Source organism: Methylobacterium sp. 13MFTsu3.1M2, from assembly GCF_900112625.1.
Lineage (GTDB): Bacteria > Pseudomonadota > Alphaproteobacteria > Rhizobiales > Beijerinckiaceae > Methylobacterium.
In genome coordinates this window covers 1-57671 of the sequence record NZ_FOMM01000027.1, presented here as the reverse complement: position 1 = coordinate 57671, position 57671 = coordinate 1, and the positions used below count along the sequence as shown (strand labels likewise).

General features: G+C 72.8%; 45 protein-coding genes (1 of these 45 running past the window's edge). 22 read left to right on the top strand and 23 right to left on the bottom strand.

Annotation, left to right across the window (positions count from 1 at the left end):
• From BM314_RS24175 to mnmG, 4 genes are all read right to left on the bottom strand, one after another.
• Positions 1-5, bottom strand: the 5' portion of a protein-coding gene (locus BM314_RS24175; protein ID WP_026605106.1) for a ParB/RepB/Spo0J family partition protein. 889 nt of this gene lie to the left of the window's left edge; the window shows 5 of its 894 coding nt (coding positions 1-5); the start codon lies at positions 3-5; its stop codon lies beyond the left edge, outside the window.
• A 61-nt stretch (positions 6-66) separates the two neighbouring features.
• Complete coding sequence (locus BM314_RS24170) at positions 67-924, bottom strand: ParA family protein (protein WP_020094293.1); 858 nt, start codon at positions 922-924, stop codon at positions 67-69.
• A complete protein-coding gene (rsmG, locus tag BM314_RS24165; RefSeq protein ID WP_091980762.1) occupies positions 921-1556 on the bottom strand; it encodes a 16S rRNA (guanine(527)-N(7))-methyltransferase RsmG in 636 nt (211 codons plus the stop codon). Before rsmG ends, BM314_RS24170 begins: the two co-directional genes overlap by 4 nt.
• Positions 1553-3454 carry a tRNA uridine-5-carboxymethylaminomethyl(34) synthesis enzyme MnmG gene (gene mnmG, locus BM314_RS24160; RefSeq protein WP_091980760.1) on the bottom strand — a complete coding sequence of 634 codons (1902 nt, stop codon included), beginning with the start codon at positions 3452-3454 and terminating at the stop codon, positions 1553-1555. Before mnmG ends, rsmG begins: the two co-directional genes overlap by 4 nt.
• A gap of 405 nt (positions 3455-3859) precedes the next feature.
• On the opposite strand from mnmG, the gene BM314_RS30745 reads away from it, so the two are divergent.
• Entirely contained in the window at positions 3860-4009 is a 150-nt protein-coding gene (locus BM314_RS30745) for a hypothetical protein (RefSeq protein ID WP_020094296.1), read from the top strand.
• 148 nt (positions 4010-4157) lie between these two features.
• Here BM314_RS30745 and BM314_RS24155 read toward each other — a convergent pair whose 3' ends face one another.
• Together BM314_RS24155 and BM314_RS24150 are read right to left on the bottom strand one after the other, a co-directional pair.
• Positions 4158-4379: a heavy-metal-associated domain-containing protein gene (locus BM314_RS24155; RefSeq protein WP_026605107.1), complete on the bottom strand. Its 222-nt coding sequence runs from the start codon at positions 4377-4379 to the stop codon at positions 4158-4160.
• A gap of 68 nt (positions 4380-4447) precedes the next feature.
• On the bottom strand, positions 4448-5320 hold the full coding sequence (locus tag BM314_RS24150) for a MipA/OmpV family protein (RefSeq protein WP_244540024.1): 873 nt from the start codon (positions 5318-5320) through the stop codon (positions 4448-4450).
• A gap of 240 nt (positions 5321-5560) precedes the next feature.
• On the opposite strand from BM314_RS24150, the gene BM314_RS24145 reads away from it, so the two are divergent.
• Positions 5561-7096 (top strand): EAL domain-containing protein, encoded by a 1536-nt coding sequence (locus tag BM314_RS24145; RefSeq protein ID WP_091980759.1) that lies wholly within the window; start codon positions 5561-5563, stop codon positions 7094-7096.
• Between the two features lie 52 nt (positions 7097-7148).
• On the opposite strand, the gene BM314_RS24140 is transcribed toward BM314_RS24145, so the two are convergent.
• The 5 genes from BM314_RS24140 to bla all read right to left on the bottom strand — a co-directional run bounded on the left by BM314_RS24140 (position 7149) and on the right by bla (position 11356).
• Positions 7149-8435, bottom strand: a complete 1287-nt coding sequence (locus tag BM314_RS24140; RefSeq protein WP_091980757.1) for an OprO/OprP family phosphate-selective porin — start codon at positions 8433-8435, stop codon at positions 7149-7151.
• A 117-nt stretch (positions 8436-8552) separates the two neighbouring features.
• Complete coding sequence (panC, locus tag BM314_RS24135) at positions 8553-9401, bottom strand: pantoate--beta-alanine ligase (protein WP_020094301.1); 849 nt, start codon at positions 9399-9401, stop codon at positions 8553-8555.
• Between the two features lie 96 nt (positions 9402-9497).
• Positions 9498-9854 carry a hypothetical protein gene (locus tag BM314_RS24130; protein ID WP_020094302.1) on the bottom strand — a complete coding sequence of 119 codons (357 nt, stop codon included), beginning with the start codon at positions 9852-9854 and terminating at the stop codon, positions 9498-9500.
• 78 nt (positions 9855-9932) lie between these two features.
• Complete coding sequence (locus BM314_RS24125; RefSeq protein WP_091980755.1) at positions 9933-10442, bottom strand: aminoacyl-tRNA deacylase; 510 nt, start codon at positions 10440-10442, stop codon at positions 9933-9935.
• Between the two features lie 11 nt (positions 10443-10453).
• Entirely contained in the window at positions 10454-11356 is a 903-nt protein-coding gene (bla, locus tag BM314_RS24120) for a class A beta-lactamase (RefSeq protein ID WP_091980753.1), read from the bottom strand.
• Positions 11357-11478: 122 nt separating this feature from the next.
• Between bla and mnmE the strand changes: the two genes are divergently transcribed.
• Positions 11479-12804, top strand: coding sequence for a tRNA uridine-5-carboxymethylaminomethyl(34) synthesis GTPase MnmE (mnmE, locus tag BM314_RS24115; RefSeq protein ID WP_091980750.1), 1326 nt, complete (start codon positions 11479-11481; stop codon positions 12802-12804).
• A gap of 50 nt (positions 12805-12854) precedes the next feature.
• On the opposite strand, the gene BM314_RS24110 is transcribed toward mnmE, so the two are convergent.
• Entirely contained in the window at positions 12855-13334 is a 480-nt protein-coding gene (locus BM314_RS24110) for a hypothetical protein (RefSeq protein WP_026605110.1), read from the bottom strand.
• Between the two features lie 197 nt (positions 13335-13531).
• Positions 13532-15154 carry an ABC-F family ATP-binding cassette domain-containing protein gene (locus BM314_RS24105; RefSeq protein WP_091682716.1) on the bottom strand — a complete coding sequence of 541 codons (1623 nt, stop codon included), beginning with the start codon at positions 15152-15154 and terminating at the stop codon, positions 13532-13534.
• A 195-nt stretch (positions 15155-15349) separates the two neighbouring features.
• On the opposite strand from BM314_RS24105, the gene BM314_RS24100 reads away from it, so the two are divergent.
• The gene (locus tag BM314_RS24100) at positions 15350-15610 is read left to right on the top strand and encodes a hypothetical protein (RefSeq protein WP_020094308.1); all 261 of its coding nucleotides are present in this window, start codon (positions 15350-15352) and stop codon (positions 15608-15610) included.
• 147 nt (positions 15611-15757) lie between these two features.
• Here BM314_RS24100 and BM314_RS24095 read toward each other — a convergent pair whose 3' ends face one another.
• The gene (locus tag BM314_RS24095; protein ID WP_091980749.1) at positions 15758-16669 is read right to left on the bottom strand and encodes a KPN_02809 family neutral zinc metallopeptidase; all 912 of its coding nucleotides are present in this window, start codon (positions 16667-16669) and stop codon (positions 15758-15760) included.
• A gap of 155 nt (positions 16670-16824) precedes the next feature.
• The gene (locus BM314_RS24090) at positions 16825-17733 is read right to left on the bottom strand and encodes a uracil-DNA glycosylase (RefSeq protein ID WP_091980746.1); all 909 of its coding nucleotides are present in this window, start codon (positions 17731-17733) and stop codon (positions 16825-16827) included.
• A gap of 237 nt (positions 17734-17970) precedes the next feature.
• Between BM314_RS24090 and BM314_RS24085 the strand changes: the two genes are divergently transcribed.
• The 4 genes from BM314_RS24085 to BM314_RS24070 all read left to right on the top strand — a co-directional run bounded on the left by BM314_RS24085 (position 17971) and on the right by BM314_RS24070 (position 24909).
• Complete coding sequence (locus BM314_RS24085; protein ID WP_091980744.1) at positions 17971-19644, top strand: electron transfer flavoprotein-ubiquinone oxidoreductase; 1674 nt, start codon at positions 17971-17973, stop codon at positions 19642-19644.
• A gap of 279 nt (positions 19645-19923) precedes the next feature.
• Positions 19924-21792, top strand: coding sequence for a tetratricopeptide repeat protein (locus BM314_RS24080; protein WP_091980742.1), 1869 nt, complete (start codon positions 19924-19926; stop codon positions 21790-21792).
• A 223-nt stretch (positions 21793-22015) separates the two neighbouring features.
• Entirely contained in the window at positions 22016-22975 is a 960-nt protein-coding gene (locus tag BM314_RS24075; protein WP_091980740.1) for an OmpA family protein, read from the top strand.
• A 260-nt stretch (positions 22976-23235) separates the two neighbouring features.
• On the top strand, positions 23236-24909 hold the full coding sequence (locus BM314_RS24070; RefSeq protein ID WP_020094314.1) for a formate--tetrahydrofolate ligase: 1674 nt from the start codon (positions 23236-23238) through the stop codon (positions 24907-24909).
• Positions 24910-25063: 154 nt separating this feature from the next.
• Here the strand turns inward: BM314_RS24070 and BM314_RS24065 are convergent, their stop codons facing one another.
• Positions 25064-26431 carry an 8-oxoguanine deaminase gene (locus tag BM314_RS24065; protein WP_091980737.1) on the bottom strand — a complete coding sequence of 456 codons (1368 nt, stop codon included), beginning with the start codon at positions 26429-26431 and terminating at the stop codon, positions 25064-25066.
• A gap of 215 nt (positions 26432-26646) precedes the next feature.
• Between BM314_RS24065 and BM314_RS24060 the strand changes: the two genes are divergently transcribed.
• Together BM314_RS24060 and BM314_RS24055 are read left to right on the top strand one after the other, a co-directional pair.
• Positions 26647-27174, top strand: a complete 528-nt coding sequence (locus BM314_RS24060; protein ID WP_020094317.1) for a MarR family winged helix-turn-helix transcriptional regulator — start codon at positions 26647-26649, stop codon at positions 27172-27174.
• Positions 27171-27878, top strand: coding sequence for a response regulator (locus BM314_RS24055; protein WP_020094318.1), 708 nt, complete (start codon positions 27171-27173; stop codon positions 27876-27878). The genes BM314_RS24060 and BM314_RS24055 overlap by 4 nt, the downstream gene beginning before the upstream one ends.
• 24 nt (positions 27879-27902) lie before the next feature.
• Here the strand turns inward: BM314_RS24055 and BM314_RS24050 are convergent, their stop codons facing one another.
• Positions 27903-28139: a hypothetical protein gene (locus tag BM314_RS24050; RefSeq protein ID WP_091927668.1), complete on the bottom strand. Its 237-nt coding sequence runs from the start codon at positions 28137-28139 to the stop codon at positions 27903-27905.
• A gap of 101 nt (positions 28140-28240) precedes the next feature.
• Complete coding sequence (locus BM314_RS24045; protein WP_091980736.1) at positions 28241-29065, bottom strand: 2-keto-4-pentenoate hydratase; 825 nt, start codon at positions 29063-29065, stop codon at positions 28241-28243.
• A gap of 324 nt (positions 29066-29389) precedes the next feature.
• Here BM314_RS24045 and BM314_RS24040 point away from each other — a divergent pair, with 324 nt between their 5' ends.
• The 4 genes from BM314_RS24040 (at position 29390) to BM314_RS24025 (ending at position 36523) form a co-directional block, all read left to right on the top strand.
• Positions 29390-31732 carry a TonB-dependent siderophore receptor gene (locus tag BM314_RS24040; RefSeq protein WP_091980732.1) on the top strand — a complete coding sequence of 781 codons (2343 nt, stop codon included), beginning with the start codon at positions 29390-29392 and terminating at the stop codon, positions 31730-31732.
• Between the two features lie 10 nt (positions 31733-31742).
• Positions 31743-33362, top strand: coding sequence for a PepSY-associated TM helix domain-containing protein (locus BM314_RS24035; protein WP_091980730.1), 1620 nt, complete (start codon positions 31743-31745; stop codon positions 33360-33362).
• A gap of 350 nt (positions 33363-33712) precedes the next feature.
• The gene (nikR, locus tag BM314_RS24030; RefSeq protein ID WP_091980728.1) at positions 33713-34159 is read left to right on the top strand and encodes a nickel-responsive transcriptional regulator NikR; all 447 of its coding nucleotides are present in this window, start codon (positions 33713-33715) and stop codon (positions 34157-34159) included.
• Positions 34160-34384: 225 nt separating this feature from the next.
• Complete coding sequence (locus tag BM314_RS24025; protein WP_170868168.1) at positions 34385-36523, top strand: TonB-dependent receptor; 2139 nt, start codon at positions 34385-34387, stop codon at positions 36521-36523.
• A gap of 87 nt (positions 36524-36610) precedes the next feature.
• Here the strand turns inward: BM314_RS24025 and BM314_RS24020 are convergent, their stop codons facing one another.
• Positions 36611-37546, bottom strand: a complete 936-nt coding sequence (locus BM314_RS24020; RefSeq protein ID WP_091980726.1) for a helix-turn-helix domain-containing protein — start codon at positions 37544-37546, stop codon at positions 36611-36613.
• A gap of 226 nt (positions 37547-37772) precedes the next feature.
• Here BM314_RS24020 and BM314_RS24015 point away from each other — a divergent pair, with 226 nt between their 5' ends.
• The gene (locus BM314_RS24015) at positions 37773-38744 is read left to right on the top strand and encodes a bifunctional helix-turn-helix transcriptional regulator/GNAT family N-acetyltransferase (RefSeq protein WP_091927673.1); all 972 of its coding nucleotides are present in this window, start codon (positions 37773-37775) and stop codon (positions 38742-38744) included.
• A gap of 322 nt (positions 38745-39066) precedes the next feature.
• Positions 39067-40758 carry a methyl-accepting chemotaxis protein gene (locus tag BM314_RS24010; RefSeq protein ID WP_091980723.1) on the top strand — a complete coding sequence of 564 codons (1692 nt, stop codon included), beginning with the start codon at positions 39067-39069 and terminating at the stop codon, positions 40756-40758.
• A gap of 221 nt (positions 40759-40979) precedes the next feature.
• Here BM314_RS24010 and BM314_RS24005 read toward each other — a convergent pair whose 3' ends face one another.
• Positions 40980-41252 carry a hypothetical protein gene (locus BM314_RS24005; protein WP_020094328.1) on the bottom strand — a complete coding sequence of 91 codons (273 nt, stop codon included), beginning with the start codon at positions 41250-41252 and terminating at the stop codon, positions 40980-40982.
• A gap of 324 nt (positions 41253-41576) precedes the next feature.
• On the opposite strand from BM314_RS24005, the gene BM314_RS24000 reads away from it, so the two are divergent.
• The gene (locus tag BM314_RS24000) at positions 41577-43397 is read left to right on the top strand and encodes an amidohydrolase (RefSeq protein WP_170868167.1); all 1821 of its coding nucleotides are present in this window, start codon (positions 41577-41579) and stop codon (positions 43395-43397) included.
• Between the two features lie 29 nt (positions 43398-43426).
• On the opposite strand, the gene BM314_RS23995 is transcribed toward BM314_RS24000, so the two are convergent.
• Positions 43427-44353, bottom strand: a complete 927-nt coding sequence (locus tag BM314_RS23995) for a LysR family transcriptional regulator (protein ID WP_091980721.1) — start codon at positions 44351-44353, stop codon at positions 43427-43429.
• Positions 44354-44469: 116 nt separating this feature from the next.
• On the opposite strand from BM314_RS23995, the gene BM314_RS23990 reads away from it, so the two are divergent.
• From BM314_RS23990 to BM314_RS23970, 5 genes are all read left to right on the top strand, one after another.
• Positions 44470-45795, top strand: coding sequence for a CitMHS family transporter (locus BM314_RS23990; RefSeq protein WP_091980719.1), 1326 nt, complete (start codon positions 44470-44472; stop codon positions 45793-45795).
• A gap of 37 nt (positions 45796-45832) precedes the next feature.
• Complete coding sequence (locus BM314_RS23985; protein WP_091980716.1) at positions 45833-47170, top strand: acyclic terpene utilization AtuA family protein; 1338 nt, start codon at positions 45833-45835, stop codon at positions 47168-47170.
• Between the two features lie 18 nt (positions 47171-47188).
• On the top strand, positions 47189-47533 hold the full coding sequence (locus tag BM314_RS23980) for an AtuA-related protein (RefSeq protein WP_091980715.1): 345 nt from the start codon (positions 47189-47191) through the stop codon (positions 47531-47533).
• Positions 47534-47631: 98 nt separating this feature from the next.
• Entirely contained in the window at positions 47632-47919 is a 288-nt protein-coding gene (locus tag BM314_RS23975) for a hypothetical protein (RefSeq protein ID WP_091980712.1), read from the top strand.
• A gap of 562 nt (positions 47920-48481) precedes the next feature.
• Positions 48482-50518 carry a TonB-dependent siderophore receptor gene (locus tag BM314_RS23970; protein WP_091980710.1) on the top strand — a complete coding sequence of 679 codons (2037 nt, stop codon included), beginning with the start codon at positions 48482-48484 and terminating at the stop codon, positions 50516-50518.
• A 284-nt stretch (positions 50519-50802) separates the two neighbouring features.
• On the opposite strand, the gene BM314_RS23965 is transcribed toward BM314_RS23970, so the two are convergent.
• A complete protein-coding gene (locus BM314_RS23965; RefSeq protein ID WP_091980707.1) occupies positions 50803-54921 on the bottom strand; it encodes a non-ribosomal peptide synthetase in 4119 nt (1372 codons plus the stop codon).
• Positions 54918-57671 (bottom strand): non-ribosomal peptide synthetase (locus BM314_RS23960; protein WP_139237876.1); only part of this gene is annotated, 2754 nt, incomplete at its 5' end. The genes BM314_RS23965 and BM314_RS23960, both read right to left, overlap by 4 nt.

Here is a 57671-nt window from a genome sequence, read left to right as displayed (position 1 = left end):
GCCATGATCGCCACCCGTGTCACGCTCCACACTCGCCCCTCGAACCGGGAGGGGGACTCAAACCCGTCAGGCCGCGGCCGGAACCCGGCCCTCACGCTGGATCACCTCCGAGGCGAGGCGCAGGTAGGCCTGACTGCCGGCGCATTTCAGGTCGTACAGCAGCGCCGGCTTCCCGTGCGAGGGCGCCTCGGAGATCCGGACGTTGCGGGGGATTACGGTCTCGTAGACCTTGTCGCCCATGAACCCGCGCACGTCCGCCACGACCTGGGCGGAGAGGTTGTTGCGCGGGTCGAACATCGTCAGCACGATGCCCTGGATCGTCAGCTTCGGGTTCAGGGCGCCGCGGACCTGCTCCACGGTGCGCAGCAGCTGGCTGAGGCCCTCCAGGGCGAAGAACTCGCACTGCAGCGGCACCAGCACCGCGTCGGCGGCGGCCAGCGCGTTGATGGTCAGCAGGTTGAGCGAGGGCGGGCAGTCGATCAGCACGTAGCTGATCCGGCTGAGGCTCGGCGCCTGGGTCAGGCTCTTCAGCACGCCGCGCAGCCGGTGCGCCCGATCGGGGAGGGTGGCCAGCTCCAGCTCCAGGCCGAGGAGGTCCATGGTCGACGGCGCCAGCGACAGCCGCGGCACGGCGGTGGGGACCACGGCCTGCGCCAGGGAGGCCTCGCCGGCCATGACCTCGTAGGTCGAGACCCGGCGCTTGGCGCGGTCGATCCCGAGACCCGTGGAGGCGTTGCCCTGCGGGTCAAGATCGACGACCAGCACGTCCTCGCCGATCGCCGCCAGGGCGGTGCCGAGGTTGATCGCCGTCGTGGTCTTGCCGACGCCGCCCTTCTGGTTGGCGAGCGCCAGAACGCGCAGAGGGCGTCGCATGGATGAATCCATGGACCTGTCGGCGGGGTCGCCGAGGATCGCTTCGCTCATCGGTGGCTCGGGGCGGCGAGGGCAGTGACGCGCACGATCCGGGCTTCGGAATCGGTCCGGCTCGGCACGAGGTCGTTAACGACTCTCCACTGCGCGCCGGCCTGGGTCAATTCGGCTTGTACGTCCCGCCCCTTCGGAAACAGGCCGGTGGTGCCCGTTTTCAACAGAGGCTCCGTCCAGGCGAGGAGCTGCGCCATCGGGGCGACGGCGCGGGCGCAGACGACGTCGGTCCCGACATACTCGCCGATCACCGCCTCGATCCGGGCATTGCGCACCCGGGCCGGCGCCCCGGTGAGCCGGGCGGTCTCGGTGAGGAACGCGCATTTGCGCGCGTTGCTCTCCACGAGATCGACCCGGACGCCGCGCTCCTGGCCGGCAATGGCCAGGATCAGGCCCGGTATCCCGGCGCCGGAGCCGAGATCGAGCCACGTGCGGGCCTCCGGCGCGAGGTCGAGGAGCTGCAGCGCGTCGTCGATGTGGCGGCTCCAGACCTCCGCCAGCGTCGCGGGGCCGACGAGGTTCTTGATCGGCTGCCAGCGCCGCAGCTGCGCCACGTAGAGGTCGAGCCGCTCCGCTGTTTCACGTGAAACACCGGCCGCCGCCAGGATACGGGCGCGATCCGGATCGCTCATGCCGGGAGCCGGTCCGCGGGGGTCGACGCCGCGCGCGCGCCGCGCCGCGCGTGGGCGGCCAGCAAGGTGAGGGCGGCCGGCGTCACGCCCTCGATCCGCGCCGCCTGCCCCAGGGTCCCGGGGCGCACGGTCTCGAGCTTCACCCGCATCTCGTTCGAGAGGCCGCTGATCGCCGCGTAGTCCAGCCCCGCCGGCAGGCGCACGGCCTCGTCCCGGCGGAAGGCCGCGATGTCGGCGTCCTGCCGGTCGAGATAGACCGCGTAGGTCGCGTCGGTCTTCATCCGGTCGGCGATCCGCGGGGCGACCTCGGCGAGGTCCGGCCACACCGCCGCCAGGTCGGACCAGCCGATCTCCGGGTAGGCGAGGAGCTGAAAGCCGGTGCGGCGGATGCCGTCGCGGTTCAGGACGATCCCGTGGGCCGCGGCCTGGCTCGGCGTCAGGCTCACCGCGTCGAGGCGGGCGCGCGCCGCGTCGAGCGCCGCCTGCCCGGCCGCGAAATGGGCCGCCCTGTGTCCTCCGACGCAGCCCAGCGCGATCCCGCGCGGCGTCAGCCGGGCGTCGGCGTTGTCGACCCGCAGGGACAGCCGGTACTCCGAGCGCGAGGTGAACATCCGGTACGGCTCGCTGACTCCCTGGGTCACGAGGTCGTCGATCATCACGCCGAGATACGACTCGGCCCGGTCGAAGCCCGCGATGCCGAGGCCGCCCGCGTGCCGGGCGGCGTTGAGGCCGGCCACCAGCCCCTGGCCGGCGGCCTCCTCGTAGCCCGTCGTGCCGTTGATCTGGCCGGCCAGGAACAGGCCCGGCAGGCTCTTCACCTGAAGGCCGACGTCGAGTTCCCGGGGGTCCACGTAATCGTACTCGATGGCGTAGCCCGGCCTCAGGATCGCGGCCCGCTCCAGCCCGGGGATCAGGCGGACGAGGTCGTGCTGCACCTCTTCGGGCAACGCCGTGGAGATGCCGTTCGGGTAGATCGTCGGGTCGTCGAGACCTTCGGGCTCCAGGAAGATCTGGTGCCCCTCCCGGTCGCCGAAGCGCACGACCTTATCCTCGATCGACGGGCAGTAGCGCGGGCCCCGGCTGGCGATGCCGCCGGAATACATCGGCGAGCGGTGCAGGTTGGCGCGGATCAGGTCGTGGACGGCCCGGCTCGTCCGCGTGATGCCGCAGCGGATCTGCGGAGTCGTGATCCGCTCGGTCAGCGTCGAGAACGGCACCGGCTCGGCGTCGGCCTCCTGCATCTCCAAGCCGGACCAGTCGATGGTCCGCCCGTCGAGGCGCGGGGGCGTGCCGGTCTTCAGGCGCCCGAGGCGGAGGCCGATCCGGTCGAGGGTCCGCGCCAGCCCGACCGCCGGCGCCTCGCCGACGCGGCCCGCCGGGATCTGCCGCTCGCCGATATGGATCAGGCCGCGCAGGAACGTGCCGGTGGTTAGTACAACCGCGCCGCAGGCGAGGGTTCGGTCGTCGGCAAGGACGAGGCCGCGGAGGCGGCCCTCGGCGTCGAAGGCCAGATCCTCGCAGGCGCCGGCGATGACCGTCAGCCCCTCGGTCCCGGCCACGGCCGCCTGCATGGCGGCCGCGTAGAGCTTGCGGTCGGCCTGGGTCCGGGGGCCGCGCACCGCCGGACCCTTGCGGCGGTTGAGCAGGCGGAACTGGATGCCGGCCGCGTCGGCGACCCGGCCCATCAGCCCGTCCAGGGCATCGACCTCGCGGACGAGGTGGCCCTTGCCGAGGCCGCCGATCGCCGGGTTGCAGGACATCGCCCCGATCGTCGCCGGATCGTGGGTGACCAGCGCGGTGCGCGCGCCGCAGCGCGCCGCGGCGGCGGCGGCCTCGACGCCGGCATGGCCGCCGCCGACGACCGCGACGTCGAACCGGGCGGAGGAGGGGGTGAGCATCGGGTACCGAGCAGCCTTTCGCGGACATCCCGCCGCGGGTGCGAGGAGCGCCCCGGGCCGTGCACGGCGGGTGGGCGCGGGACCGGCGGATCTGCCGGGAGGTCTAAGCGCGCGAAGGCGCGCGGGTCAACGCGTCCCGCCCGCCGCAACGACGCCCCTCCGCCGGCGGCGGCGGATCCTCTGAATGCGGTATTCAGAACGCCCGCCGCGCGAAGATCTGTCGTTCCCGCGCCCATTGCTGTCGCGGATCCCGCGAGGACTTGGGCGTCGCGTCTTGCCAGCCTCTCCGGGCCGTGTAAATCTTGCGCCGTGACGCGATCCTGTGCGGACAACGCCGTCCGGCAGGCCCACGAGAGGGACCATTTTCGCCGCGCCGCCGAGCGACGCGCGAGGAGGAGACTCGAGATGTCGTCGCTGACAATCGGCCTGGGCGCCGCCTGTTGCGCGGCCGGCGCCGCCGCCCATTTCCTCGACCGCACCCGGCGCAAGGAAGGCCTGTTCGGCCTCGCGGGCTTCGCCCTGCTCCTGACCGGGATGTTCCTGAGCCGCTCCTGAGGAGGGGGCCCGGGGGCACGTCGTCTCGGGCCAGACTTCCCGCCAGGCTTCTCGGCCGAGCGTCGCGCCGGCCGGGATGACCGCACCGCGCGCGCGGACAGCCACACGGTGCCTCCCGCGGCCCGCGAACGTGGGACGCCGAGCCGGCTCAGCCGGTCATGGCCGTCGCTGTGTAGCCGGCCTTGGTCAGGGCCTCGGCGATGGTCAGCGCCTGCGCGTCGGTGCGGATCGCCACGCGCGCGGCGTCCCGGTCGACCTGCACGTCGGCCGCGGGGTCGATCCGCTTCACCGTGCGGGTCACCGCGGCGGCGCAGCCGTCGCAGGTCATGCCCTCGACCCGCATCAGCAGGTCGGCGCGCGTCTCGTCCATCGGGGCCTCCATAACCGCTTCCCCGGGATGTCGGGGCCCGGCGGGGCCGGCGCAAGCCGGGTGTCGGCTCAGAACAGCGCCGGCATGCGGAAGGCGTAATCGATGCGTAGGCCGAACTGATACTGGTTGGGGTTGCCGAACGGGCGCCGCACCAGCGGGCTGTCGCCGGAGGCGCCTAGGATCCGGGTGTAGCCGGCATAGGCCGTGTAGGCCCAGGTCTCGCTCTGCGTGTAGGTCACGCCGCCGAGCACGCCGGCCGAGTAGAAGCTGCGCGGATCGTAGGGGGTGACGCGCCCGTTCAGCGCCGCCTCGATCGGCGAGACGCCGAAGTACTTCCGGGCGTAGCTGGCATCGCCGACATTGAGGCGCGGCCCGATGGAGAACAGGAACTTCTCCGCCGGGATCAGGTAGTCGGCCGCCACCGAGCCGACCGTTCCGTGGTGCCCGTAGACGCCCTGGCGCAGCTCGACGCGGGTCCGAATGAACGAGACCGGGTAGAACTCCGCGAACACGCCGGGCTCCACGGCGAAGCGGGCGTCGCGGAAACCGTACAGGTGGCGCCGGTCGTCGCCGTAGTAGCGCCCCGGCACGAAGCGCGCGGTCGGGCCGATGCGGAACGACTCGGTGTCGAAGAGCGAGAAGCTGAACCCGTCATCCGGCGTCGAGAAGCGGCGCGGCTCGCCGACCCGGCGGATGTCGATCGACGGGTAGCCGACGGCCGTGTAGTCGCTCGCGCCCGGATAGCGCGGCACGGCCTGGATCGAGCCGCTCAGCGTGACGATCCAAGTGTTGGGATCGACCATCGCGAAGGTCGGCGTCGTGCGCGGAAGATCCGCGCCGAGATCCGCGGCCCGCGGCGCCGTCGTGCCGAGGGTCGCGAGGAGCGCGCCGGCGCCGAGAACGGCGCGAAATCGGGGAGTACGCGGGGGGGCGGGCGTCATGGCCACGCTTTATGATCCTTTTTCATCCCGTCCGCATTCGCAAGCCGCGCAACCCTCCCCGGATCGCCCCGCAATCGGGTCCGCCGTGATGAATCCGCAACGTTCCAGCGGGCGCGGGCGTCACACCGCCCGGAATTAACAGGCGGCAGCGCCCCATCGCGGTCCCCGAGCCTTGCCGGGCGGGGTGCGGGCGGCCAATGATCCTGCGATTCGGTTCGCGCCCGGTGGGGATCGCTCGGGATGTCCCCCGGCGACCGGCGCGCGTTCCTGGCAGGTGTTCAGACGATGGTCCCGGTCCTCGGCCGGTACGCGGGGCTGCTGACGGTCGGCCTTCTCGGGCTCGTCGTTCTCGGGCCGCTCGCGGTGTTCCTGCCGCTCTGGAGTGCCCTGACGCTCGGCGCCGCGGCCGCCCTGGCGGGCGGTCTCGCCCTGACCCGTATCGCCACCCTCAAGGCGCGCTGCGAGAAGCTGTCCGGCGAGGTCGATCTGCTGTCCCGGCGCCTGCTCAAGGTCGAGACGGCGGCCGCGACCGCGGCGGCCCAGCCGCGGCCCGAGACCGCCGAGGCCGCCCTGCGCGCCCAGATCGAGGAACTGACCGTCGAGTTTGGGCTCCTCAGCGGGATCGTCCGCGACCTCACCACGGTCGTGAGCGCCCAGGATGCCGAGATCGCGGGCCTCAAGGCGAGGCCGGAGATCGCGCCCGAGATCAGGCCCGCGATCGCACCCGCCGAGGCGCCCCGGCCCCTGCCCGCGGTGCCCGGCGCAGCCCTTCCGGATACCGCAGCGGCCCCGTCGCCGCAGCCCGTGCCGGTACCGCCTCCGCAGGTTCAGGCCGCCCCGCTCGAGCAAGTCCCGCCCCGGTCTCAGCTCGCCCCGGCCTCGGCCCCGTCCGTCCCGGCGCGGCCGATCCCGCCGCGGCCGATCCCGCCCCGGCCCGCAATCCCCCCCGCGGACGAGGGCGCGATCGTCGCGGCCTTCGAGGGGGACGGTCTGGAGATCCATCTGCAGCCGGTGGTCACCCTGCCGCAACGCAAGGTGGTGGCCTACGAGGCGCTGGCCCGGCTGCGGATCGGCGGCCCCGGCGCGCCGCCGGCCGAGCCCGAGGTTTTCCTGCCGGTGCTGGAGCGCTACGGGCGCACCACCGAGCTCGACCGCCGCATGCTGCAGCGGGCCACGATCGTGGCGCGCCACCTCGCCCGGCGCGGCAGCGAGACCCTCCTGACCTACGGGCTGTCGCCGCTGTCGCTGTTCGAGCCCGGCCTCCTGCGCGAGCTGGCCCGCACGGCCGCTGACGACCCGGCCCTGGCCGGCCTGACCATCGCGCTGCCGCAGGAGAGCTGGCGCCGTCTCGATGCCGGCCAGCGGGGCCTGCTCGCACCCCTGCAGGGCCGGATCGGGTTCAGCCTCGACCGCCCGGACGACCTCCGCTTCGACGCCGCCGAACTCGCGGCGCTCGGCATCGGGCAGGTCAAGGTGCCGGCGGAGATGCTGCTCCGGCCCGGCGCGGGCCGCGGCAGCCTGTCGGACATCGCCCTGGAGGACACCGCGCCGGCCCTGGCCCGGGCCGGGATCCGCGTCGTCGCCACGGGCGTCGCCGACGAGGCCGACGTCCCGGACCTGATCGACCTCGACGTGCCGTTCGCGCAGGGGACGGCCTTCGCGGCCCCGCGCCCGGTGCGCGCGGAGGTCCTGGCGACCCCGCCCGCCGAGGAGCCGACGCCCCCGCCGGAGCCGGAGCGGCGCCCGTTCCGGTCGGTCCTGCGCAGGGCCGTGTGAGAGCCCGTGTGAGGGGCCGTGCCCGGGCACGCTGCCGGCCCGGCGGTCCCCGTCACCAGTAGATCTGCAGGCGCGCGATCACCGTGTCGACCGTGAACGGGCGGGTACCCAGCGTCTCGGCCTGGGCCACCCCCGGCTGCACGCGCCCGTGCACGACGTTCCCGATCAACCGGAGGTTGGGCTCGGGATACCAGCTCAGACCGAGGGTCACGTCCTGCTCCATGCCCCCGCGGAAGCCCCGGGCGTCCAGGTCGACGGCGCTGTAGCGCGCCGCCAGCTCGAACACGCCGATCCCGCCCCGGGAGAGCCGCTGCGCCTCCGGAACCGTCACGCCTCGGAAGGTCGCGTAGGTGGTGCCGCTCTGCGGCGTCAGCGCGTAGGCGCGGCCCTCGCCGTTGAGCACCAGGGCCGCCTCGACGTAGCCGCCCTGGAAATCGAGCGCGGCGCCGGGCTGGCCGGGACCGCGGAACGGCTGCAGCGCGGCCCGGATATACTCGGCCTGCACCAGGAGCGGACCGCGGCGGTAGGCCAGCTCAGCGCCGAGGCGCGACACGCTGGCGGCATCGGGGAGGTCGCCCGTATCCACCAGGGGGCGCTCGAACAGGAAGGCGCCGGCGGGGCTGGAGAAGCTGAAGGCCCCGTCCGACCGGGACCGGCTGCGGAAGACCCCGGCGAGACCGAGATGCAGGGTCTCGTCCCCTTCCATGATCGGCGCGACGGTGGCGCGGGCCGCCACCGCGACACCGTCCCCGTCGATGCCGCTGCTGGCGGCGTTGCCGAAGACGCCGACCACCGCGGTCCAGGCCGCCCCGTGGTGCCCGGCGGCGAAGCCGAACCGGCGCTCCGGCACGAGGGCGTTGGCCACCGAGCGCTCGGCGAACAGCGTGTCGTTGTTGCTCTGCAGCCATTCCAGGCTGAAGGGCTCCTTCATGTTGCCGAGCGTCAGGATCGTGTCCGGCAGCCCCTTCCAGGCGACCAGCGCGTCGTTGATCGGCAGCATCGGGTCGGCGAAATCGTACTGGAAGGCGATCACCCAGTCGCGGCCGATCGTGAGCGTCGGCTCGATCCAGGCCCGGCGCACGGCGACGTTGTCGGGGAAGGCCTCGGGCAGGTCCGGCCGGCTGAAACCCGCCGCGCCGCCGTCGATGTGCAGCCGCCCGCCGATCCGGAGCTTCACGTCGGGCTCGGGGAAGGTGAGCGTCAACCCCTTCGCGTCGTAGCGCAGGCGCTCGCCGTAGGGGCCGGCCATCCCCTCGAACGCGTCCTCGCCGGCGCCGGCGGGGCCCGCCAGGGCGAGGGACACGGCCAGGATGGCCGGTGCGGTGCGCGTTCCGATCACGCGACCAGCAGAGAGCAGGTCGGCCGGGCGGCGCCAATCACCTGGCGCAGTGAAACCCGGAAATCCGCGCGTCGTGGCCCGGCGGCCACGACCGTCGGCGGTCGGACCGGCGCCGGCCTAGACGGCGCGATTGTCGATCAGCCGGGTCCGGCCCAGGAAGGCCGCGGCGATGACGCGGGCCGGGCCGTCGACCCGCTCCACCGGCACCAGGGTCCGGGCGTCGCAGACCGCGAGGTACTGGACGCGGAACCCCGCCGCCTCCAGCGCCGCCCGCCCGGCGGCGATCCGGCCGGCCACCGGGGTGCCGTTGCGGGAGGCGGAGGCGATCTCGGCCAGGACAGCCTGGAGCTTCGGGGCGACGGCGCGCTCCTCGGCCGAGAGGTAGCGGTTGCGCGACGACAGCGCGAGGCCGTCGGGCTCGCGCACGGTCGGCACGCCGCGGATCTCCACCGCGAGGTCGAGATCCGCGGCCACCTGCTGGAGCACGCGGAGCTGCTGGAAGTCCTTCTCGCCGAACAGGGCGACGTCCGGCCGGACCTGGTTGAGGAGCTTGGTCACCACCGTGGCGACGCCGGCGAAATGGCCGGGCCGGAACGGCCCGCACAGCCCCTCGGTCAGGCCCGCGACCTCGATCCGGGTGGCGAAGCCCGGCGGATACATGGTCTCGACGCCGGGCGTCCAGGCGGCGTCCGCGCCGGCCCCCGCCAGCAGGGCCAGATCCGCGTCGAGGTCGCGGGGGTAGCGGGCGAAATCCTCGTTCGGGCCGAACTGGGTCGGATTGACGAAGATGCTGGCCACGGTCCGGCGGCCGATCCGCCGCGCCTCGGCCACGAGGGCGAGGTGCCCGTCGTGCAGGGCGCCCATGGTCGGGATCAGGACGACGCGCTCGCCCGCCGCGCGCCACGCGGCCACGCATCCGCGCAGGGCTGCGAGGTCGCGGAAGGACTGGAAGGTCGACTCGGACACGGCACGGGCTCCGGGGGAGGGCAGGGCCGGTCTAGAGCATGATGGGGAGCGGTGGAATCCGGCAGTCGACGCCGGATCCCGTCGTCGCGATCGGCGTCAGGGGCAGTAGGGCAGGAGGGAGCGCCCGAAGGGGTCGTCCACGCCCAGCGGCGGCGTGAAGCCGTAATAGCTCGGATGCCCCAGGCCGTACTCGGAGCCGACGTAGCTTGGATCGTCCGGGGCGTTGGTCGGCACGGGCACCCGCCGGGGCGTGCAGCCCACCGGCACGCGACGGGACCGGACCGCGTAGACCGGCCGACGGTCGAGGCCGTCGTTGCGCGGGAAGAAGCGGGGGCTGCCTCCCACGCCCGCCTCGGCGCCGTAGCGGACGTCGAGATCGGCCGCCCGGCCCGGTACCGCGAGCAGCAGGACGAGTCCGAGCGCCGTCACCGCCCTGCGCGCCGTCTCCCGCATGCCGCCCCTGCGCCGCCTTCGTCTCTGTCGGAAGGCGACACCGTGCGACGGCAGGGTAAACGAGTGATTACCGCGGGATCACGTCAGCGGCACGACGAGGGCGTCCAGGACGGCGGCGAGATCGCCCTCGGTCAGCCGGATCTGCAAGCCGCGGCCACCGCCGTTGATGTGGATCTCGGTCGCCGGCTCGGTCAGGGATCCGGCGTCGATCGCGGTCGGGAAGGACCGCTTCTGTCCGAGCGGGCTGATCCCGCCGACATGGTAGCCGGTCAGCCGCTCGGCATCGGCCGGCTTGAGCATGGACGCGGCCTTGCCCGAGAAGGCGGCGGCGACCCGCTTCATCGACACCTCCCTGTCGGAGGCCACGAGCAGGCAGACTGTACGTCCGTCCACCGACGCCATCAGGGTCTTCAGCACGCGTCCCGGGTCCACCCCGAGCGCCTCCGCGGCCTGCAGGCCGATGCGCGGCGCGTCCGGATCGTAAGCGTAGACGTGGAGGCTGTACCGGATGCCGGCCTTGTCGAGGGCGAGCGTCGCGCGGGTCGTCTTGGAAAGTGTCTTGTTGGGCGTCTTGGCGGCTGTCTTCATGGTTCGTCCGGTCAGGTCGAATGGGCGCGCGCGGCGATGAGGCGGCCGATCTCCGCGTAGGCCGCCGCGCAGGTGTCGGGGGAGGCGGTCGATTCCGTGACGTAGACCGCCGCGAGGATCGGCGCGCGCCCCGGCGGCCGGAGGATCGCCACGTCGTTGACGGTGCCGTTGTCGCCGCTCCCGGTCTTGTCGCCCGCGATCCAGCCGGGCGGGAGGCCGGCCCGCAGGCGCTTCCGGCCGGTCTCGCAGGCGACCATCCAGGCCTCCAGCCGGGCGCGCGAGGCCGGCGACAGGACGGTTCCGAGGAGGACACGGCCCAGGGTCGCCTGCATGGCGTCCGGCGTGGTCGTGTCGCGCGGGTCGCCGGGCAACGCGGTGTTAAGGGTCGGCTCGGTCCGGTCGAGGCGGGTGACGGGATCGCCGGTGGTCCGCAGCCACGCGGTCAGCGCCTCGGGCCCGCCGAGATCCGCCAGGAGCAGGTTGGCGGCCGTGTTGTCGCTCCAGATCAGCGTGGCCGCGCACAGGTCCGCGACGCTCATCCGCCCGGTCCCGGCGCAGGCCTCCAGCGCCTTCCGGGTCACGGGCGCGTAGCTCAGGAGGTCCCCGGCCCCGTAGCTGACGACCCGGTCGAGGGTCTCGCGGCCGGCATCGACCCGCGCCAGGACCGCCGCCACCGCCAGCGCCTTGAAGGTGCTGCACATCGGGAAGCGCGCGTCGGCGCGGTAGGCGGCGAGGACGCGGTCCGCCGAGGCGGCCGCGATCCCGAGGCGGCCGCCGAGCCGGCGCTCGATGGCGGCCCAGTCCGGCTCGGCCTCCGCGGCGCGCGCGGACAGGACCGGGGACGCGGGGAGGGCGGCGGCGAGGGGCGCGGCGAGCAGGCCGAGGCCGACGGCGCGGCGGGTCCAGACGATCATGGCGCATCCCCGTTCGAGTTCGCGACGGCGCAAGCGGGTGCGGCGCATCGGCGCCGGGATGGTATAGGGCGACCGCGATTGTTTCACGTGAAACTCCGCCCCTCGCGCGGCCCTGTGGGACCATGACCGATACCGAAACGCTCTTCGCGCCGGCCAGCGGCTTCGGCCGGGCCGCCGTCGCGGTGATCCGCATCAGCGGCCCGGCCGCGCGCGACGCGCTCGTCGCCCTGGGCGGACGCCTGCCGCCGCCCCGCCGGCTGTCGCTGCGGAGCCTCCGGGATCCCCACGACGGCACCGAGCTCGACCGGGCGCTGGTGGCGTGGTTTCCCGGGCCCGACACCTACAGCGGCGAAGATATGGGCGAGCTGCATCTGCACGGCGGCGCGGCCGTGCGGATGCGCGTCCTCGCCACCCTCGCCCGCCTCCCGGGCTGCCGGGCCGCCGAGCCCGGGGCTTTCACCCGGCGGGCCGTCCTCAACGGGCGGATGGATCTCGCCGAGGCGGAGGCCGTCGCCGACCTGATCGACGCGGAGACCGAGGGCCAGCGCCGGCAGGCCCTGCGCCAGCTCGACGGCGCGCTCAGCCGGCAGGTGGCCGCGTGGCGCGCGGAGGCGATCGACTGCCTCGCTGCCGCGGAGGCCGCGCTGGACTTCGCCGACGAGGGGGACGTGGACGATGCCGGGCTCGACGCGGCGCTGCTCGACCGCGCCGCCCGCCTGCGCGACGCGATCGCCGCGGCGCTGCGCGACGGCCAGCGCGGTGAGCGCCTTCGTGACGGGTTCACGGTGGTGCTGGCGGGGGCTCCCAACAGCGGGAAATCGACCCTGCTGAACGTGCTGAGCCGACGGGACGTGGCCATTGTGTCGGACAGCCCGGGGACGACCCGCGATGCCATCGAGGTGCGGCTCGACCTCGGCGGCCTCCCGGTCCTGCTGGTCGACACGGCCGGGCTCCGCGAGACCGCGGAGCCGATCGAGGCGGCGGGCATCGTGCGGACGCGGGCGCGGATCGACACGGCCGATCTGCTGGTCGCCCTTGTGCCCCCCGGCGGCGGCGTCCCGGATCTCGGGCCGGCGCGCTGTCCGGTCCTGACCGTCCGGACCAAAGCCGATCTTTTTGCCGGCTCAGAACAGGCCGGGAATCCGGCCGACGTGGCGGTCTCGGCCCATACTGGTGCCGGCATGGGCGCCCTGCTCGATGCCATCCAGGCCGCGGCCGAGGACGGTCTCGGCACCGGCGACGCGCTGATCACCCGCGCCCGGCACAGGGCCGCGCTGGAGGCCTGCCTAGGCCATCTCGACCGCGTCTCGGGGAGTGCCGGCGGCCTGCCGGAGCTGGCCGCAGAGGATCTGCGGCTCGCGGTGCGGGCGCTCGGCGCGGTCGCGGGCCATGTCGGCGTCGAGGACGTCCTCGACCGGCTGTTCAGCGGGTTCTGCATCGGGAAATAGATTTAAAGCCGGCAACCAATCGAGCTGGAATCGGGCCCGACCCGGCGTCGCTACTGGGGGATCCGCAGGATCCGCGGCCGCCAGATCCCGAGCGCCACGTTCGCGGTCGCGACCGCCAGCAGGACCCAGAGGGTGCCGCGCTCGCCGGTCAGCGAGACGGCCAGCACCGCGGGATCGACGAGGCCCGCCAGCGCGCGGGCGCTCTGCTCCGCCTCCTGCTTCATCGGGCCCTGGACGTAGACCAGCCCACCCTCGAACATCAGGACGCCGGTGGCGAGCTTCACCCACGCCCAGCCGGCGTTGAGGAAGGCGCGGTTCAGCGCCATCGCCAGCAGGCCCGACATCAGCGTCACCGCCAGGGCGGGCAGGAAGATCCAGGTGGCGACCGCGCCCATCGCGCCCCGCGTCGCCGCGTAGCCCGCTAGGGCGGACGGCGCGGGCGACAGGCTCAGCATGACGACCAGGGACGCCATGGCCCCCAGCAGCCCCGCGGACCCCATCGTGTGGAGGAATTTCAGCAGGCGTCGCACGGCGTCTCACCCGGGCCGTTTCGGCGCAGCCTAGCGCGGGGCGTCGGGGGGCGATAGCGGCGCGCCGGTCGCAGGGCTTCCGGCCGGAACCCTCCGCCGTCCTCGGGAGCGCGGCGAAGCGATCCAGCAGCGCCGGGCCTCGCCGGGACGCGCTGTCCTCGGTCGCTTCGCTGCGCCCGCGAGGACGGAGCGGACCGTTAGCTCCGGAGGCCCGGCGCCTCCTGGCCGGTGCGGGCCACGTACTCGGTGTAGCCGCCGCCGTACTGGTGGATGCCCTCCGGCGTGACCTCGAGCACCCGGTTCGAGAGGGCGGCCAGGAAGTGCCGGTCGTGGGACACGAACAGCATCGTCCCCTCGTAATTGGCCAGCGCCTCGATCAGCATCTCCTTGGTGCCCATGTCGAGGTGGTTGGTCGGCTCGTCGAGCACCAGGAAATTCGGCGGGTCGTAGAGCATCAGCGCCATGACCAGCCGGGCCTTCTCGCCGCCCGAGAGCACCCGGCAGCGCTTCTCGACGTCGTCGCCCGAGAAGCCGAAGCAGCCGGCCAGCGCCCGCAGCGACCCCTGGCCGGCCTGCGGGAAGGAATCCTCCAGGGTCTGGAACACCGTGCGGTCGCCGTCGAGCAGGTCCATGGCGTGCTGGGCGAAGTAGCCGAGCTTGACGCTGCCGCCGACCGTGACCGAGCCGTCGTCGGGCGCGGTGGTGCCGGTGACGAGCTTGAGCAGCGTCGACTTGCCGGCGCCGTTGATGCCCATCACGCACCAGCGCTCCTTGCGCCGCACCGAGAAGTCGAGTCCCTCGTAGATCGTGCGGCTGCCGTAGCGCTTGTTCACGCCCTTGAGCATCACGACGTCGTCGCCCGAGCGCGGTGCCGGCTGGAATTCGAAGGCCACCGATTGCCGCCGCCGGGGCGGCTCGACGCGCTCGATCTTGTCGAGCTTCTTCACCCGGCTCTGCACCTGGGCGGCGTGGGAGGCCCGGGCCTTGAACCGCTCGATGAAGGCGATCTCCTTCGCCAGCATCGCCTGCTGGCGCTCAAACTGCGCCTGCTGCTGCGCTTCGTTGAGCTTCCGCTGGCCCTCGTAGAAGGCGTAGTCGCCCGAGTAGGTGGTCAGCGCGCCGCCGTCGATCTCGATGACCTTGGTGACGATGCGGTTCATGAACTCGCGGTCGTGCGAGGTCATCAGCAGGGCGCCGTCGTAGGCCTTCAGGAACGATTCGAGCCAGATCAGGCTCTCGATGTCGAGGTGGTTGGACGGCTCGTCGAGGAGCATCACGTCCGGGCGCATCAGCAGGATCCGCGCGAGCGCGACGCGCATCTTCCAGCCGCCCGAGAGGGCGCCAACGTCGCCGTCCATCATCTCCTGGCTGAAGCTCAGCCCGTCGAGCACCTCGCGGGCCCGGCCCTCCAGGGCGTAGCCGTCGAGCTCCTCGAACCGGGCCTGGACCTCGCCGTAGCGCTCGACCAGGGCGTCCATCTCGTCGGCGCGGTCCGGGTCGGCGAGCGCCGCGCCGAGCTCGGCGAGCTCGGCCGCGACCGCGCTCACCGGGCCGGCGCCGTCCATCACCTCGGTGACGACGCTGCGGCCCGACATCTCGCCGACGTCCTGGCTGAAATAGCCGATGGTGATGCCCCGGTCGGCCGCGACCTGCCCCTCGTCGGGCTGCTCCTGGCCGATGATCATCCGGAACAGGGTGGTCTTGCCGGCCCCGTTCGGGCCGACCAGGCCGACCTTCTCGCCCCGCTGGAGGGCGGCCGAGGCCTCGATGAAGACGAGCTGCCGCCCGTTCTGCTTGGTGATCTTGTCCAGGCGTATCATGGCGGCGGGCGCTGTCCGGGAGGTCGCTGTCCGGAAGGTGTCCGGGAGTATCCCGGCCGCTTACGGCATCGGCCGACGCGGCGCAAAGGCAGGGTGCCGCAGTGCGGGATAACGCTTGCGTCCGGCGCAGGCCTGGGCGCATCCCGGGACCCAGGATGAGGCTCGGCCGTTGCCCTGGGCAACATGAGGATCGCGATGCTGTTCGGTTGGTGGATGACGGGCATGGACATGGCCATGCTGGGGCTGGAGGCGCAGGGCGTCATCGCCCAGCGCATGGCGATGTTCGCCCTCGGCGGCCCCGCGGCCCAGGCCGAGGCGCAGCTCATGGTGACGGAGAAGATGCTGGCCGCCGGCGAGGCGGCCCTCATGCTCGCCGCAGGCGCCTCGAACGGCAAGGTGATCCGCAGCTACCGGCGGAAGGTCCAGGCGAACGCGCGGCGGCTGAGCCGGGGGTGAGGCCCGTGCCCGCCGGGTCTCGGCGCGCCGTCATCGCGGGCGCAGCGAAGCAATCCAGCGGCGCCACATCCGGCGACGTCACGTTACCCTGGGTCGCTTCGCTGCGCTCGCGATGACGGGGGCGGCTCGTGAAGCCGCGATCCGCCTTCAGTTATTGGCCGTCCGGAACGTGTCGCAGGACTTGGTCTGGCCGCTCTTGTAGCCGGCCATGAACCAGCGCTGGCGCTGGGCCGAGGAGCCATGGGTGAAGGAATCCGGCACCACGTAGCCCCGCGAGCGCTGCTGCAGCGCGTCGTCGCCGATCTGCGCGGCGGCGTTCAGCGCCTCGTCGATGTCGCCCTGCTCGAGCTCGGCGTACTTGTCGTTGGAGTTCTTGGCCCAGACGCCGGCGAGGCAGTCGGCCATCAGCTCGATCCGCACCGAGAGGGCGTTCGCCTCGGTCTTGCTGGAGGCCTGCTGCTGGCGCTGCTGGACCTTGCCGAGGATGCCGAGCACGTCCTGGACGTGGTGGCCGACCTCGTGGGCGATCACGTACGCGTAGGCGAAGTCGCCCTTCACGCCGAACTTCGAGGCCATCTCCTTGAAGAAGCCGGTGTCGAGATAGACCTTCTTGTCGAGCGGGCAGTAGAACGGGCCCATCGCGGCCTGGGCCGAGCCGCAGCCGGAGCGCGTGCCGCCGGTGTAGAGCACCAGCGTCGTCGGGGTGTACTGCTTGCCGGTCTGCTGCGGCAGGATCTGACTCCACACGTCCTCGGTGTTGCCGAGGATCTTGGAGGCGAACCGGCCGCTCTCGTCGGTCGGGGCCTGGCGCCGCTTGGCCTGGGTCTGCGGGTCGACCTGCTCCTGCTGGCCGCGGCCGCCGCCGCCGATCTGCTGGGCCCCGCCGATCAGGATCGCCGGGTTGATGCCCGTGAAGTAGCTGATGATCAGCAGCACCACGATGGTGCCGATGCCGAGCCCGCCGGCGCCGCCGCCGGGAAAGCCCATGCCGCCACCGCCGCCGCCCTCGCCCCGGCGATCCTCGACGTTGTCGGAGCTGCGTAGATCTTCCCAGCGCATGGTTGGGTCCCGCCATCGGTGCTGCGCCGGCCGCCTCGGGCGGGCCGGGATTGGCTGTGCGTCGTCGTGTCCGGCCGATGGCGCGCCAGCAGCGGGAACGAAGCTCTAATGGCGGGAGGGGAGAGCCGGTTCCGTCACTCCGGTCAAGCTCGCGGTCACGCTTTCCCGTCGAGGAGGGCGCGCAGGGACCGGAAGTCCCGCCACGCGAGGCGCTTCTGGACCGGCTGGCGCAGCAGGAAGGCCGGGTGGAGCGTGGCGAGCAGCTTCACCTCGCGGCTCGGCAACTTGTACGGGAAGAGGCGGCCTCGGGTCCGCAGGATGCCGTCCTTGGTGCCGGTCAGCGTCTGGGTCGCGGGCGCGCCGAGGCAGACGATGATGTCCGGGTCGACGAGCTCGATCTGGCGCTCCACGAACGGCCGGCACACCGCCACCTCCTGGGGGGTCGGGTTGCGGTTGCCGGGCGGCCGCCAGGGCACGATGTTTCCGATATAGGCGCTCGTCCGGTCGAGCCCGACCGCCTTCATCATCTTGTCGAGGAGCTGGCCCGAGCGGCCCATGAACGGCTTGCCGATCCGGTCCTCGTCGGCGCCGGGCGCCTCGCCGAGAAACATCACCCGCGCCTCGGGATTGCCGTCGGCGAAGACGAGGTTCTTCGCCGTGAACCGCAGCGGGCAGGCGTCGAAATCCGCGAGAATCCGCTCGAGTTCGTCGAGGGACTTGGCCTGCCCCGCCCGGGCGCGGGCGTCGCTCGCGGCCTCGTCGGGCTGGGCGCTGGCGGCGCGGCCGAAGGTGCGCGGCGCCGCGGTGGGCGCGGCCGTGCCCGGGGGCGCCGATCCGGGGGGCGGCACGAGCGTGTTGGCGACCGGGCTGACCGGCGGCTGCTCGGCGGCCCGGGGGGGCGCCCGGCGCGGCGGGCGCAGGGTAGGCGCGGGCGTGTCGGCCTCGTTGAAGCGGTCGTGCGGCTGCTCGTCGAGCGCCGCGTCGGCCCCGGCCTCCACGTGGAAGTCGAGATAGGCGATCAGGTCGGCTTGCGCGTCGGTGGGGCTCGGCATGGGACTCAGCATGTGGGATCGCCGGGGCCTGTGGACAACTCGCCGAATCGGTCCGGGTGGCAAGGACTTGCGTGACCGAACAGCGCGGCGCGGCGCAGCGCTGTGACGCCGTCCCCTGCGGCAAAGGGAACTTTGCCTTGAGCTTGAGCGTCGGCAACTTGCCTTTCTAGCTTGGAATCGCTTGAGACGGCATCAGGAAGGCCGGCCCGGCGACGAACCGGGCGCCGGAACAAGAAAAGGAACCCGAGGATGGCGCTGCCCGAACGCGAGAGCATGGATTTCGACGTGGTCGTGGTGGGCGCCGGCCCGGCCGGCCTCGCCACCGCGATCCGCCTGAAGCAGCGCGCCGCCGAAATCGGCGAGGAGATCTCGGTCGTCGTCGTCGAGAAGGGCTCGGAGGTCGGCGCCCACATCCTGTCGGGGGCGGTGATCGACCCGATCGGCCTCGACCGGCTCCTGCCGGAGTGGCGCCAGGACCCGGAGCGGCCGCTCAAGACGGAGGTGCAGCGCGACGAGTTCATGATGCTCACCAAGAACAGCGGCATCACCCTGCCGAACGTGTTCTTCCCCAAGCTCATGTCGAACCACGGCAACTTCGTCGGCTCGCTCTCGAACGTCTGCAAGTACCTCGGCGCCCAGGCGGAGGCGCTCGGCGTCGAGATCTACCCGGGCTTCCCGGCCTCCGAGGTGCTGTTCGACGCGAACGGCGCGGTGGCGGGCGTCGCCACCGGCGATCTCGGCATCGGCCGGTCCGGCGAGCCGCGCGAGGACTACACCCGCGGCATGGAGCTGCGCGCCAAGTACACGGTGTTCGGCGAGGGCGCCCGCGGCAACCTGACCAAGGGTCTGATCCAGCGGTTCGAACTCAACCGGCACAGCGACCACTTCAAGTACGGGCTCGGCGTGAAGGAGCTCTGGCAGCTCGCGCCCGGCAAGTTCGAGCCCGGGCTGGTGCAGCACACGATGGGCTGGCCGCTGCCCAACAAGGCCGGCGGCGGCTCCTGGCTCTACCACTTCGATGACCACCTGCTCTCGGTCGGCTTCGTCACGCACCTGAACTACGAGAACCCGACCCTGTCGCCGTTCGAGGAGTTCCAGCGCTTCAAGACCCACCCGATGATCGCCGAGACCTTCGAGGGCGCCAAGCGCATCGGCTACGGCGCGCGCGCCATCATGGAGGGCGGCTGGCAGTCGGTGCCCAAGCTGGTCTTCCCCGGCGGGTGCCTCGTCGGATGCTCGGCCGGCTTCGTGAACGTGCCGCGGATCAAGGGCTCGCACAACGCGGTGCTGTCCGGCATGCAGGCGGCCGACGCCATCGCGGACGCCCTGAAGGCGGGCCGCGCCGGCGACGAGCTCACCGCCTACGAGGCCGGATGGCGCGACAGCCCGATCGGGCAGGACCTGAAGGCGGTGCGCAACGTCAAGCCGCTCTGGTCCAAGTACGGCACGCTGGTCGGCGTCGGCCTGGGCGGGATCGACATGTGGGCGACCAGCATCCTCGGCGCCTCGCCGTTCGGCACGCTGTCCCACGGCAAGCCGGATCACGCCTGCCTCAAGCCGCTCTCGGAGGTGACGCCGATCGTCTATCCGAAGCCGGACGGCAAGCTGACCTTCGACCGGCTCTCCTCGGTCTACCTGTCGAACACCAACCACGAGGAGGACCAGCCGCCCCACCTGAAGGTCCGCGATATGGAGCTGCAGAAGCGCTCCGAGCACGACGTCTACGGCGGCCCGTCCGGCCGCTACTGCCCGGCCGGCGTCTACGAGTGGGTGGAGGATTCTTCAGCCAGCGACGGCGTGCGCTACCAGATCAACGCGCAGAACTGCGTCCACTGCAAGACCTGCGACATCAAGGATCCGAACCAGAACATCGACTGGGTGACGCCGGAGGGTCCGGGCGGGCCGAACTACCCGAACATGTGAGGTCAGCCCTCGGCCGAGGGGCCGAGGCTCACGTCTTTGCGAGCGCAACGAAGCAATCCAGTGAACCGCTCCGTGGGCAGACGTCCCGCCGCCCTGGGTCGCTTCGCTGCGCTCGCGATGACGGGACGGCCGACCAACCCGGCCTCAACCCCCGCGCCATCCTTTCGCCTTGCGGGGCTGGCGGGATGGGTTCAGTGTCCCCAACGTTTTTTCGGGGATGCCCCGCCATTCTCGCGCCCGGCCCCCGACGGGCCGGCGCCCAGGAGCCGCGATCGGTTCATGATGATGACACGCGCCCGCCGGAGCGTTTCGGCGCTCGCCCTGCTGCTCGCCGCCGGGCTCCCGCAGACCGTGCTCGCCGCGCAGCCGAAGGAATCGACCCCGGTGCTCGACTACGAGCCCGCGGACTCGCTCGAGGGCAACTTCCTCTCCGCCTACATCGCGGGCGCGTCGCGGGACACGGCGGCGGCGGCGACCTTCTACCGCGAGGCGGTGAAGGCCGACCCGCGCAACGCGGAACTCGTCGAGCGCGCCTTCATCTCGCTGCTGGCCGACGGCGCCCTGCCGGACGCGTTCCGCACCGCCGAGAAGCTGATCGCCCGCGATCCGACCAACGGCCTCGCCAACCTCTCCCTCGGGGTGCGCCAGATCAAGGCCGGCCAGTGGGCCGCCGCCCGCCAGAACTTTTCCCGGAGCGGCCGGGGCGCCGCCACGGACCTGACCGCGACGCTGCTCACCGCCTGGTCCTACGCGGGCGCCGGCGACAGCAAGAAGGCGCTGGAGACGGTCAACAAGCTCCGGGGCGAGCGCTACTACAACACCTTCCGGGACTACCATGCCGGCCTGATCGCCTCGGTGACCGGCGACAACGCCGAGGCCGAGCGCCGCCTCAAGGCCGCCTACGACGCCGACCACAACACCCTGCGCATCGTCGACGCCTACGCCCGCATGGAGGCCAGCCTCGGCCGCACCGACCTGGCGATCCAGGCCTATTCCGACTTCGATCAGCTCTCGCCGCGCCACCCGCTGGTGCGCGACGCCCTCGAGAAGCTGAAGGACGGCAAGCCGCTCACGCGGCTGATCGGCACCGCCCAGGAGGGCGCCGCCGAGGTGCTGTACGGGCTGGGCTCCGCCGGCTCGACCCAGGGCGACGAGCTGCCCGCGGTGATCTACCTGCGGCTCGCCCTCTACCTCGCCCCCGACCACGCGCTGGCCCGGCTGACGCTCGCCGACACGCTCGACCGGATGAAGCAGCCCGAGCGCGCCAACGAGGCCTACGCGCAGATCCCGGCCAATTCCCCGCTCAAGCTCAACGCCGACATCCAGATCGGCCTGAACCTGGAGCAGATGGGCAAGGGCGACGAGGCGCTGGCCCATCTCGACGCGGCGATGAAGGCCCACCCGGACGACATCGACGTCATCACCGCGCTGGGCAACGTGCAGCGCGCCCGCAAGAAGTACGAGGAGGCGGCGGCCACCTACACCCGCGCCATCGACCTGATCGGGAACCGGCCGCAATCCAGCTACTGGACGACCTACTATTTCCGCGGCACCGCCTACGAGCGCGCCAAGCAGTGGCCGAAGGCCGAGGCCGACCTGAAGAAGGCCCTGTCCCTGGTGCCGGCCAACCAGCCGGCCGCCAAGGCCCAGGTGATGAACTACCTCGGCTATTCCTGGGTCGACCAGAACATCAACATCGACGAGGCGTTCAAGCTGCTGCAGCAGGCCGCCGACGCGAGCCCGCGGGACGGCATGATCGTCGACAGCCTCGGCTGGGCCTATTACCGCCTCGGCCGCTGGGACGACGCGGTGCGCGAGCTGGAGAAGGCGGTCGAGCTGAAGCCCGGCGATCCGACCATCAACGACCACCTCGGCGACGCCTACTGGCGCTCGGGCCGGCGCCTCGAGGGCAAGTTCCAGTGGCAGCACGCCAAGGACCTGAACCCCGAGCCGGACGACCTCACCCAGATCAACGCGAAGTTGAAGGACGGGCTGCCCGACATCGAGAAGCCCACCGCCACCGCCGAGACGGTGCCGGCGCCGGTCGCCGCCCCGCACAATCCCGACAACCCGGAACTCCCGAAGGGCGCCCCCCAGCCGCACGAGGCGCCGGGCTCCGCCGACAAGGCCAAGAAGTCGGGGGGCTAGGCCTCCCGCCAAGTACCGCCTCGGGGCGGTGCGGCTGCCGCGCCGTCCCGACGATACGCGGGCCATTTCGGGACGCGAGGCCGCGAGATCCGGCCCGCGCCCGCCGCCCTGTCGCGGCTTCGGGCGCCCGCGCTGCGGCCCGGAGGCCGTAGGTCGAGCGACCTAATTGCCCACCGATCCGCGCCCGCTATCGTCGCGCCTCCGCAACGTTCCGGAGTGCGACGTGAGAGCGCTGAAGCCTGTCTGTGTCCTGCTGGCCCTCGCCTGCGCGGCGTCCGGGATCGGGGCCTATCCCGCGCGGGCGCAGGACGCGGCGGCGGCGCCGAAGGCCTTCGCGCTCGATTCCGTTCCCGTCTCGGACGCGCCGCTCGGTCGCTTTCCCTACTTCGCGCTGCCCGACGGCTACCAGCCGGTGAACCCGCCCGAGACGCGGGAATTCGGGCATTTCCTGTTCTGGACCGGCGCAGCGCTCCACGAGGTCGAAGGCAAGGTCTTCCAGTCCCTGATCGGTCCCAAGGACGGCAAGACCTACTCTGCCTACGAGCTGAAGAAGAACATCGAGGCCGTGCTGACGCAGGCCGGCGGCCGGAAGATCGCCGACGGCCGGATCCCCAACTCCGTGACGGAGACGCTGCCGGAGGAGATCCGGATCGGGATGTATGAGGGCCTGGGCGACGTCTACAACGTGCCCGCCCAGACCTGGGTGATCCGTCGGCCGGACCGGCAGATCTGGGTGCATTTCGTGCCCGACAGCTTCACCGCGGCCTGGACGATCCTCGAGACGAAGCCGTTCGTGCAGACCGCCGCCCTCCTGCCCGCCGAGCGGCTGAAGCAGGATCTCGACAAGACCGGGAAGGCGGTGATCCAGGTCAACTTCGCCACCGACAGGACCGAGATCCTGCCGGCCTCCGCCCCGCAGATCGACGCGGTGGCGGCCCTGCTGCGGACGGATCCCGGCCTGCGGCTCGCGATCAACGGCTACACGGACGGGACCGGGGCCGCTTCGCATAACCAGGCCCTGTCCGACGGCCGTGCCAGAGCGGTCATGGCGAGGCTCGTCGGCGCCGGCATCGCGAAGGACCGGCTGAAGGCCAAGGGCTTCGGTTCAGCCAGCCCGGTCGCCGCGGACGACAGCGAGGCGGGGCGGGCGCAGAACCGGCGCGTCGAGCTGGTCAAGTTCTGAGCGGCGCGGGCGCGCGAAGACCCCCGGCGGCCGGGCTCGGACGGACCATCCGGGAGCGCGCCGGCGTCGGAGCGGGGGACAGCGCGATCGACAAGAGTATTTTGTCCGCCAGCTCATAAAAATCGACGCGCATTTTCGCGAGCTTTGACGCACAGTGCGTGGCCGTTCGCGGGCGGCCACGCCGCGTCCCGCCCGGCAGGAGATTCGCACGGCAAGAGCCGGCGGGCGGGCACGTGCCCGCGACCCAGGGAGGAAGGCCCATGCCGTCAGACATCGAGATCGCCCGCGCCGCGACCCTGAAGCCGATCGCGCAGGTCGCCGAGAAGCTCGGCATCCCGGATGACGCGCTCCACAATTACGGCAAGCACATCGCCAAGATCGACCACGGCTACATCGCCGGGCTGGAGAGCCGGAAGCCCGGCAAGCTCGTGCTGGTCACCGCGATCTCCCCGACGCCCGCGGGCGAGGGCAAGACCACCACCACGGTGGGCCTGGGCGACGCCCTGAACCGCATCGGCGAGAAGACCATGATCTGCCTGCGCGAGCCCTCGCTCGGGCCGTGCTTCGGCATGAAGGGCGGCGCGGCCGGCGGCGGCAAGGCGCAGGTCGTGCCGATGGAGCAGATCAACCTGCACTTCACCGGCGACTTCCACGCCATCACGTCGGCCCACAGCCTCGCGGCCGCGCTGATCGACAACCACGTCTACTGGGCGAACGAGCTCAATATCGACGTCCGCCGCATCCACTGGCGCCGGGTCGTCGACATGAACGACCGGGCCCTGCGCGCGATCAACCAGTCGCTCGGCGGCGTCGCCAACGGATTCCCCCGCGAGGACGGGTTCGACATCACGGTGGCCTCCGAGGTGATGGCGGTGTTCTGCCTCGCCAAGGACCTCGCCGACCTGGAGGAGCGCCTCGGCCGGATCGTCATCGCCGAGACCCGCGACCGCAAGCTCGTCACCCTCAAGGACGTGAAGGCCACCGGCGCCATGACGGTGCTGCTCAAGGATGCCCTGCAGCCGAACCTCGTGCAGACCCTCGAGGGCAACCCGGCGCTGATCCACGGCGGCCCCTTCGCCAACATCGCCCACGGCTGCAACTCGGTGATCGCCACGCGGGCCGGCCTGCGGCTCGCCGACTACACGGTGACGGAGGCCGGCTTCGGCGCCGATCTCGGCGCCGAGAAGTTCCTGGACATCAAGTGCCGGCAGGCGGGCCTGACCCCCTCGGCCGTGGTGGTGGTGGCGACGGTCCGCGCCCTCAAGATGCACGGCGGCGTCGACAAGAAGAACCTCGGGTCCGAGAACATCGATGCCCTGGAGAAGGGTTTCGCCAATCTCGCCCGTCACGTCACCAACCTGCGCGGCTTCGGCCTGCCGGTGGTGGTCGGCGTCAACCACTTCCACGCCGACACCGACGCCGAGCACGCCAAGCTCAAGGACCTGTGCCGCGAGCGGCTCGACGTGGAGGCGATCACCTGCCGCCACTGGGCCGAAGGCGGTGCCGGGGCCGAGGAACTCGCCCGCGCGGTGGTCAAGCTCAGCCAGGCCGAGCCGGCGCCGATCCGCCACGCCTACGAGACCGAGAGCCGGCTCACCGACAAGATCCGGGCGATCGCCACCAAGCTGTACGGCGCCGCCGACATCCAGATCGAGACCAAGGCCGCCGGCAAGCTCGCCACCTTCGAGAAGGACGGCTACGGCCACCTGCCGATCTGCATGGCCAAGACCCAGTACTCCTTCTCCACCGACCCGACCCTGATGGGCGCCCCCGAGGGCCACATCGTCGGCGTGCGCGACGTCCGGCTCTCGGCCGGCGCGGGCTTCGTGGTGGCGATCTGCGGGGAGATCATGACCATGCCGGGCCTGCCCCGGGTGCCGGCCGCCGACACGATCCGGCTCGACGCCAACGGGCAGATCGACGGGCTGTTCTGAGAAACGTCGCACGGGGCTCGCCCACGGGCGGGCCCCGCCGTTCGTCGTTGCGAGCGGAGCGAAGCAATCCAGGGACACACCGCATCCGGAGATCGCGCGCTGCCCTGGGTCGCTGCGCTCGCGATGACGGAGCGGGTCGGATCAGGGGCCGCCCCTACGCGTCCCCGAACAAGTCCACTGCCAGCCGGGAATGCGCCTCGCGCAGCATCCCGGTATCGACTCCGAGCGGCTGCCCGTCGATCACCCGCCAGCGCCCCGCGACCATCACCCGGTCGGCCCGGGTGGCGCCGCACAGGACGAGCGCCGCCAGCGGGTCGTGGGCACCGGAGAAGCGCAGCTCGTCCAGGGTGAACAGGGCGAGGTCCGCCTCGCGGCCCGGCGCGATCCGGCCGATATCGGAGCGGCCGAGGCAGGCGGCCGAGCCCTCGGTCGCCCAGCGCAGGGCGTCGAGATGCGTCACGGCCTCCGCCCCGTAGGTGAGCCGGTTGATCATGAGGGCGTGGCGCACCCCCTCCATCAGGTTCGAGCTGTCGTTCGAGGCCGAGCCGTCGACGCCGAGGCCGACGGGCGCGCCCGCCGCCTCCAGCTCGCAGGTGCGGCAGCGGCCCGAGGCCAGGGTCATGTTCGAGGTCGGGCAGTGACAGACACCGACGCCGGCCGCGCCGAGCCGCGCGACCTCGGCATCGGTGAAGTGGATGCCGTGCGCGAGCCAGACCCGGTCGCTCAGCCAGCCGACCTCTTCGAGGTACTCCACCGGGCGGCAGCCGAACATCTGCTGGCAATAGGCCTCCTCGTCGCGCGTCTCGCCGAGATGGGTGTGCAGCCGGCACCCGCTGCGGGCGGCGAGCTCCGCGCTCGCGCGCATCAGGCGCTCGGTCACCGAGAAGGGCGAGCAGGGGGCGAGGGCGATCTGCACCATCGCCCCGGGGGCGGGATCGTGGAACAGGTTCAGCACCCGCTCGCAGTCCGAGAGGATCGCGTCGTCGTCCTGAGTCAGGGCCGCGGGCGACAGGCCGCCCGCCCGGTCGGACAAGCTCAGGGAGCCGCGGGTGAGCGCGGCCCGGATCCCGAGGTCGCGGGCCTCCGCGACCTGGATGTCCATCGACGCCTCGAGGCCCTTCGGGAACAGGTAGTGGTGGTCGCCCGCCGTGGTGCAGCCCGAGAGCAGCAGCTCGGTGAAGGCGACCCGCGTGGCGAGCCGGAACGCCTCCGGGGTGATCCGCCCCCAGACCGTGTAGAGCGCCTCCAGCCAGGGGAAGAGCGGCTTGTTGAGCGCCAGCGGATGGGCGCGGGTCAGCGTCTGGAAGGCGTGGTGGTGGGTGTTGATCAGCCCCGGGATGACCACGTGGCGCGACGCGTCGAAGGTCGCATCCACGGGCGCGGCGGGCCGCGCGCCCGCCGGCACGCACTCGACGATCCGGGTGCCCGCCACCACGATCCCGCCGCCGGCGGCCTCGGCCAGGACGGCGCGCGGGTCGCGGATCCAGAGGCGTCCCGATCCCGGTTCCCCTGCCTCGGCCATGCGCGTCCGCTCCCGTCGCCCGAGGGCCTGCGTAGCGGAGGCGTCGGACCGGGGGCAATCCCGCGGGTACACGCTTGAGGATCCGGGGCGGTCGGCGCCCCGGCCGCCCCGGCCAGGGTTGACGGGCCCCGGCCGCCTTGAGAAACGTCATGGGGACTGACCTATCACCCGTTGGGAGCGGCCGCGCCGTGACACGGACAGCCCCGCGCGAGGAGATGTTCGCGCCGAAACCCGTCCCGGGCGCCGCGCCGGCCGCCCTCGGCAGCGACGACCTGATCGAGCTCCTGTTCTTCGCCTACCGGGATTTCGTCGGCGATCCGGACAGGATCCTGGCCGATTACGGGTTCGGCCGCGCCCACCACCGGGTGCTGCACTTCGTCGACCGGTACCCGGGCCTGACGATCGCCGAGCTCCTCGACATCCTGCGCATCACCAAGCAGAGCCTGAACCGGGTGCTCAAGGACCTGATCGGGCAGGGCTACGTCGCGCAGAAGCCCGGTTCCAGCGACCGGCGCCAGCGCCTCCTGTACTGCACTGAGGCCGGCGCCGGGCTCGCGGCCGACCTGACGCGGGTCCAGGCCCGCCGCCTCGCCCGGGCGCTCGCGGCGCCGGATGCCCGGGGCTCCCCGGAGGACTTCCTGATGGCGATGATCGAGCCGGAGGACCGGCCGGCGGTCCAACGCCTGATGGCGCGGCGCGGGGGCGGGGCCGAGGGGCAGGTCGACGCGGAGGAGCCCGCGTGAGCCACGCCGCCCGGTCCGACCTGCCCGACGAGGCGCCCCACGTCCTCGTGGTCGACGACGACCGCCGCCTGCGCGAATTGCTCGCCCGCTACCTCACCGACCAGGGCTTCCGGGTCACCGCGGCGGCGAGCGCCGCGGAGGCGCGCGCCCGGGCCCAGAGCGTCGTGTTCGACGCCATGGTGCTCGACGTGATGATGCCCGGCGAGAACGGCTTCGACTACGCGCGCAGCGTCCGCGAGACCTCGCGCGTGCCGATCCTGATGCTCACGGCCCGCTCCAACCCGAACGACCGGGTGATGGGGCTGGAGATCGGCGCGGACGATTACCTGCCAAAACCGTTCGAGCCGCGGGAGCTGACGCTGCGGCTCAACAACATCATCAAGCGCAGCGTGCGGCCCCGCGCGGCCTCCGCCGAGGCCGTGACCTTCGGGCCCTTCGCGTTCCGGATCGACCGGGGCGAGCTGCGCCGGGACGACGAGCTGATCCGCATCACCGAGCGCGAGCGCGAGATCCTGACGATCCTGGCGACGGCGGGCGGCGCCAATGTCGAGCGCGAGCAGCTCGCCGGTCCGGGCGGCGCGGCGGCGGAGCGCACCGTCGACGTGCAGATCAACCGCCTGCGTCGCAAGACCGAGGTCGATCCCGCCAACCCGGTCTTCCTGCAGACTGTGCGGGGCGTCGGCTACCGGCTCGCGGTGGATTGAGCCGCCTGCGGGCCGCCGGGCGGCTCAGACCACCCGCGGCGTGTCGGGTTTCAGCTTGAGGGCCTTGGCGATCCGGGTGGACAGGCTCCCCACGATCGCGAGGCTGGCCGACGGGCCGGCGAGGGCGCGGACGGCCTCCACCGCCTCCTCGGCGCTGGGCTTCATCACCGCGTAGACCGTGGCGCCGGGCGCGGCGCCGGCGCCCTCCGCGGTGACGGAGACGAGGAAGGTCGTGTGGCGTCGCCGCGGGCGTCCAGGCATGGTCCAGCATTTGGCATGTCGGCTAACCATCACCAATGCCTGAGACCCGGAGCCGGCCGGGAAACCGCACGCACCCGGCACGATAACCCGTGCCGGGTCTCTCAGATCAGGGCAAGGTCGATGCCGGGAAGCCGCAGCCCGTCGAGGCGCGTGCGCCAGCGCTGACCGGAGGCGACGGGCAGCGCGTCCGTCAGCGTGCCCGTCGTGACGACAGTCCCGGCCGCGAGCGGTGGGGCCACCGGATCGTTAGCCAGCGCATCGACGAGGTGGGCCAGGGCCGCGAGCGGCCCCGTCCCGAGCACGCAGCCGCCACCGCCCCGGTCCGCGACGGCCCCGTCCCGCAGTAGCTCGACGGTGAAGCCCGCGAGCTCGCCGAGCCAGGCCGATCGCGCGTCCGCGGAGATCCGCACCCGCTCGCCCACCACCAGCAGCCCGTGCAGCCCGAAGGCCGCGACGGTGTCGGGCGCCGCGAAGCGCCAGCCCGGATAGAGCGACTGCACGATCTCGAAGCCGCTCGCCGCCCAGTCGAGGCAGGCGATCAGCGCCGCGGCATCCATGCCGGGCTCGGGCGCGCGCGCCAGCCCGAACACGATCTCCGGCTCGATCCGCGGCTCGACGAAGGCGGTGAGCGGCACCGGCCCCGACAGGGCGGCCCGGTCGCGCAGGGTCGTGTCGTAGACGTGCCCCCAGATCGGCGCGCGGACGCCGTAGCGCTCCCACAGGGTCGTGTTGGTGAAGCCGATCTTGTAGCCGACCGGCCGCTCGCCCCGCTCCCCGCGCAGGACCCGGACCGCCTCGGCCACCCGATAGGCCGCCGGCAGGTCGAGGGCCGGATCCCAGTCGGTCAGCGGCGCGATCGGGCGGCGATGCTCGTGCGCGGAGAGGATCGTGCGGGCATGGGCCGCGGCGGAGATCGGCTCGGTCATCGGCGCACGGCGTGAGGGCCGACGGGGCGGCACCCGCGCCGGGCCGCCTCCAGCGCGGCCGGCCGATCTTACCCGAGGTGACCGTCGCCGGGAACGCGCGCTCTGTCGCTGCGCCGCCGACGCTCGCCGGCCCGTCCCCTGCGCGGAGCGCGCTCCCGGGGCGTTCGCTCCCGGCCCCGCCGCCCGCAGCATATTTTCATTAGAGGAATACCAAAATACGTTTCTTAAAGATGTGTCATCGGAGGCACATACTGCTCACGGATCCGTGATAGCTGGGCATCGGCGCGTATCTTCGCCCAGTAATTCCTGTTTAGAGTCGGTACAATGTCGAGATATGTCAGTGACCGGGCCGGGTCGCGCGCGTTCGATCATGCGGAGAGGCTGCTCCGAATCGGGTTTGTATCGTCGACATCTATACTCACGCTCGGGGCGGCCGCGCTCGCCCAGCCCGCGCCCGCCACGGACATCGAGCTGTCCGAACTCAGCGTGACGGGCGAGGCGCGCGGGCGCAGCCTGAACAGCGACCTGTACGGGCGCGGCGGGGCCACCGGGCCGGTGCCCGGCTACGTCGCCAGCCGCAGTACGGTCGGCACGAAGACCGACACGCCGATCCTGGAGACCGCGCAGTCGGTGTCGGTCATCGGGCGCCAGCAGATCGAGGATCAGAACGCCCTGACCATCAACCAGGCGCTGCGCTTCACGCCGAGCGTCACCACCGAGCAGCGGGGCGGCGCCGGCTCGACGCGCCTGGAGCAGTTCTACATCCGCGGCTTCACCGCGCCGATCTTCCTCGACAACATGGCGCTGCCCGGTAACCGCGACGCCTTCCCCAGCGTCGATCCCTACCGCCTGGAGCGGGTCGACATCATCAAGGGGCCGGCCTCGGTCCTCTACGGGCAGTCCGGTCCGGGCGGCCTCGTCAACCTCGTCTCGAAGGTCCCGCAATTCGTCCGCCACGGCGAGATCTTCGTCCAGGGCGGCGGCTTCAGCGAGGTCCGCGGCGGCTTCGACGTCGGCGGCCCGATCGCGTCCGACATCCCGGGTCTCGCCGACCAGTTCGCCTACCGGGTCATCGGCCTCGGCTGGAACGGCGACGGCCCGGCCGTGACCACCAAGGTCGAGCGCGCCTTCATCAACCCGAGCCTCACGTGGCGGCCTTCCGCCGACACCTCGCTCACGGTCATCGCCAACTACCAGCGCGACCCGTTCTCGGGCTTCTACGGCGGCTTCCCGGCCGTCGGCACGGTGTTCCCGCGCAATTTCGGCAGCGGCGTCTTCGGTCGGCTGCCGGTGAACTTCTACGACGGCGACCGCACCATCGAGCGCTCCGATCGCACGCAGGCCTCCGTCGAGTACCTGTTCGACCACCGGATCACCGAGAACCTGCGCTTCCACTCGGCCGGCCGCTACCTGCGCTCGAACGGCGACTACCGCAGCGTGTTCACGACCTTCGGCGACGTCAACGGCCCGTACACGAGCGGCCCGATCATCGGCCGGTCGGTCGGCGGCACCCAGGTCGACATCGAAGCCTACACGATGGACAACAACTTCATCGCCGATTTCGACACCGGCCCGATCGCCCACACGGCGCTGCTCGGCGTCGACCACCGGACCTTCAGCACGCGGTCCGTCACCGGCCCGTTCCCGGCGACGACGAGCCTGAACGCCCTCGCCCCCGACCACGACCTGCCGATCCGGTTCCCCGCCTTCACGTCGACCTCGCGGATCGACGCGCAGCAGACCGGCGTGTACTTCCAGGATCAGGCGAAGTTCGACCGCTTCATCCTGACGCTCGGCGGCCGCTACGACACCGCCCGGCAGACCGGCCCGACCCGCACCTTCGCGCCGAACGGGCTGACCATCCAGGACGTCCCGGCCGAGGCCTTCACCGGCCGCGCCAGCCTGCTCTACCTGTTCGACAGCGGCGTCGCCCCGTACGTCTCCTACAGCGAGGCGTTCGAGCCGATCGTCAACGGGCGGATCTTCGACGCCGCCTTCGGCTCGGCCGGGCGCATCCCCGTCCCGATCGCCAGCAACCAGTACGAGGCCGGCATCAAGTACCAGCCGCCCGGCACCGACATCCTACTGACCACCGCGTTCTTCGACATCCGCCGCTCGAACGCCACCACCACCGACCCGGTCAATCCCGGCTTCGTCGTGCAGACCGGCGAGGTCGGCGTGCAGGGCGTCGAGTTCGAGGCGCGGGCCACCCTTGCCGAGGGCCTCAGCCTGATCGGCGGCTTCTCGCTCCTCGACATCCGCAACGTCCGCGACACCGGCTTCACCACGAACGACCTGACCCGCCGGCAGGTGCCACTCCAGGGCCTGCGGCCGGTGCAGGTGCCGGACACGACGGCCTCGCTGTTCGTCGACTACCGCTTCACCGACGGCCCGTTCATCGGCCTCGGCCTCGGCGGCGGCGTGCGCTACCTCGGCCCGTCCTGGGGCGATCCCGCCAACACGTTCCAGGTGCCCGAGAGCGTGCTGGTCGACGCCGTCGCCTCCTACGACATGAAGCACCTCGACCCGCGGCTCGCCGGCCTCAGCGCGCAGATCAACGTGCAGAACCTGCTCGACGAGCGCTACGTGACCGGCTGCTTCACCTACTCGGGCTGCTATTACGGCCTGCCGCGCACGGTCTACGCGACCCTGCGCTACCGCTGGTGAGGCGGCCGCCGTGGGCAAGACCTTCCGGCAGTCGATGGCGTGGCTCCACGCCTGGTCGGGCCTCGTCGTCGGCTGGGTGCTGTTCGCCGTCTTCGTGACGGGCACGGCGAGCTACTACCGGCCCGAGATCTCGCAGTGGATGCGGCCCGAGCTCCGCACCGACCGGACCTTCGGGCCGGCGGAGCTCGCGGCGGCGGCCGAGCGCGGCGTCGCCCACCTGCAGGCCCATGCGGGCGGCGCGCGGACGTGGTTCCTCGCGCTGCCGCGGCCGGACCGGCCGGTGCTGGAGCTGTTCTGGCGGACCGGCCCGGGCCGCCCGCCCGGCCACGTCCTCTTGGATCCCGACAGCGGCGCGCCGGCGGCGGTGCGGGCGACGCGCGGCGGCGACTTCCTCTACCGCTTCCACTTCGAGCTGAACCTGCCGCCGCTCTGGGGCCGCTGGATCGTCGGCGCCTGCGCGATGATCATGCTGGTGGCGCTGATCTCGGGGATCGTCACCCACCGGCGCATCTTCGCCGACTTCTTCACCTTCCGCCGGGACAAGTCCGCCCAGCGGGGCTGGCTCGACGCGCACAACGTCACGGGCGTGCTCGCCCTGCCGTTCCACCTGATGATCACCTATACCGGGCTCGCCACCCTCATGGTGATGTACGTGCCCTGGGGCCTGAACACGGCCTATCGCGGCGACAGCCAGCGCTACTTCGCCGAGTCCGGCCAGATCACCGCGCCGCGCCCGCCCGCCGGCCAGCCCGGCACGCTCGTGCCGGTCGGGCCGCTGGTGGTCCGCGCCCTGGCGATGCGGCCGGAACCCCTGGAGCGGATCACGGTGGTCAACCCGGCGGACGCGCGCGCCACCGTGGTGGCGGTGTTCGAGGAGCCGCACGGCCTCTCCCACGAGCACCCGCAGATCGCCTTCGACGGCGTGACGGGCGCGGTCCTGGAGGTGCGCGCGGGCGGCCTGCGGCCGGCGACCAAGACGTTCACCGCGATGGTCGGCCTGCACGAGGCGCACTTCGCCGGCCCGGCCCTGCGGGTGCTGTTCTTCCTGTGCGGCCTCGCCGGCAGCGCCATGGTGGCGACCGGGCTGCTGCTCTGGGCGGTGGCGCGCCTGCCCAAGGGGGACGCGCCCCGGGGCTTCGGCCTGCGCCTCGTCCAGGGCCTGAACGTCGCGACGATCGCCGGCCTGCCCGCGGCCGTCGCCGCCTATTTCCTTGCCAACCGGCTGCTCCCCGCCGCGCTGCCCGCGCGGGCGGAGTGGGAGGTCGGGGCCTTCTTCGCCGTCTGGCTTCTCGTCGCCGTGGCGGCGCTCCTGCGCCCGGCCGGGCGGGTCTGGCCGGAGACGCTGACGGCGGCGGCCGCGTTGTACGGCGCCGTCGCGGCCGCGGATGTCGGGCGCCTCGTCGCGCTCCGGCTCGGCGGCGACGCGCCGGTCGAGCCGGTCTTCCTCGCCTTCGACGGCGCGATGCTGGCCCTCGCCGCCCTCATCCTGCTCGCGGTCCGCACGATCGCGCGGCGCGGCGGAGCGTCCCGCGGCCCCGCAAAGGCCGCCGGGCTCTCGATCGCGGGGCACGCGCGGCGGGACCAGGCCCGGCCCGGTATGCCGGTACCGGGAGATCGGGAGCCGATATGATAAAATTGAACTGGTATATTGAACCCAGTGCGGCGAATTAATTCAAAATAACTCCCGAAGCCTGACATATATCGGATGCGCGTCGACTGTATCTGTGCAGAATGGTTCGGCCGGCATGCCAGCCGGTCGCGCCTGTGTCGTCGATTTTCACGCCCTTGATCCTTCGGCCCAGGCGTTCCAGCGCGGTCCATCCCAAGCGCACGCTGGACATGTCCCCGAGACCCAGAACTTGAGCCTCGAGGCGCGGCCCTCGGGGCTCTTTTTCTGCCGCGCCGGGCGATGCGGGCCCTGCGGCTGTTCACGGGCCCCGCGTCCCCGTACCAGAAGGCCCCGGGAGCGGCAGGACGGGCATGCAGCGCATCACCATCACCATCGACGACGCCCTGCTGACGGCGGTCGACGACCTCTGCGCACGGCGCGGCTACGGCAGCCGCTCGGAGGCGGTGCGCGACATCGTCCGCGACGCCCTGGCGCCGGCCCGCGCCGCGGAGACCGGCGGATCGGCGGCCTGCTACGGGGCCCTGAGCTACGTCTACAGCCACGGCACCCGCGACCTGGCCCGCCGGCTGACCGGCGAGGGGCATGAGCACGGCGTCTCGATCGCCAGCCTGCACGTGCACCTGACCCACGACGCGTGCCTCGAGGTGGCGGTCCTGCGCGGGCCGGTGGCCCGGATGCAGAGCTACGCCGACGCCGTCGTCACGCAGCGCGGCGTCCGCTACGGTCACCTGCACCTCATCCCGGAGGGTGACGACGCCCACGCCCATCCGGGCCACGGCAACGACGGCCCGGGGTGAGGGCGCCCCCCGCCCGCGATCCAGCGCCCCGTCGGCTGCGCCCCACGCGCAACACGGCCGGCCTAATCCGCCCGTATGATTTTTTCGTATGTTTATCATACGGGCGGCGTGCGAGAGTCCGCGGATCGCCACGCCTCGCCCGGTCTGCCGGTGTCACGCCCGACTTCCCGCTCGACTTCCCGTCCTGTCTGCCGCCACCGGCCTGCCGCCCCAGGCCTCCGCGCCGTGACCCGGCTGCTCGCCGCGGGCGGCCTCGTCGTCGCGACCGACGGGCGCGGCTGGGCGGCGCCGGGTGAGGGCGCCCCGACACCGTCGGCCGTCACCCTGTCCGAGATCTCGGTGGTCCCCGCGGCGCCTCCAGTCATCCCCGCGACGGACGGGCCCGGCGCCAGCGCCGGCTATGTCGGCGGCGTCACCGGGATCGGCGGCGCCCTGCTGAGCGTCGACGCGGCCAGCGCCGGCCTCATCGGCGGGGCGGTCCTCAACGCCCGCCCGGTCACGCGGCCCGGCGAGGTGCTGGAGGCAGTGCCGGGCCTGATCGTCTCCCAGCACAGCGGGGAGGGGAAGGCCAACCAGTACTTCCTGCGCGGCTTCAACCTCGACCACGGGACCGACATCGCCATCAGCGTCGACGGCATGCCGGTCAACATGCGCACCCACGCCCACGGCCAGGGCTACGCCGACCTCAACTTCCTCATCCCCGAACTCGTCGGCGCGGTGGAGTACCACAAGGGGCCGTACTTCGTGCGCGACGGCGACTTCGCCTCCGCGGGCTCGGTGCGCATCGACTATCTCGACAGCGTGCGGGAGAATCTCGCGCTGACCTCGATCGGCAGCTTCGGCTACAAGCGGGCCCTGTCGATCGCCTCGGCGCCGCTGGGCGAGGGCACCCTTCTGGTGGCCGGCGAGGCGCAGGTCTACGACGGGCCGTGGACCGTCCCGGACGCGCTGCGCAAGCTCAACGGCGTCGCCCGCTACAGCCAGGGCACGGCGCTGGACGGGTTCGCAGTCACCGGCATGGCCTACGCGTCCCGCTGGACGGCCACCAACCAGATCCCGGAGCGGGCCGTCGGCGCGGGGCTGATCGGCCGCTACGGCACCCTCAACCCCGCGGATGGCGGCGACACCGCCCGCTTCTCCCTGTCGGGGCGGTTCAGCGCCACGGACGACACCGGCATCACCCGGGCCTCGGCCTACGTGATCCGCTACCAGATGAACCTGTTCAACGACTTCACCTACTTCCTCAACGATCCCGTCGGCGGCGACCAGTTCCACCAGCTCGACCAGCGCGTCCTCGGCGGCGGCGAGGTTCTGCACATCTTCCAGGGCGACCTGTTCGGCCGGCCGCTGGAGGTCGAGGTCGGCGCCCAGACGCGGACGGACTCGATCCGCGTCGGCCTGTTCAACACCGCCTTCCGCTGGTACCGCTCGACCGTGCTCGACGACCGCGTGCTGGAATCGAGCGGCGCCCTCTACCTCGACACCCGGGTGCGCTGGACCGAGTGGCTGCGCACGAGCGTCGGCGTGCGGGCGGACGGCTACTACGCCGACGTCCGCTCGGACACGCCGGCGAACTCGGGACGGGCCACCGACGGCATCGTCAACCCGAAGCTCGGCCTCGTGCTCGGACCGTGGTCCGACACCGAGATCTACGTGAATTACGGCGGCGGCTTCCACTCGAACGACGCGCGCGGCGTCACCGCCACGGTCGATCCCGCGAGCCCCCTGTTCAACATCACCCGGTCGCCCTTCCTGGTGCCCTCCACGGGCTACGAGCTCGGCCTGCGCAACCGGTCGATCGCCGGGCTGGAGACGAGCCTCGCGCTGTTCCGGCTCGACTTCGCCTCGGAGAACATCTTCCAGGGCGACACCGGCACCACGGAGCCGAGCCGCCCGACCCGCCGGTTCGGCGTCGAGTGGACGAACCGCTACGCGGTGACGCCGTGGCTGTCCCTGGACGGGGATCTGACGATCACCAACGCCCGGTTCTCCAGCTACGACCCGGCGGGCAACCGGGTGCCGGAGGCCCCCACGACCATCGCGTCGGCGGGCGTGACCTTCGGCGAGCCCCTCGGCTGGTTCGGGAGCCTGCGGGTCCGCTATTTCGGGCCGCGCCCGCTCATCGAGGACAACGCGATCCGCTCCCGGGCGACCGCCCTGCTCAACGGCCGCATCGGCTACCTGTTCGACACCGGGGTGAGCGTCTCGCTGGACGTGCTCAACCTGACGAACAGCAAGGCCGACCAGATCACCTACGCCTACGTCTCGCGCCTTCCGGGCGAGCCCGCCGAGGGGCTGATCGACCGCGTCTTCCACCCGGTGGAGCCCACGGCCGTGCGCCTGACGATCGCCGGGCGGTTCTGACCGCCGGCGCCACGACGACACGCGGGTCCCGACCCCCTCGCGGCAGACCCACGCCGCGACGGACTTCGTCCCGGCGTTTCGGTCGCGTCAGCCACCGCTGCGCGAGACCCGGTAGTCGCGCGGGGTCAGGCCGTAGGTCTCCCGGAACGCGCGACTGAGCTGGGCGCCGCTCCCGAAGCCGTAGGCCTCCCCGATCGCGCCGATCGACCGCGGCTCCAGCGGATTGTCGAGGGCGGCCCGCACGGCCGCGAGGCGCTGCCGCGCGCGGTAACGCGCCACCCCACCTTCCGGCTCGAACAGGCGGTAGAGCTGGGAGCGCGATATGCCGAGCGCCCGCGCGATCGCGTCGATCCGGGGCGGCGTGTCGAGCTGGCCGCGGATGAGCCGCTTCGCGGCCCTGAGCCGGGCGGCCTCGAGCGGCGCGGCCGCGCGGGCCGCTCCCTCCAGGCTCGGGCGCGCGCAGGCCGCGACCATGTGGAGCGTGGCCTGCGCGATCGGGGCTGCGTCGGTCGCGGTGATCGCGCCGCTATGCGCGGCCAGGCTCCGGATATGGTCGGCGAGCAGGCGGCCCGCGCCGCCGGTCAGGATCAGCCCGTGCATCGCGTCCTCGTCCGGCAGCACGGTGGCGATGGAGGCGCGCGGGACGGCCAGGATCAGCGAGTCCGTCTCCGGCACCCGGCTGCGGCGGTACGGCTGCGACAGGTCGTTGAGGCTGACCGCGCCCGCCGGAACCTCCGCCACGCCCCGTTCGGTCTCGACGCTGTAGGCGTGCCGGCTGAGGTGCAGGACGAACCCGTCCTGACCGTCGCGCCGGATCCGGGAGCGGGACCGGGCCGGCCCCTGCGGTGCGGCGCTCATGACGCGCAGGGCCATCGGGCCGATCAGCGTCGTCTCGATCCGGCCCGAGAAGCCGTGCGGATCGGCATCGAGGTCGTGGGCTGCGAACAGCGCGCGCCACGCGGCGAAGCGGTCGCGCTCTGGCAGGGCATCCGTCGTGAAGAGGGAACGGGGTACGACGTTCACGGCGGGACCGATGAGCGAGGGTTGAGTGATTTTACCTTACGTTGCGCGAGCGACCAGTGCGCACGGGACACAATCTACGATCTGACGCGACCCGCTCCCGCGGGGCGACGGTCTGTACCCCGGGACCATCGTCCCATCGCGGCAGTGCCGCGATGGGACGACCTTCGGGCCACCAGGGCTTGCGAGAAACATAACGCGTTATATAATTGATGTCGGGAGAACCGACATGCCGGCAGACATCCTCGACGAACTCGGGCCGCTGTTCCTGGGCAGCCGCCTCAAGCGCCTCGCCGACCGCTTCCAGGCCGACGCCGCCCGGATCCTGCGGGACGAGGGGCTCGGCATCCAGCCGGCCCAGTTCCCGCTCCTCGCCGCCATCGACCGCTACGGACCGCTGACCATCGGCGACGCCGCCGCCGCCCTCGGCGTCAGCCAGCCGGCGGCCACGCGCACGGCGGCGAGCCTCGTCGCGCTCGGCTTGCTCGAAGAGGCGCGGTCGGACGCGGACCTTCGCCAGAAGGCGCTGTCGCTCAGCGGTGCGGGCAAGGCCCTGATGGCGCGCGCCAAGGACGCGCTCTGGCCGCGCGTCGACAGGGCCGTCGCGAGCCTGTGTGCCGGCCTGTCGGGCCCCCTGCTGGACCAAGTCGCCGCCCTGGAGCGCAGGCTCGACGCCGTCCCGTTCGCGGCCCGCATCCGCCAGGACGGCGCGGCCGGCGACGCCGCGACGGGCCTGACGATCCGGGACTACACGGACGCGCTGGCGGACCGCTTCCGCGACATCAACGCCGAGTGGATCGAGGCGATGTTCGCGCTGGAGGAGAACGACCGCCGGATCCTGTCCGATCCCCGCGGCGAGATCCTGGACCGCGGCGGGCTCATCCTGTTCGTTGAGTCGGCGGATCTCGGGATCGTCGGCACCTGCGCGCTGATGCGGACGGAGGCGGGCTGCTACGAGCTGACCAAGATGGCCGTGTCCGCGCGGGCCCGGGGCCGCAAGGCCGGCGAGCACCTGCTGCGGGCGGTGCTGGCCCGCGCCGCGGCCATGGAGATCGAGACGCTCTACCTGCTGACCAACACCAAGTGCGCGGCCGCCGTGCACCTGTACGAGAAGGTCGGGTTCCGGCACGACCCGGAGATCATGGACCGGTTCGGCCGGCGCTATGCCCGCTGCAACGTGGCCATGCGCTATCCCCTGTGACGCCGCGCGCCCGACGCGCCGAGGGCGACCCGTTCCCGGTCGTGCCGCCCGGCGCGGCGACGAAGCGCGGATCCCGGCCGTGCGCGGGCCCGCGCGGCGCCGCAGCGAGCCGCTCCCATCCGCGGAGGACAGCTGCACGCTCTGCGTCAGATCTCGTTCAGCAGTGACGATGCGCGGACAGACAAAATGATGGGCGCGAAGAGTTCAACTGAAAATTGATTTGGCCGATCTGTTTGTGAGAGCATCAGCAACAGATCCCGTAACGGAATCTTATCGTCGCGCTTCCATCTTGGCGGTCTCGCTCTGGAGCTGCGCTCGGACAATGAAAGCTTGGTTCGCGAAACTCTCGATCCAGCACCGGCTGGTCGGAGCACTCGCGCTGCTCATCGTCTGTCTGCTCCTCGTCGGCGGCGTGGGCCTGCACGCCGTCGGCGATCTCGCCGAGGACCAGGTCCGCCTCGGCAACGGCACCCTGCCCAGCGTGCGCTACGCCGGCGAGCTGCGCGGCAACGTGATCGACGTGCGCGTCAGCGTCGTGAACCACATCCTCTATCCCGAGGCCGCCCACATGCGGGCCGAGGAGGCGGCCCTGTCGAAGAAGACGGAGGCGGTGGCCGCCGCGATGCGCAACTACGCGCCGCTGATCGACGGTCCGAAGGAGCGCGCGCTCTTCGACGTGTTCGACCGAGAATGGAAGAGCTACCTCGCGGCGATCCCTGCCGTGCTGGAATACTCGCGGACGGGCCGCAAGGATCTGGCGCTGCGCGAGAGCTTGGTCGGCGTCCGCCCCCACATCAAGGCGGCCTCCCAGGCGCTCGAGGAGATCGTGGCGCTCAACAACGCCAGCGGCGAGACGGCGATCGCCCAGGGAGCGGCCGCCGCCTCCGGCGCGAAGCGGCTCATGCTGGCGATCGGCGCCATCGCCCTCGTGCTCGCGACCGCGCTCGGCGCGCTGATCGTGCGGAGCATCGCCGCCAGTGTCCGCGCCGTGCTGGAACCGATGCGGCGGCTGGCGGCCGGGGACCTCGCGGTCGCGATCCCGCACCAGGGCGAGCGGAACGAGATCGGCCAGATCGCCGACGCCGTGCAGGTCTTCAAGGATTCGGGGATCGAGGCGCGGCGGCTGGCCGCCCTCCAGGCCGAGGCCGACGCCGCCAAGATGCGCCGCGCCGAGCTGCTCGACCGCATCACCCGCGGTTTCGAGCGGGAGGCCGGGGCGCTCACGGACGAGCTGACCGCCGCCGCCACCGAGATGGAGGCGACCGCCGCCTCGATGACCGAGATCGCCGCGCAGACCAACACCCTCGCGGCGAGCGTCTCGGTCGCCGCCGAGCAGACCTCCGGTAACGTCCAGCAGGTCGCGAGCGCGACCGAGGAGATGGCGGCCTCCGTGCAGGAGATCAGCGGGCAGGTGACCCATTCGGTGGAGATCGCCGCCTCGGCCATCGCCCGCGCGCAGGAGACCGGCACCATCATCCGGGAGCTGTCCGACAGCGCCGACCGGATCGGCGCGGCCGCCGGCCTGATCTCGGGCGTGGCGAGCCAGACCAACCTCCTCGCCCTCAACGCCACCATCGAGGCGGCGCGCGCCGGCGAGGCCGGCCGCGGCTTCGCGGTGGTGGCCGCCGAGGTCAAGACGCTGGCCGAGCAGACGGCCCGGGCGACCCAGGAGATCTCCGCCCGGATCGGCGCGATCCAGTCCGCCACGCGGGGCGCGGTGGAGGCGGTCCAGGGCGTGAGCCGCACGATCGACGACATGTCGGGCATCGCCACCCACATCGCCTCGGCGATCGAGGAGCAGGGCGCGGCCACGCGCGAGATCGCGCGGAACGTCCAGGCGGCCGCGCACGGGACCCGGCAGGTCACGGGCCATATCGGATCGGTGCGCGAGGGGGCCGGCGAGACCGGATCGGCCGCGACGCAGGTTCTCGACGCCGCGCGCACCCTCGCGGTCCGGTCCGACGGGCTCAGCCGGGCCGTCCGCAGCTTCCTGGACGAGGTCCGGGCCGCCTAGAGCTGCGCCCGATCGAGGCGCGACGGGGCGATCGCCGAGCCCGTGCCGTCCGCGGTGCGGGCCCCTCTCCCGCACGGCAGAGGGTGCATGGCGCGGCTGCCCCGCCGGAGCGTCTGTCTCCCGGATCTGTCTTCCGGAACGGTGCACAACGACCGGGACCGCCGCCCGCGTGGGGCCTCGGCGCGCCGGTCGGCCCGGGGATCGGGCCGCCCCGCCCGCGCTCAGTTGCAGCCGTCGCAGATGCTGCGCTCGATCTTGTTGAGCCGGGCGCGCTCGTGCTCCTGCACGGCGCGCGGCGGCACCTCGCCTGGGCCGAGGGACGTGCCGGGGGGTTTGGTCACGCCGAGGCTGTTGGTGTTCGGCGCCGTGATCGTCGTGGCCGGGCCGCCACCCGTGCCGGTCTGGTCGGGCGCCAGGCCCTGGGCCGCGAGGGTGGCCGGGACGGCCAGGCTCAGCAGGGCCAGGCCCGCGGAGCGGAAGAGGGTTCGGGTCATCGTACCTCCCGTCGTCGAGCGCGCGTGAAACAGCTTGGCAGTATCCGTCGCCTCCCGAAACCGCCTTCGTCCAGTCGTGAGCCGGATGGCTCCACTATCCACCGTAATCCGACTGGCCGATAGAGTCCCGACTGCGCTCAGAGCGATCGCTTGGCGGACCGGTTCGGCTGCCGGCCCGGTCGGTCCGATCCGATCCGATCGCGCGATCATCGGGCGAAATCTATCCAGTCAGATCTTAGTCGATCGCTAATAAATATTAGCTAAGTATTTACAAGAGCGGAATCGGGTCCCGTCGAGAGCGGATCCGGGAACAGGGAGCCTCGCATGTGCGTCGCGTGTGACTGGGCACCCCATTTCCAGGCCTTCGGGGGCGGGCGCGCCGTCAATCGGCGCGCGGTGCTGCGGTCGGGCGCGGCCATCACCGCGACGGCGCTCGCGCTGGACCTCGTCCCGACGGGCGCCCGCGCCGAACCGGGGAGCGGCCGCGCGGCCGCGGCGGGGCCCGCCGACGTCGTGTTCCACAACGGCCCCGTCTACACGGTGGCGGGGCCGGCCCCCTGGGCCGAGGCGGTCGCGGTGCGCGGCAACACCATCGTCCATGTCGGTGACGCGGCCGGCGCGCTGGCGCTGGCCGGACCGGCCACGCAGGTGGTGGATCTCCAGGGCCGGCTGCTGATGCCCGGCTTCGTCGAGGGGCACACCCACCCGTTCCTCGGCGCCTTCCTGACGTCCGGTGTCGACCTGCAGCGCGACAACCTCGCCCAGGTCCTCGCGGCCATCGAGGCCTACGCGAAGGCGCATCCGACCGGGCCGATCCGCGGCTTCGGGTGGCGCGTCGACATGTTTCCCCCAGAGGGCCCCAACCGGGCCGAACTCGACGCCATCCTGCCGGACCGGCCGGCCTTCTTCTTCGCCATCGACGGGCACAGCCTGTGGGCCAATTCCAAGGCGCTGGCGATGGCCGGCGTCGACCGGGACACGCCCGACCCGATCCCGCGCTTCAGCTACTACGCGCGCGACCAGAAGGGCGACCCCACGGGCTACGTGCTCGAGGTCAACGCGGTCCTCGGGCTGGTCAACGCCGTGGAACCCATCAGCGTCGCCGCCATGGGCAGCCTGCTGGAGGGCTGGCTGCCCAAGGCCGCGGCCGCCGGCATCACCACGGTCTTCGACGCGGGCGTCCCGCCCGTCGGCAGCGATCAGGCCGCCATCATCGCGCTCTACGTGGAGGCCGAGAAGCGCGGCACGCTGCCGTTCCGCGTCTCCGCCTCCTACTCGGTGAAGTCGCTGCCGATCGACGACACGGTCGAGCAGTTCAACGCCGTGCGTCGGCAGGTCTCCGGCGAGCTCGTGCACGTCGACATCGTGAAGATCGTCGGCGACGGCTCGCAGGGCGGCTACACGGCGTGGCTGATCGAGCCCTACGCCGACCTGCCCGACTCGACCGGAGGGTCGCCCTTCACCGAGGCGCAGTGGCACGACCTCGTCGGCGCGGTCGACGCGGCGGGCTTCGACGTCCACGTCCACGCCTGCGGCGAGCGGACCGCCCGCGTCGCCCTCGACGCGATCGAGAAGGCCGTGGCGAACAACCCGGCCCGCGACCGGCGGCACGCCATCGCCCACTTGGTCTATGTCGAGGACAGCGACGCGCCCCGCTTCGCCCGGCTCGGCGTGACCGCGCAGTTCTCGGCCAACTGGTCGTCGGCCGATCCCGACACGCTGCAGAACATGATGGCGCGCTACGGCGCGCACCGCGCCAGCCGGATGTACCGGACCAGGACGATCCTGAAGCAGGGCGGGCGGGTCTCCTTCGGCACGGACTGGCCGGCGGCCGGCTACGTCTCGACCTACGAGCCCCTCACGTCGATCCAGGTCGGCGTGACGCGGCAGCTGGTCGGCCGGCCGGACGCGCCCGTGCTGAGCCCCGCCGACGAACGCTTGACCGTCGCGGAGGCGATCCACGCCAACACGATGGGCGCCGCCTACCAGCTCCGCATGGACGACAGGATCGGGTCGGTGGAGGTGGGCAAGCGCGCCGATCTGATCGTCCTCGACCGCAACATCCTGACGATCGATCCGCACGAGATCCACCGGACCAAGGTCGCCCTGACCATGATGGACGGCGTCGTGCGGCACCGGGCCTGAGGATCCGGCCGGACGATCAGGCCGACCGGTCAGGGGCCCGGCGCGGCGCCGGCGGCCGTCCCGCCCGGATCCGCGAGCCGGTCCGCCACCAACCGGCAGAACGCCTCGGCCGCAGGCGGCATCGTCCGCCCGGCCTTCTTGATCAGGCAGACCGGACGCTCGAACAGCGGGTCGTCGATCGGCCGCGAACGGAGCAGGGGCTCGGCCCGGATCTCCCGCGCCGCGCCCGGGAGGATCGTCAGGCCGAGGCCGGCCCGGACCATGCTGACAGCGGTCATCATGTAGGTGGCCTCGCAGGCCACGCGGGGCAGGCGGCCCGAGCCGACGAAGGCGCGGTCGACCACCGCCCGCACGCTCGTGGCCGGGTCCATCAGGATCAGCGGGTGCTCGGCGAGCGCCGCGATCGTGACCCGGGGCAGCGCGCCGATCGGGTGATCGGCGGGATAGATCACGTGCAGGGCGTCGCGCGTCCGGTGCAGGACGCCGATCTCCGGATCGCGGACGTCGCCGCCGACGATGCCGAGATCCGCCTCCTCCTCGCGCACGAGGTCGAGCACCCGCTGCGCGATGACGTCCTTGATCCGAAACGTCACGGCGGGGTGCTCGGCGCGGAAGCGGACGATCGCGTCGGACAGCACGCTCGCCGCGAAGGACGGCAGCGTCGCGACGCGCACGACCCCGTGGCGCCGTGCCGCGAGGTCGCGGGTGTCGACCACCACGGCGTCGAGGTCGCGCAGCACCCGCTCGAACACGGGCAGCAGCTCGCGGCCGAGCCGCGTCGGCGCGACGGTGCGGCTGGTCCGGTCGAGGAGCCGTGCGTCGAGCATCTCCTCCAGGCGCTGGATCTGAACCGTCAGGGCGGGCTGCGACAGGTTCAGCAGGGCGGCCGCGCGGGTGAAGCTGCCGACCTGGACGACGGACACGAAGGCCCGGACTTGCCGCAGGCTGAGATCCATAATCTCAGGCTATCGCTGCGATCCGATCTTTTCAATTGTATCATGAAGCCGTCCGCCGTTTCCTGACCCGATACAGGCGCGGGTCCGAACCGCGCCGGCGCCAACGGGAGGAACGGATGCTGGCCCTGCTCGGCCTGTGCACGATCGCGCTGCTGCTCGCCGTCATCCTGACCAAGCGGATGTCGCCCCTCGTGGCGCTGATCGTCATCCCGGTCGCGGCCGCCCTGATCGGCGGGTTCGGGTTCGATACCGGCAAGTTCGTCCTCGCCGGCCTGCAGAGCCTCGCGGGCGTCGTCGGCATGTTCGTGTTCGCGATCCTGTTCTTCGGCATCGTCAGCGATGCCGGGATGCTCGACCCGATCATCGACCGGATCCTCGCCCGGGTCGGCACCCGCCCCACCCGGATCGTGCCCGGCACCACCCTGCTGGCGCTGCTGATCCACCTCGACGGGTCGGGCGCGGTGACGTTCCTGATCACCATCCCGGCGATGCTGCCGCTCTACGACCGCGTCGGCATCGACCGGCGCGTCCTGGCCTGCGCCGCCTCGATGGCGGCGGGGGTGAATTTCCTGCCCTGGACCGGGCCGATGATCCGCGCCTCCGCGGCCCTCAAGCTGCCGATCCCCGAGATCTTCTCGCCCCTCGTGCCGGTACAGGCGGTCGGCCTCGTCTTCATCTTCGCCGCCTCGTACTGGCTCGGCCTGCGGGAGGAGCGCCGTCTGGCCCTCGTCCCCGGGACGACGGGGTCCGCGGGGTCCGCGCCCGGCCCGGCCACGACCGCCCGGACCCTCAGCGACGCGGAGCGGGCCCTGCGCCGGCCCGACCGCTTCTGGATCAACATCGTCCTCACGGCCGCGGTCCTCGGGACGATGGTGTTCCTGGCCGAGAAGGTGCCGCCGGCGCTGATGTTCATGCTCGGCACGGCGCTCGCGCTGGTCATCAACTACCCGCAGGTCGACGCCCAGCGGCAGCGCGTCGACGCGCACGCCAGGGCCGCGATCCTGATGGCCTCGATCCTCCTCGCCGCCGGCGTGTTCACCGGGATCATGCAGGGCACCGGCATGCTCAGGGCCATGGCCCAGACGGCGGTCACCTTCGTGCCTCCCGAGATGGGGCGCCACATCCCGTTCGGGCTCGGCCTCGTGTCGATGCCCCTGTCGATGCTGTTCGACCCGGACTCGTTCTACTTCGGCGTCCTGCCGGTGGTGGCGGAGGTGGCCCACCAGCTCGGCGTCCCGCCGGTGCAGGTCGCCCAGGGGGCGCTGCTCGGCCAGATGACGACGGGCTTCCCCGTCAGCCCGCTGACGCCCGCGACCTTCCTGGTCTGCGGCCTGACCGGGATCGACCTCGCCGACCACCAGAGATTCACCTTCCCGTTCCTGCTGGCGGCCTCGGTGGTGATGACCCTCGCCTGCGTCGTCTTCGGCGTCTTCCCCCTCTGATTCCCCTTTGACTCCCTCAGACAGCGGAGAGCGCGCCATGAGAACCGTCCGCCTCGGCGCCGGCGCCGGCTATGCCGGGGACCGCATCGAGCCCGCCGTCGAACTCGCCGAGCGCGGCGACCTCGACTACCTCGTGTTCGAGTGCCTCGCCGAGCGCACCATCGCGCTGGCGCAGCAGGCGAAGCTGCGCGACCCCGAGGGCGGCTACGATCCGCTGCTGGAGGCGCGCCTGCGGGCCGTGCTCGGGCCGTGCCGGGCCCGCGGCATCCGCATCGTCACCAACATGGGCGCGGCCAACCCGGTCGCCGCCGCCCGGAAGGCCGGGGCGCTCGCGCGGGAGCTGGGCCTCGCCGGCCTGCGGATCGCCGCGGTGACCGGCGACGACCTGCTCGACGCGGTGCGGGCGGGCGACTTCGTCCTGGAGGAGAGCAGCGAGCCGGTCGCCGGCCTCGGCAACCGCGTCGTCTCGGCGAACGCCTATCTCGGCGCGGCGCCGATCGTGGCCGCCCTCGCGGACGGCGCCGACGTGGTCATCACCGGCCGCGTCGGCGACCCGGCCCTGTTCCTGGCCCCCCTGGTGCACGCCTTCGGCTGGGCAATGAACGACTGGGAGCGCCTGGGCCGCGGCACCCTCGCGGGCCACCTCCTCGAATGCGCCGGCCAGATCACCGGCGGCTACTTCGCCGATCCGGGCTGCAAGGACGTACCGGACCTCGCGCGCCTCGGCTTCCCCATCGGGATCGTGGCCGAGGACGGCACGGTCGAGATCACGAAGGTCGCGGGTTCGGGCGGCCGGATCAGCCTCGCCACCTGCAAGGAGCAGCTGCTCTACGAGGTGCACGACCCGGCGCGCTACATCCAGCCGGATGTGGTCGGCGACTTCTCCGAGGTCGAGATGGAGCAGGTCGGCCCCGACCGCGTCCGGGTGCGCGGCGCGACGGGCGCGCCGGCGACGGGCCTCCTGAAGGTCTCGGTCGGGTACGTGGATTCCTATATCGGCGAGGGGCAGATCTCCTACGCCGGGCCCGGCGCCCTGGCCCGCGGCCGGCTCGCCCTGTCGGTGGTGCGCGAGCGCCTCGCCCTCACCGGCGTGGCGACGACCGAGCTGCGCTGCGACCTGATCGGCGTCGACGCGCTCCACGGCGCGGCGCTGTCGGGCGGGCGGGAGCCCTACGAGGTCCGCCTGCGGGTCGCCGGGCGGACCGAGACCCACGCCGAGGCCGTGCGGATCGGCAACGAGGTCGAGACGCTCTACACCAACGGCCCGGCCGGCGGCGGCGGCGCCTGGAAATCGGCCCGCGAGGTGGTGGCGGTGCAGTCGGTCCTCGTCCCGGCCGCCCTCGCCCGGCCGCGCGTGCACGTCGTCGAAGCCTGAGAGCCGGGAGACCCGAGGATGAAGCTGCGCGCGCTCGCCCATGCCCGCACGGGCGACAAGGGTAACACGTCGAACATCGCGCTGATCGCCTACGACGCGGCCGATTACGAGCACCTCGCGGCGCACGTCACGGCCGAGCGGGTGCGGGCGCATTTCCGCGGGATCGTGACCGGCGACGTGACCCGCTACGCGCTGCCGAAGCTCGGGGCGCTGAACTTCGTGCTCACGGGCGCGCTCGGCGGCGGCGTCACCCGCTCCCTGGCCCTCGACGCGCACGGCAAGAGCCTCGGCGCCGCGCTCCTCGATCTGGACATCCCGGACCTCGGCGCCGGCCGAGCCGCACGCGGAAGCCCGAGACGGTGAGGGGCGAGGCCGCCGCGGCATGATCGCGATGCGGGTTCGAACCAGAGGCCGCCCATGACCGTTGACGGTCGTTCAGCGTGACCGTTCGAAGAGCCCAGATGGACCGCCCCCGCCGCGTCGGACTGCCCTGGTACACCCCGGAGCAGTACCCATCCCTGCGCACCAGCCTCGCGGACGGCGCCAAGCTGCCCCCCGACTACGAGACCTGGCGCGTCGCCACGGAGCAGATGGAACGGGAGGTGCAGCGCAGCGGCGTCGAGGTCGTGCGCGTGCCGGTCGAGCCGGAGATCTTCGCGGCGTGGTGCGAGCGCGCCGGGCTCCCGCGCGACGCCGCGGCGCGCGCCCGGTACGCGGCCGCCGCGCTGGCGGCGGACTGGGCCGTCTGAGAGCGGGCGCCCAGCCGGGCCTCGATCCGGGCCCCGAGCCGGGCGTCGTTCGACGGGTCCCCGCGCCCGCATCACAGATCACGTCGATCCCGCCATCCCTGACGGCTTGTCCTGCGAGGACTAGCACATCGCAGTAGAGCGGTTGCGCGCAACTCTTTTCCGCCGATCTCACGCGACTCGTCCCGACGGAGCGGTCCGGGGAAATCTGGCAAATTAGAATTATTACATGTTGATTTTGTCTCTGATCTGCAACTGAACTGCCGTTATAGGCTCACAGGCGGGCTTGACCTATTGCGTTCCTGTGCGGCGGCCGCGCAGATGGAGGTCTCGCAGCCGAATCCGACCGCGGCGGCTGCAGCGCCCAAGAGTTGCCTGCATGTGCGTCGATTTCGCTCCCGCTCCGTCCGATCGACCACAGAAGCGCCTCCCGTATTGGGGGTCGCTCCTGCTGTCGGCGGCCGTCGGTATCTCGCTGCCCGCCGACGAATTGGCCGCGCAGCCGGTGAGCGGCGGGCAGTCTGCTGTCACCCTCGACGAGATCCAGGTTGTCGGACAGGGAGGATTGTCGCCCAACACGGCGACCGGGCCGGTCAACGGTTACGTCGCCAAGGCGAGCGCGTCCGGCACGAAGACGGACACGCCGATCATCGAGACGCCGCAGACGATCAACGTCGTGGGGGCCCGCCAGATTCGCGACGAGGGGGCCTCGACGCTGGCCGAGGCCCTGGCCTACACGCCCGGCCTGAGCAGCCAGGCCGTGGGCGGCTTCGCCAAGGTCTCCGACGGCTTCACGATCCGCGGCTTCACCGTCGAGGCGGGCAACTCGGGGCTGCTGCGCGACGGCCTGAAGCTGCAATCGGGCGTCTATGACGGGACGCAGGAGCCGTACGGGCTGGAGCGCCTGGAGGTCCTCAAGGGCGCGGCGTCGATCCTGTACGGCCAGCTCTCGCCCGGCGGCATCGTCAACGCCGTCAGCAAGCATCCGTTCCAGACGCCGTTCAACGAGATGAACGTCAGCTTCGGCCAGTACAATCGCAAGGAAGTGTCGGGCGATTTCACCGGACCGCTCACCGACGACGGCGCGTGGTCCTACCGGCTGACCGGGCTGATCCGGAACAGCGACAGCTATCTCGCGTACACGCCCGACGACAAGCGCTACATCGCGCCCGCGATCACGTGGCGGCCGTCGACGGCGACCTCCGTCACGCTGCTCGGCTACTATCAGGAGATCCACACGCGCTTCCAGCCGCCGCTCTCGGCGGTCGGCACGCTGCTGCCCAACGGCCGGTTCCCCCGCTTCGCCATCGACCGGTTCTACGGCGAGCCCGCCTTCGACCGGTACGATTCCCGGTCGGGCGCGATCGGCTACCAGATCGACCACGCCTTCTCGGACTCGGTCCGGCTGCGCCACGCCCTGCGCTACTACCAGTCGGGGGTCGACTGGGACTACCTGACCCCGACATCCCTGCTGGCGAACCGGCAGGTCGCGACGCGCGGCGTCAGCATGCGCAATGAGAACGCGACGGGCGTGGCGTCGGACACCTCGCTCGAGACGAAGTTCGTCATCGGCCCGACCGCGCACACGCTCCTGACCGGCATCGACTACTACCGCAGCTTCCTGAACTCGGAGCGCTACACCAACGGCACCGTCGGCAATCTGAACGTCTACGCCCCGGTCTACGGCCTGACCTACCCGCGGATCAATTACGCGATCAACACCGGCTCGAAGAGCCTGCTCGACCAAGTCGGTATCTACGTCCAGGATCAGGTCAGGTTCGACCGCTTCGTCTTCCTGGCCGGCGGCCGCCAGGACTTCGCGCGCACGCAGGTCCTCACCTACCGCACCGGCGCGCAGCTCGATCAGAACGACAGCGCCTTCAGCGGGCGGCTCGGCCTGCTCTATCTCGGCGATTACGGGCTGGCGCCCTACGTCTCCTACAGCCAGTCCTTCCAGACCTTCGCGGTCACCGACCGGAACGGCAATCCCTTCCAGCCGTCGCTCGGCGAGCAGTACGAGGGCGGACTGCGCTGGGAGGTCCCGGGCGCCGACACCCTGCTCAGCGCCGCGTTCTACCGGATCAACCAGACGAACGCGCTGGTGGCGGACCCGGTCAACCCGGTCTTCAGCACGCAGGCCGGGCAGGTCCGCTCGCAGGGCTTCGAGGCCGAGGCGCGGACGAATTTCGGCCCGCTGGAGGCGGTCGCCTCCTACTCGTACACCGATGCCCGGCAGACGCGGACCACGGTCGCGGCGAACTTCAACCAGCGCCTCGACCTCGTGCCCTACAACCAAGCCGGCGTGTTCGGCACCTACGACATGGGCCTGTTCGGGATCCCGGGCCTGCGGCTCGGCGGCGGCGTGCGCTACGTCGGCAGCTCGAACATCTCGGGCGCGACCTTCGACTCGCGCGCGGCGACCCTGTTCGACCTCGTGGCGCTCTACGATTTCGGCGTCGCCGACCCGAGCCTCAAGGGATGGCGCGCCCAGATCAACGCCCGCAACGTCCTCGACCATTCCTACGTCACCTGCGTCACGGTAAATGGCTGCCGGTACAGCGAGCCGCGCAACGTGTTCGGGACCCTCACATACCGGTGGTGAGCCTCTCGCTGGCGGTCGCCCCCACGCGGGGCGGCGGGTCCGGACGCGGCGGGACCGCGCCCTGGCATCCGCGTCGGACGGCCGCCGTGACCCCGCCAGCGTCGGCCCCGGCCGGATCGGCGCGCGGTCCCTGATCCGACGCACCCCTGCGCCCGCCGCAGACCGAGAGCGCCGCGCGCTCCGGGTCCCCGCCGTCGCGGCCCCTCGTCCCGCGCGCGGGAGAAGAGGTCCGCGCCGTCCTGTCGGGATTGACGCGGGCCCTCGCGGAAGGGTCCGCGCCCGGATCAGGCTTCGGCCGCGTCGAGGGCCTCGGCGAACGCGTCCTGGAACGCGGTGCTCCGGAGGATGTCCAGGTGCCGCGCGCCGGGAATGATCCTCAGCTCCGCGACCGGCGCCAGCGCGCTCCAGTCGCGCAGGCGCTCCGGTCGCGTCAGCGAATCCGCGGCCTGGAAGACGTGCACGGGCTGCGCCAGCGGCGCGAAGGCGTGGCGCTTGGCCCGTACGCGCTTGTCCAGGAGAGCCCACAGCTCGAACTCGCGCGCCGTCAGGTCGGGCCCGTCCGCGGGCAGCTCCGGGTTGTCGATGAGGTAGGCGTCGAGCGCCTCCCGCTCGTCCGCGTCCATGCGGGCGATCAGCCCGCGCCACTGCTCGGCCATCCGCGAGCCCTCCAGCCAGTCCGCGCGCCGCCGCGCGGCCAGCGCCCGCGCGTCCGCGTCCAGAGCCCGCGGCGCCGCGAAGGGCACCGACTCGAACACGTCCACGAGGCCCAGGAAGTCGACGCGCACGCGCCCGTCGAGACGGCGCGCGGTCTCGTAGGCGAGGTCGCCGCCGGACGACCAGCCGACCAGCGCGCACCGGCCGCCCGGCGCGTGCGCGGCGATGCAGTCCGCGTAGGCGCCGCTCAGCGCGGGCACGTCGTACCCCTGCCAGCGCGCCTCCGTGTAGACGTGGCTGACGAAGCCGTGGACCGGCCGCTCCGGGCCGAGCCGCGCGGCCAGCGCGGCGAACTCGGTGGCGTTGGCGATCAGGCCGGGGACGCAGAAAAGCGGAATCCGTCCGCCCTCGCGGCGGAGATGGACGATCTCCGGCCCGCGCGGAGCCGCCGGCGCGACGCGTTCGGCGAGGTCGGCGAGGCTCTTCGCGCCGAGGATCTGGGCGAGGGTGAGGGTCTTGCCCCCCGCGACGCCCTGCCGGCGGATGCGCGCGAGCATCTTCAGGCTCAGGATCGAGTCGCCGCCGAGGTCGGCGAAGGCGTCGTGGCGGCCGATCGCGGACGGATCCAGGCCGAGGAGGTCGGCCCAGAGGGCGGCGAGTGCCCGTTCCGTCCCGTCCCGGGGCGGATCCTTCCCGTCCGTCCCGCGCGCCGCCTCCAGCGACGCCAGGGCGCGCCGGTCGAGCTTGCCGTTGGGGGTCAGGGGCAGCGCGTCGAGCCGGGTCAGGCTCGTCGGCACGAGGGCCGGCGGCAGGCGCTCGGCGAGCCGGGCGCCGACCGCGGCGAGGTCGAGGTCCGGGTCGGCCACGACGTAGCCGGCGAGGCGCGGGCCGTCCGCCCCGTCGGCCTCCGGTTCGGCGAGCGCGATGACGGCGGCGTCGCGGATTCCCGGAAGGTCGCGCAGGGCCGCGGCCGCCTCGCCGGGCTCGACCCGGTGGCCCCGGATCTTCACCTGGTCGTCGGCCCGGCCCACGAAGGCGAGGCTGCCGTCGCGGAGAAGCCGGACGCGGTCGCCGGTCCGATAGAGGCGCGCCCCGGGGCCGGCATGCGGGTCCGGGACGAACCGCTCGGCGGTGAGGCCCGGCCGGTCGAGATAGCCCCGCGCGACCTGCGGCCCGCCGAGGTAGAGCTCCCCCGTCGCGCCCGGCGGCACCGGTGCGAGGAATCCGTCGAGCACGCGCGCGCGGACGCCCGGGAGCGGCGTCCCGATAGGCGCGCCGCCGGCCCAGCGTCCGGCCCCGTCCTCCGGGCCGAGCGCACCGCCCCGGTGTTCCGCCCCCGCGCGGACCTCCTGGCACAGCGCGCCGACCGTCGCCTCGGTCGGCCCGTAATGGTTGACCACCCGGCAGCCGGGCTTCAGCGCGGCGATCCGGTCAACAAGGGGCCAGCGCAGCGCCTCGCCGCCGAGGATGAGGAGCCGTTCGGGCAGCGCGGCGGCGGGGTCGGCCGCCTGGAGCAGGGCGCCGAGGTGGCTCGGCGCGATCTTCAGGGCGTCGATCCTCCGGCCCCCGGCCGCGTCCCCCCCGACCGCCGCGGCGAAGCGGTCGGGGTCGAGGGCGGTCTCGTGGTCGAGGAGGTCGAGTTCCGAGCCGCCGGCCAGCGCGCCGAACAGCACGGTGTTGCCCAGGTCGGCCGCCACGGTCGAGGCCATCGCGACGCGGCCGCCGACGGGCAGGCCGACGCGCGCGAGCATCCCGGCCACGTACTGCGCGAGGCCGCCGCGGGTCACGACGACCCCCTTGGGCCGGCCCGTGGAACCCGACGTGTAGAGGATGTAGGCCGCCGCGTCGGGATGCGGCGGCGCGGCCGCGAAGGGCGGGGCCGCCGCGTCCTCGGCCGGGTCGAAGCGCGCCGCGATCACCGGCCGGTCGGGCCGGTCGCCCGGAACCGGCTCGCCCAGGACGAGGCAGGCCCCGCACTCGGCCACGAGGTCGGCCCGGCGGGCGGCCGGGAGGCCGGGATCGATCGGCACGTAGGCGGCGCCGGTCTTGAGGATCGCCAGGAGGCCGAGCACCCATTCGGGGCCGCGGCCGAGATGGAGGGCGACCCGCGTCTCCGGCCCCGCTCCGTCCGCGGCCAGCCGCGCGGCGAGGCGGTCCGAGGCGGCATCCAGCTCGGCCCGGCTGTGGGAGCGCCGGCCCTGCCGCAGGGCGGGCGCCTCCGGTGCCTCGGCCGCGCGGGCGCGCCAGGCCGCGACCACGTCGAGCGCGACCCCGTCGAGCGCGGCCGGGTCCGTCGCCGCGGCCGGGGCGGGGCTCGCCAGCGTGTAGAGCGGGCGGTCGGGTTCGGCGACGGCCGCGGCGAGCAGCGTCGCGAAGGCCTCGGCCAGGCCCGCGACGGTCTCGGGGTCGAACAGGTCGCGGGCGAAGGCCAAGCGGCCGCACAGGCCCTCGGCGGAATCGACGAGATCGAGGCTGAGGTCGAAGTGGACGTCGCCCCCGTCGAGGCCGCGCAGCCGCATCGGCCGTCCGGCGAACCGGGCGTCGGGCGGGGGCGCGGCCTGCTCGGTGACCTTGACCTGGAACAGCGGGTGGAGTCCGGGCCGGCGCTCCGTCGCCGACGCCGCGACGATCCGGTCGAACGGCAGATCGGCGTGCGCCTGGGCGGCCAGCAGCCGATCGCGGACCTGCCGGAGATGGGCGCGGAACCCGTCGCGCGGGTCGACGCGGGCTCGCAGGACCCCGATGCCCGTCAGGTGGCCGACCATGCCGCGCGTCTCGGGCCGCGCGCGGTCGGCGAGCGGCAGGCCGACGCGCACGTCCGCGCCGTCGCCGTAGCGGGCCAGCGTCAGGGCGAACCCCGCGAGGGCGGCCATGAACGGCGTCGCGCCCTCGCGGCGGGCGAGGCTCCGCAGGGCCTCGCTCACTTCGGGCGGGATCCGGAACGCGTGGATCCCGCCCGAAGCGGCGCGCTCCGCGCGGCGGGGCCGGTCGAGGGGCAGCGGCGTCTCGGCCGGGGACGCGCCCAGTTCCGAGCGCCAGTACGCGGCCTGGCGCTCGGCCTCCCCGGCCTCGAGCCGGCCGTGCTGCCAGAGGGCGTAATCCGCGTACTGCACGGGCAGCGGCGGCAGGCCGTCGGCCCCCGCCTCCCGCGACCGGGCCGCGTACAGGGCGTCGAGGTCGCGCAGCAGCAGGGGGATCGACTGCCCGTCGGCGGCGATGTGGTGCAGGCCGAGCAGGATCCGGTCGGTGCCGTCCCCGAGGCGGTGCAGCTCGACGCGGAGCAGGGGGCCCGCCTCCAGATCGAACGGCGTGCGGGCCAGGGCCTCCGCGAGGGCGTCGCTGCCGGCGGCGTCGAGCCCCTCGCGGACCCGGATCGGGACCGGGGCGGCCGGATGGACGCGCTGGCACGGCTCGCCCCGCGGATCCAGCCCGAAGGTGGTGCGCAGCGGCTCGTGGCGCCGGACGAGGTCGTCGACGGCGGCCTGGAGCAGCGCCGGATCGAGGGTCCCGGCGATCTCGACGAGGCCGGTCAGGTTGTAGGCTGGGCTCAGGGGCTCGCGTTGCCAGGTCAGCCACAGGCCGCGCTGCGCCGCCGAGAGCGGCAGCGCCGTCCTGTCGCCGTCCGCCGGGACGATCGGCAGGGTGGCGAAGTCGATCCCGTTCTCGGCGAGCTTGGCGAGGAAGACCCGGCGCTGCTCCGGCGCGAGCCGGGCGAAGCGTCGCGCGATCTGCGTGGCCTGGAGGGTCATGTCCGCGTCGCTCCTGCCTCCGACTCGAGCGCGTCGAGCCAGCTCTCCATGTCGGTGAGGTCGGCCGCCCCGGACCGGCCGGTGCTGCCGGTGCTGCCGGTGCTGCCGTCCGCGTCGATCCGGGCGGCCAGATCCGCCAGCGTCGGGTGATCGAAGACCGCGCGCAGCGGCAGGCGCGGTCCCAGGCTCTCCTGGACGGCGGCGACGAGCTTCATGACGAGGATGGAATCGCCGCCGCGCTCGAAGAAGGTGTCGGAGCGGGCGACGGCGTCGGGCCCGGGCAGGCCGAGCACCGCGGCCCAGAGATCGGCGAGGCGCCGCTCGGTCGCCGTGCGCGGCGGGTCGGCGTCCGGGGCGGGCGCGTCCGCGTCGGGCTTGGGCAGGGCGCGGGCGTCGAGCTTGCCGCTCGTCGAGAGCGGCAGGGCGCCGAGCAGGACGATCGCGGTCGGCACCAGGGCCTCGGGCAGGTCGCGGGCCAGGGCGCGGCGCAGCTCCTGCGGGTCGGGGTGCGCGCCTAGCGCGGGCACCGCGTAGGCCACGAGCCGCGCGGGGCCGTCGGGTTTGCGGCGGGTGAGGACGGCGGCCTGGGCGATGCCGGGCTGCGCGCGCAGGGCGGCGGCGACCTCGCCGGGCTCGACGCGCTGTCCGCGGATCTTGACCTGCTCGTCGGCGCGTCCGCGGTAGTCGAGGGCGCCGTCGGGGCGGCGTGCGGCGCGGTCTCCGGTGCGGTAGAGGCGCGCGCCGGGCCTTCCGAACGGGTCGGGCACGAAGCGCTCGGCGGTCAGGCCGGGGCGTCCGAGATAGCCGCGGGCGAGGCCGGTGCCGCCGATGTAGAGCTCGCCCACCACCCCCACCGGCACCGGGTGCAGCGCGTCGTCGAGGACGTGGAGCTGCGTGTTGGCGATCGGGTGCCCGATCGGCACGCGCGGGGCATCCGGCTCGGGCCCGCAGGTCCAGGCGCTGACGTCGATGGCCGCCTCCGTCGGCCCGTAGAGGTTCGCCAGGTCGGCCCGGCTCTGGGCGCGGACGGCGGCCGCGAGGTCGGGGGCGAGCGCCTCGCCGCTGCACACGATGCGGGACAGGCTCGAGCAGGCGGCGAGCCGGCCGGACGCCAGGAACGCCTCCAGCAGGGCGGGCACGAAGTGCACGATCGTCACCGCGTCCCGCCGGATCAGGGCGGCCAGCGCGTCCGGATCGCGGTGGGCCTGCGGCGGCGCCATGACGAGGCGTGCGCCGCTGACGAGGGGCAGGAGGATCTCCCAGACGGCGACGTCGAAGGAGACCGGGGTCTTGTGCAGGATCACGTCGGCGGGGCCGACCGCGAAATGGGCCCGCATCCAGGCGAGGCGGTTGGCGATGGCGGCGCGGGTGTTGGCGCAGCCCTTGGGCGTGCCGGTCGAGCCGGACGTGTAGATGAGGTAGGCCAGGGCGTCCGGGTGCGGCGCCGCGGCCGGCAGGGCGGGATCGTCCGCCGCCTCTGCCAGATCCGGGGTGAGGATCTGCAGGTCCGGAAGCTCCGCCGGCCCGGGCATCCGCGCGGCCAGCCCGGACTCGGTGACGAGGAGGCGCAGGGCCGCCTCTCGGGCGGTCGCGACGAGGCGCGGGCGCGGCAGCTCGGGGTTGAGGGGCAGGATCGCGGCCCCCGTCTTGAGAACGGCGAGCCAGGCGACGAGCAGCGCGCAGGACCGCTCCAGCCCGACGCCGACCAGAGTGTCGGGACCGGCCCCGGCGCGGGCGAGGCGGCGGGCCAGCGCGGAGGCCGCGCTGTCGAGGGCGCGGCGGGTGAGCGCGCCCTGCCCGTCGGTCACCGCGACCGCGTCCGGGTCTTGCGCGAGATGGTCTGCGAAGGCGGCGAGGACGTCGCCGGCGCCGTCCGGGTAGGCCCGGGCGGTCGCGTTCGCCGAGCCGATCACCGCCCGGTCGCTGTCGGGCAGCGGCGGCGGCAGCGCCCCGAGCGGGGTTGCCGGGTCGGCCTCCGCCAGGGCGGCGAGCTGGGCCACGAAGGCGGCGAGCAGCGCCTCGGCATCCGCGGGCGCGAGGCGATCGGCGGCGTAGCTCAGGCGCAGGGCCAGCCGCGTCCCGTCGGGACCGGTCTCCGGGTGGACCACCAGGGTGACGGGGTAGTGCGTGGTCTCGGCGACGATGGCCGGGCCGAGGCGCAAGGCGTGCGGGTCGGCAGCGTCCCCGTCCCCGTCCCGGCCGTGGCGCGCGGCGGCGAGGGCGGCGTCGACGGGGTAGTTCTCGAACACCACGAGGCTGTCGAACAGGCCGCCCGTCCCTGTGCCCGTGCCCGTGCCCGTGCCCGCGGCGCCGGCGAGGCGCTGGATGGCGGCCAGGGGCAGGTGGCCGTGCTCGCGCAGGCCGAGACCGGCCTCCTGCACGCCCGCCAGCCACGCGCCGAGCGGCCGGGCCGGGTCGAGGTCGACGACCACCGGCAGGGTGTTGATGAACAGCCCGAGCACGGTTTCGGCCCCGGGCAGGTCGGCCGGGCGCCCGGCCACGGTCGTGCCGAAGGCGACGCGCGCCTGCCCGGTGCGGGCGGCCACGAGCCGGGCCCAGGCGGCCTGGACGCAGGTGTTGAGGGTGAGGTGCGCGGCCCGGGCCCGGGCGAGCAGCCGCCCGGTGGCGGCCGGCGGCACCCGGTGCCGGACCTCACCGTGGCCGGGCGGGCGCTGTCCGTCGCGGGCGCCGGGCGTGCCGGGCGGGTCGAAGGTGTCGGCGAGGCGGGTGGGGGCGTCGAGGCCGGCGAG

Coding starts and splice junctions, on each gene's coding strand:
- BM314_RS24170 (WP_020094293.1), bottom strand. CDS start 924: ATGAGCGAAGCGATCCTCGGCGACCCCGCCGACAGGTCCATGGATTCA.
- rsmG (WP_091980762.1), bottom strand. CDS start 1,556: ATGAGCGATCCGGATCGCGCCCGTATCCTGGCGGCGGCCGGTGTTTCA.
- mnmG (WP_091980760.1), bottom strand. CDS start 3,454: ATGCTCACCCCCTCCTCCGCCCGGTTCGACGTCGCGGTCGTCGGCGGC.
- BM314_RS30745 (WP_020094296.1), top strand. CDS start 3,860: ATGTCGTCGCTGACAATCGGCCTGGGCGCCGCCTGTTGCGCGGCCGGC.
- BM314_RS24155 (WP_026605107.1), bottom strand. CDS start 4,379: ATGGACGAGACGCGCGCCGACCTGCTGATGCGGGTCGAGGGCATGACC.
- BM314_RS24150 (WP_244540024.1), bottom strand. CDS start 5,320: ATGACGCCCGCCCCCCCGCGTACTCCCCGATTTCGCGCCGTTCTCGGC.
- BM314_RS24145 (WP_091980759.1), top strand. CDS start 5,561: ATGTCCCCCGGCGACCGGCGCGCGTTCCTGGCAGGTGTTCAGACGATG.
- BM314_RS24130 (WP_020094302.1), bottom strand. CDS start 9,854: ATGCGGGAGACGGCGCGCAGGGCGGTGACGGCGCTCGGACTCGTCCTG.
- BM314_RS24125 (WP_091980755.1), bottom strand. CDS start 10,442: ATGAAGACAGCCGCCAAGACGCCCAACAAGACACTTTCCAAGACGACC.
- bla (WP_091980753.1), bottom strand. CDS start 11,356: ATGATCGTCTGGACCCGCCGCGCCGTCGGCCTCGGCCTGCTCGCCGCG.
- mnmE (WP_091980750.1), top strand. CDS start 11,479: ATGACCGATACCGAAACGCTCTTCGCGCCGGCCAGCGGCTTCGGCCGG.
- BM314_RS24105 (WP_091682716.1), bottom strand. CDS start 15,154: ATGATACGCCTGGACAAGATCACCAAGCAGAACGGGCGGCAGCTCGTC.
- BM314_RS24100 (WP_020094308.1), top strand. CDS start 15,350: ATGCTGTTCGGTTGGTGGATGACGGGCATGGACATGGCCATGCTGGGG.
- BM314_RS24095 (WP_091980749.1), bottom strand. CDS start 16,669: ATGCGCTGGGAAGATCTACGCAGCTCCGACAACGTCGAGGATCGCCGG.
- BM314_RS24090 (WP_091980746.1), bottom strand. CDS start 17,733: ATGCTGAGTCCCATGCCGAGCCCCACCGACGCGCAAGCCGACCTGATC.
- BM314_RS24085 (WP_091980744.1), top strand. CDS start 17,971: ATGGCGCTGCCCGAACGCGAGAGCATGGATTTCGACGTGGTCGTGGTG.
- BM314_RS24080 (WP_091980742.1), top strand. CDS start 19,924: ATGATGATGACACGCGCCCGCCGGAGCGTTTCGGCGCTCGCCCTGCTG.
- BM314_RS24070 (WP_020094314.1), top strand. CDS start 23,236: ATGCCGTCAGACATCGAGATCGCCCGCGCCGCGACCCTGAAGCCGATC.
- BM314_RS24065 (WP_091980737.1), bottom strand. CDS start 26,431: ATGGCCGAGGCAGGGGAACCGGGATCGGGACGCCTCTGGATCCGCGAC.
- BM314_RS24060 (WP_020094317.1), top strand. CDS start 26,647: ATGTTCGCGCCGAAACCCGTCCCGGGCGCCGCGCCGGCCGCCCTCGGC.
- BM314_RS24050 (WP_091927668.1), bottom strand. CDS start 28,139: ATGCCTGGACGCCCGCGGCGACGCCACACGACCTTCCTCGTCTCCGTC.
- BM314_RS24045 (WP_091980736.1), bottom strand. CDS start 29,065: ATGACCGAGCCGATCTCCGCCGCGGCCCATGCCCGCACGATCCTCTCC.
- BM314_RS24040 (WP_091980732.1), top strand. CDS start 29,390: ATGTCGAGATATGTCAGTGACCGGGCCGGGTCGCGCGCGTTCGATCAT.
- nikR (WP_091980728.1), top strand. CDS start 33,713: ATGCAGCGCATCACCATCACCATCGACGACGCCCTGCTGACGGCGGTC.
- BM314_RS24015 (WP_091927673.1), top strand. CDS start 37,773: ATGCCGGCAGACATCCTCGACGAACTCGGGCCGCTGTTCCTGGGCAGC.
- BM314_RS24010 (WP_091980723.1), top strand. CDS start 39,067: ATGAAAGCTTGGTTCGCGAAACTCTCGATCCAGCACCGGCTGGTCGGA.
- BM314_RS24005 (WP_020094328.1), bottom strand. CDS start 41,252: ATGACCCGAACCCTCTTCCGCTCCGCGGGCCTGGCCCTGCTGAGCCTG.
- BM314_RS24000 (WP_170868167.1), top strand. CDS start 41,577: ATGTGCGTCGCGTGTGACTGGGCACCCCATTTCCAGGCCTTCGGGGGC.
- BM314_RS23995 (WP_091980721.1), bottom strand. CDS start 44,353: ATGGATCTCAGCCTGCGGCAAGTCCGGGCCTTCGTGTCCGTCGTCCAG.
- BM314_RS23990 (WP_091980719.1), top strand. CDS start 44,470: ATGCTGGCCCTGCTCGGCCTGTGCACGATCGCGCTGCTGCTCGCCGTC.
- BM314_RS23985 (WP_091980716.1), top strand. CDS start 45,833: ATGAGAACCGTCCGCCTCGGCGCCGGCGCCGGCTATGCCGGGGACCGC.
- BM314_RS23980 (WP_091980715.1), top strand. CDS start 47,189: ATGAAGCTGCGCGCGCTCGCCCATGCCCGCACGGGCGACAAGGGTAAC.
- BM314_RS23975 (WP_091980712.1), top strand. CDS start 47,632: ATGGACCGCCCCCGCCGCGTCGGACTGCCCTGGTACACCCCGGAGCAG.
- BM314_RS23965 (WP_091980707.1), bottom strand. CDS start 54,921: ATGACCCTCCAGGCCACGCAGATCGCGCGACGCTTCGCCCGGCTCGCG.